This window comes from Blautia sp. HCP3S3_B11, assembly GCF_052064435.1.
GTDB lineage: Bacteria > Bacillota > Clostridia > Lachnospirales > Lachnospiraceae > Blautia_A.
In genome coordinates this window covers 115,343-173,013 of record NZ_JBQHVP010000007.1, presented here as the reverse complement: position 1 = coordinate 173,013, position 57,671 = coordinate 115,343, and the positions used below count along the sequence as shown (strand labels likewise).

Below are 57,671 nucleotides of genomic sequence, written 5' to 3'. Positions count from 1 at the left end.
TTTACCTGAGTTCCGGCCACTGCGGTACGGTAAGCCTGAGCGGAAAAAAGAAGCATCATCAGCAGAAAGATCAGAAATAATCCCAGCAATGCAATTGTAAAAAGATTATCTATCGGGTGTCTGCGGCGGTCAGACTGATTCATGAGATTCCTCCTTTCCCGGAAGAGAGAACCATCACACTGACAGATGGCAGAAGATTGGAACCATTTGGCATATATTCCACTACAAATTTGTCAGTGTCATAGGAAATGTGGTAATCCCGGAGCAATTCATCAAGACTCTGTGGATAATGTCCGGTCAGAGCATAAGTATGAATGGCACCCTGTTCCAGAGCCTGGCGCAGAGAAGTCTGCTCCCGGGAGATCGTTTCCCTGCCTGCATAGGAGATTCCCAGATAAAAAATAAGGCAAAGAACAGCTAATACAATGACAGGGAGGAGACCACGCAGCTTCCTGCCGGCCCTTGTACGTCCTGTTTCGAATAAATCCATAGCAATCACCTCACACAACGATCTCTGAAAGAATTCCAAGTAAAGGCATCATTACGGAAAAAAGAACCAGCCCTACCAGAAGTGAGAACACGATAACGATGGTAGGCTCTACAACGGAGATAATATTTCCGGTCGTAGTAAGTGATGCCTCGCGGTATCGTCTGGCAAGTCTGTTCATTACTTCATCAGCCTCACCGGCACGAAGTCCCACGATGATCAGGCGGGCATTCAATCCCTCAAAGAGTCCTGATTCAGAAAGAGCATCCTCGAAAAGCATGCCATCTTCGAGGAGTTTACATGCCTTAGCAGTCTTTTTTCTGATTGCCGGCTGTGAGAGAAGATCCTGTGCCATTTCCAGAGTGATGATATGATCAAGACCGCTGTGGATTCCCATGGCGATGGCCTGAGTCAGACGTGCATAGTCTGTAGCGTTGGCGATTTCTTTTATGTAAGGCAGTCTGCCGGAAATCTGGCGCAGCCATATACGTCCTTTTTCAGTGAAAAAGAGAGCGGCAAATCCGGCTAATATGAGAAGTACGAGAATGAGAAGGACGGCAGAGTACCGGCTGATCACATTTCCGGCATTTAAAAGACCATTGGAAAAGCGGTTCATCTCCAGACCCATCTGTTGGAAAACCTGTTGAAAGACCGGAAGTACTTTCACCAGAAGGATTACGATAACTGCGCCCATCATGGCAAGCATGAGCAGAGGATAGGTGATGGCACTTTTGATGTTCTCGGATATTTCTATTTCCTGCTCGTAATGATCGGCAAGACTTTTCAGAACTTCATCCAGGCATCCGGTTTCTTCGCCGATTTTTATATAGGAAATCATAGAATCAGGGAAGTATCCGGAATTCTGTAATGTCTGTGCGAAGGAACCATTCTGCTCGAAATCATTTAATAATAGTTGGAAGAAATCTTTGCTTCGCTGAACACGACTGTCCTCAAGCATCAGTGAGAGTCCCTCTGCACAGGAAATACCGGAGTGCAGAAGGATGGAAAACTGTTCGCAGAAATGAAACAGTTCCCGGTTGGTTAATTTGTTGTTTTTTTGACGCATAAAATGCCTCCTGTTAACGTGTAAACTGAACGCTGTAATTATCATCGTCCCCTATGTATTGCTGAATAGTTTCTTCATCCTGACTGTTGGAATCGAAAGTCGGATCCATGCGCGACCAGGAGTCACCGCTGAATTCAACAGCTTTATCAACCCATCCTTTGGAGCGGATATAGACATTGATCCAGGCATGCTTAACGGTGCCTGCATATCCAATCTGTAGTTTGCAGGGAATGTCACGTGCTCTGAGCATGGCTGTGGTCAGGGCAGCATAGTCAAAACAGATTCCTTTTTTGGATTTCAGGGTTGCATCCACATCGGGCAGGTAACCGGCCTCGACATTGTCGGCCAGATCATAATCGTAGGTAAGATTCCGGACTACATAGTTGTAAATGGCTGCGAGGGCATCCACATCGGAAGTATCCTCAGAGACAATGGAGAGAGCCAGTTTGCTGAACTCGGAATCCGGAGTGAAATTTACGTATTGATTCGGATAAAGGAATGGAAGAAATTCATTCTTCAGGCTGACTTCCAGTGTATCTGCGAAGAGAGCGGCGTATTGGGAACCGTCAATCTGCTGATAACAGCATACCTGGTAAGTGCCGCTTCCGGCGGAAAAAGGGATAACAGCGCTTTCTCCCGGACTTATAAAGTAGGAATAAACGACACCTTCTTCGGTGGTGAGCTGCACATTCATTTTCTGATCATTGGAATCTGAGATGGCAGTGAGGTATCCCTGCCCGGTATTCGAAATATCCAGAATCAATGGTGATGCACCCAGAGTCTTCTTCCCGGGAGCCTCCGGTACGAGAACCTGAAGCGGAGAATAAACAGGTGGTTCATCGGAATTTCCGGAAGAACCACATCCGGTCAGAATCAGAAGAAAGATAAGCATCAGTGCAATAAAGGGGCGGATATGAGAAATCCGCATTTGCATTCTCCTTTTTTGGTTATGATTGTATATCAGTTTTTGTCTCATATGTTATGAAGACAGGAACAAAGGGGTACTCATACAGACAGGAATGCCCCATTTGACCTTGATATCAACAGTATATCAGATTTGCGAAAAAAGAAAACGAGAAAATAATAAAAAAAATGGTGAAAATATTTAATATTTTATTCATAAAGGTTGACAAAATACGGAAAAAGGTAATATACTTATCGTATAAAAGGCAAACCTGTTGAAAGGCAGGGACGCAAAGCCAGGGGTCTAAGGTCTTAAATTGACTATGATAGCCGGTTGCCGCATTAAATTCAGATTTTGTGATGTGATTTCAGAGAATAAGAGAGAAGCTGACGATATGTTGGCTGGTTGTTGTTGGGAACAGAGTGAACAGTGACAGCTGATTGTGTGGTGACCGTTTATATTATCAGAATATGAACGGCTTTTATATTGCAGAAAATTATTTTGTAATGTTTCTATATAAAAAGCTTTCCGGGCAGGATTCTTTCTTATATTTTCAGAGGTACATTCACATAGGTGCATAATCAGAAAGGATGTGTAAAGATTATGAAGAAGAAAATAGTTGAATTATTAAAGAAGAAAAAAATAGCAGCAGGGCTTACCGCGGTAGTGCTCGCAGTTGCAGTAGGCGGGGTGGCTGTCGTACAGCAGAATCAGATTCCGGAACTGCCGTCCTATACAGACCCGATCATGGAGACAAATATTGATGAGGAAGAAACACCACTTGCTTCTCAGCCGAAAGTAAACACCAAGACAAGCAAGAGTACTTCTACCAAGAAAGTAAAAATGAAGAAAGCTGCAACGAAGTCTTATACAAAAGCTCTTCCGGCAACATCAACAACAGCAAAGAAGACATCTGAGACTTCAAATGCAACAGTTGTAACTCAGACAACAGTTGTAAAGCGTGTTACAGAGAAATACACAAAGAAATCCAAAGTTAAAGTTGTTACCACAGCAGCAACTACAACAGTTACTACTACCACAACTGAAAAAGGAGCTGCAAGTTCAGGAGCAACAGTTGCTTCATCAGGCAGCAGCAACAATTCTGTAAAGGGCAGCATCGATGTAGGTCAGTATGCATCAAAGGCTGACAGCCGTGTACTTACAGCATACAGAACTCTTGGATTCACAGCAGAGGTAAATCCGTCTGTTTCTTATTCCGGATATTATGACACACGTAACAGAAAGATCACTCTCAGAAAATTAGATGACACAATTTATCATGAGTTAGGACATTTTATAGCATTTATTTCCGGTAATACCGATCAGACAGCTGAATTTAAAGCAATCTACAGTCAGGAGAAGGCTTTATACACAGCATACAACAAATCTTATGTTACACAGAACAGTTCAGAATATTTCGCAGAGTCATTCAAGGAATATACACTGAACCCGGTTGCATTGAAATCTGCAAGACCTAAGACTTATGAAGCAGTAAAGAATGCAGTAGATAAGTTTACAGATGACCGTATTTCAAAAGTACAGAAGATATATAGTGTTGTCTGGAAATAAATAAGCATTTCCTTAATAAACTTTATACCTGATATTATTCCAGAATCCAGAGGCATCGAGGTGCCGCTGGATTTTTGGTTTTACTTTTATATCGAAACAGGAACTTTTTTGACGTTAAAATTGTCTTGCCAGGAAATACGTTTTGGAATAATATAGTATTGTCAGAACCGTAGAAGATGTGCTAAGATAAATGTGAACATTGTGGCTTTGGACGCTGCCATAATCTGATTACTGTGCACAGAGTGAACAGTAACATAATCTGATATTCATGTCGTTTCGGACAGATTATCCCATTAACTGTTATAGAAAAAGAATGTAGAACAACATCCATAAGAAACACTATTAAGAAAAATTGCGGAGAAACATTAATAAGTAACATTGTTAAGAAAGACCATTAAGATACATAAGAATTTGAAAAAACCAATCAAAATAATTGTGACTATTAATTTTTGGATAAAAAGGCAGAGGATTATTTTATGAGAGAAAAGTATGAATCATTATCACTGGTAACTTTAAAAGAATTGGCAAAGGTCAGAGGGTTAAAAGGGGTTTCTGCATTAAGAAAACCAGAGTTGATCGAGAGAATGCTTCACGAAGATGAACTGGAGAATACTTCAAAATTACAGGAAACAATGCAGGAAAAGCCGCAGGAAGAAGATATTGCCGACAGTGCGGGCGTAAATGAAGAACCACAGCAGTATGCCAGACCGCAGCAGCACATCAGACCGCAGACGTATATCAGACAGCAAGACCGCCAGCCGGAGAGCATGCAGGATAGAAATCAGGAACGTCAGGATCGTCAGCCGGAAAGACCGCAGTATCATGCTCCATCAGAGACAGCGCAGCTTGACAGCGGAGAACGCGCAGATGGAATCCTGGAGGTACTTCCGGACGGATATGGGTTTATCCGTTGTGAGAATTATATGCCGGGAGAAAATGATATTTATGTATCACCTTCTCAGATCCGCAGATTTAACCTGAAAACAGGAGACATTATCAAAGGAAATATCCGTATTAAGACACAGGGTGAGAAGTTCAGCGCTCTTTTATATGTCACTTCCATCAATGGATTCCATCCAAGTGAAGGTCAGAAGCGATATAATTTTGAGGACATGACGCCGATTTTTCCAAACGAGAGACTTAAAATGGAAAGACCGGGTGGAACAGTTGCGATGAGAATCGTGGATCTGATCAGCCCTATCGGTAAAGGCCAGAGAGGTATGATCGTATCTCCTCCGAAAGCAGGTAAGACAACTCTTTTAAAAGACGTTGCCAAATCGATTCTGCGAAATAATCCGGACATGCACCTGATCATTCTTCTGATCGATGAACGTCCTGAAGAGGTTACGGATATCAAAGAGGCGATTCGTGGTGATAATGTAGAAGTTATTTATTCTACATTTGATGAACTGCCAGAACATCACAAACGTGTATCTGAGATGGTTGTAGAGCGTGCGCGCCGTCTGGTAGAGCACAAAAAGGATGTTACGATCCTGCTTGACTCTATCACAAGACTTGCAAGAGCATACAACCTGATCATCCCGCCAAGCGGAAGAACCCTTTCCGGTGGTCTTGACCCGGCGGCACTTCATATGCCTAAGAGATTTTTTGGCGCTGCGAGAAATATGAGAGAGGGCGGAAGTCTTACGATTCTTGCGACAGCGCTGGTAGATACAGGAAGTAAGATGGATGATGTAATCTATGAAGAATTCAAGGGAACCGGTAATATGGAACTCGTTCTCGACCGTAAATTACAGGAAAAACGAGTATTCCCGGCTATTGACATTCAGAAATCCGGTACGAGAAGGGAAGACTTGCTTCTGTCCAGAGAAGAGCAGGAAGCCGTATACATTATGCGAAAAGCTCTCAACGGTATGAAGTCTGAAGATGCAGTCGAGCAGATTCTGAATATGTTTGCACGCACCAAAAATAATGAAGAGTTTGTACAGACAGTCAAGAAGCAGAAATTTATTTAGAAAATTTTCGCCGTATTCTTAAAGATACCCCCCCTCCTGATAAACTGCGGAGCAGTTATTCGGTGTAGAGCCACGCGGCGAAAGCGGATGATTTTATTCGATTGACCAGTTTCGTGCAAAAACACTTCACGGGATAACCAATGAACAGTAATTACAAAATCTCTAAAAAATATATTAAATAAATTTTAAAATATCTTGCATTCTACAGGACAATATGTTATACTCATAAAGCTGTTTAATAGTAAATTCGTCAAATGAATACGAATAGAAAATAGAATCTTTACAGAGAGGTGAAAATCATGAGAGAAGGAATCCATCCTAATTATTATCAGGCAACTGTAACCTGCAACTGTGGAAACACATTTGTAACAGGATCTACAAAACAGGACATCCACGTAGAAATCTGCTCTAAATGTCATCCATTCTATACAGGTCAGCAGAAAGCAGCTCAGGCTCGTGGACGTATCGATAAGTTCAATAAGAAATACGGCCTGAACAAATAATCAGAATATAGTAGAAATTGAGAAGGTTGAGGTTGGGAAATCTCAACCTTTCTTGTTTTCTGGAGAAGTTGTAAAAGAGTTACGCTTCATTTAGAAGTCTGGTAGCGCGAAAGTTTCTCTGAAATAAGAAAAACCTTCTTAAATTTCTTTCGGGAGAAAAGAATGAGATCATCAAATATCGGTGGTCAGGCTGTAATGGAAGGTATTATGATGCGTCATAAAGACAAATATTCCATTGCTGTCCGAAGACCAGACAATGAGATTGAATTAAAAGTAGAAGACTACAGATCTGTACTGGGAAATGCGAAATTTCTCAAGTACCCGTTGATTCGTGGCGTGGTCAGCTTCATTGATTCCCTTGTAGTCGGCACGAAGTGCCTGATGTACTCTGCCGAGATTGCGGGAGATGAAGAGGATGAAGAAGATGCAAAAGCAAACGCAGCACTTTCCGATGAAGAGCGTGAGGCGAAGAAAGCCAAGGAAGATAAGCAGTTTAAATGGCTGTTATATGTGACAGTCGCGATTTCAATCATAGTATCGATTGCGGCATTTATGTTACTGCCATATGCGCTTGCAAGTCTTTGCAGGAAAGTCGGTGCTTCAGAGTTCGTAGTTACCGTAGTGGAGGCATTTGTGAAACTGGCATTATTTATGGGATACATGCTTCTGATTTCCAGAATGAAGGATATTCAGAGAACTTTCATGTATCACGGCGCAGAACACAAATGTATTAACTGCGTGGAACATGGACTGCCGCTTACCGTAGAGAATGTCATGGCAAGTTCCAGACAGCATAAACGCTGCGGAACAAGCTTTCTGTTTCTGGTTATGCTTGTCAGCATTTTCCTGCATTTTATTTTTGTACTGGTTCCGGTTTACTGGGTGAGACTCTTTGGAAGACTACTCATGGTGCCGGTCGTTGCCGGAATTTCATTTGAGATCATCCAGTGGGCAGGCAGATCAGACAGCAAGATTGCTGATTTCTTCAGCAAACCAGGTCTGGCAATGCAGAAACTGACAACTAAGGAACCGACAGCAGATATGGCAGAAGTTGCAATCAAGGCTGTTGAGGCAGTCTTTGACTGGAGAGCATATCTGAAAGAAGAGTTTGGCGTTGAGGTTGAACCTGAAAATGTATCTGGGAATAAAGTTTCAGAAAATGCTGCTCAGAAAAAAGCAGAGTGAGAAATAATATAAATTTTGTATATTATAAGGAACAGTGCCAATAATGATTGAAATATTTGAACAATAAAGAGAAAGGTATGACTCCATGAGCAGTGAAACTCTGACAGGGTTATTAAAAAAAGGACAGAATATCCTTGCGAAGGCAGGGATTGGGGAAGCCGGGCTGGATGCCTGGCTCCTTCTGGAATATACCACAGGAAAAAGCCGGGCGTATTATTTTGCACACGGAGAAGAGAATGTCTCAGAAGAGACTGCTGATCAATATCTGAAACTGATTGGCAGACGTGCTGAGCACATACCGCTGCAGCATCTGACGCATCAGGCTTTTTTTATGGGATATGAATTTTATGTAAATGAAAACGTGCTGGTGCCGAGACAGGACACGGAAACTCTGGTGGAAGCGGCACTTGAATGTGCGAAGACAGCAGAAGCCGACAAAGAGCTGCATATACTGGACATGTGTACAGGATCAGGCTGTATCCTGATAAGCATTCTGAAAGAAATGCCAAAGGCCTGTGGAACAGGCGTGGATCTGTCAGAACTGGCACTGGAAGTGGCAGAGCGAAATGCCCGGACACTGGAGGTGGCTGACAGAGCTGAGTTTATACAGAGTGATCTGTTTTCTTCTGCTTTTTTTAAGGAGAGGCAGGAATGTATACAAAATGGTTCAGATACAGATAAAGTGCAGACGGTGAATTCTGGAATGCAAAACATAGTACATGAAGCGGGCGTTTCGGCAAAAGATATAATAAAATATGCTGAACATAAAAATAGCAATGGAAATCATAGCATAGCTTATGATATGATTATATCAAATCCGCCATATATTCCTACCGCAGAGATTGAAGGGCTGATGGAAGAAGTGAGGCTTCATGATCCGCGAATGGCTCTGGATGGCATGGAGGATGGTCTTTATTTCTACAGGACCATCACCAGACAGGCAAAGAATTATCTTGCCCCGGGTGGCTGGCTCTTATATGAGATCGGATGCAGCCAGGGAGAAGATGTGGCTGACCTTTTACAAAAAGAAGGCTATGAAGATATTGAGATAAGGCAGGACCTTTGCAGGTTGGACCGCGTGGTTCTTGGACGAAAGAAACTACAGGAGGAGAAATATGTTTGATAAATTAGACGATCTGCTCATTCGCTTTGAAGAAGTGCTTAATGAGCTTGGAGAGCCTGGTGTTACAGATAATCAGGAGCATTTTCAGAAGCTGATGAAGGAACAGAGTGACCTGCAGCCAATCGTAGATGCTTACCGCGAGTATAAGAAGAATAAAGAGACGATTCAGGATAGTCTTTCCATGCTTGAGGAGGAGAAGGACGAAGATATGCGTGAGATGCTCAAGGAAGAGTTATCTGATGCGAAGAAGAATGTAGAGGAACTGGAGCATGAACTTAAGATCCTGCTTCTGCCGAAGGACCCGAATGATAACAAGAACGTTATCGTTGAGATTCGTGCAGGTGCCGGTGGAGACGAGGCAGCTCTTTTTGCAGCGGAGATTTACCGTATGTATGTAAAATACGCAGAATCCCGCCGCTGGAAAACAGAGATGATGAGTCTTAATGAGAACGGAATCGGTGGTTTCAAGGAAGTAACATTCATGATCACAGGTGCGGGCGCATATTCCAGACTGAAATATGAGAGCGGTGTGCATCGTGTACAGCGAGTTCCGGAGACAGAATCCGGCGGACGTATCCATACCTCTACATGTACAGTTGCGATCATGCCGGAAGCGGAGGAAATCGACTTCCATCTGGATATGAATGACTGTAAATTTGATGTATTCCGTGCATCAGGAAATGGTGGACAGTGTGTCAATACTACAGACTCTGCGGTACGTCTGACTCATATCCCGACAGGAATCGTTATCTCTTGTCAGGATGAGAAGTCACAGCTTAAGAACAAGGATAAGGCGCTGAAAGTCCTGCGTTCCCGTCTGTATGAGATGGAGCTTGCAAAACAGCATGACGCTGAGGCTGAGGCAAGAAGAAGCCAGATCGGAACAGGTGACCGTTCTGAGAAAATCAGAACTTATAACTTCCCACAGGGACGTGTGACTGATCATAGAATCAAACTGACACTGCACAGACTTGAGAATATTTTAAATGGTGATCTGGATGAGATTATTGACAGTCTGATCGCAGCAGACCAGGCAGCTAAGTTAAGTAACCTGCAGGATGAAGAATAGATTTTGGGGAGAAGGTAAACAGGAGGAAAATATTTATGCAGAAAACAGCACTTGTAATTATGGCGGCAGGAATCGGAAGTCGTTTTGGAAAGGGAATCAAACAGCTTGCACCGGTAGGACCGTGCGGAGAGATTATCATGGACTATTCTATCCATGATGCACTGGAAGCTGGATTTAACAAAGTAGTATTTATTATCCGCAGGGATCTCGAAGAGGAATTCCGCAAAGTAATCGGTGAGCGTATCGAGAAGATTGTAGAAGTAGAATATGTATTCCAGGAACTTGATGATCTGCCGGAAGGATTCACCAAACCGGCTGACCGTACGAAACCATGGGGAACCGGCCAGGCCGTACTTGCTGCAAAGAAAGTACTGGATGAGCCATTTATCGTAATCAATGCAGATGACTACTATGGAAAAGAAGCCTATGTAAAAGTTCATGATTATCTTATTCAGGAACAGCCAAAAGACGGCAGGATTCATATCTGCATGGCTGGTTTCAGACTTGGCAACACATTAAGTGATAACGGAAGTGTTACAAGAGGAATCTGCAACATTGAGAATGGACAGCTTACAGGTGTGGATGAAACACATGATATATTTAAGACTGCTGGTGGCGCTGAGGCAAGAAACACAGACGGAAGCGTACGAAAACTTGATGTAAAGAATCTGGTTTCCATGAACATGTGGGGTCTGACCCCGGACTTTATGGAAATCCTTGAGAAAGGTTTTGTAGAATTTTTAAGCAGACTGGCTCCGGATGATATTAAGAAAGAATATCTGCTTCCAATCCTGGTAGACCAGCTGATCAAGAACGGCAGCGCCAGCGTGGATGTCCTGGAGACAAAGGATACCTGGTTTGGCGTAACTTATCAGGAAGATAAAGAAGCAGTGATGGAAGCATTTAAAAACCTCACAGATGCAGGTGTATATCCGCAGGGACTTTATAAATAAAAAAGTAACTGCAATGGCAGAGGGCTGAATAGTTGTAAAAAAGATAAATGTATACAACTGTGTGAGTAAAAGGAGAGTTATATTATGGGAAAATATTTTGGAACAGATGGATTTCGAGGAGAAGCTAATGTCAAACTGACAGTAGACCATGCGTTTAAAGTAGGACGTTATGTAGGCTGGTATTACGGAAGAGACCATAAGGCCAAGATCGTAATCGGTAAAGATACAAGAAGAAGCAGCTATATGTTCGAGTATGCACTTGTTGCAGGTCTGACTGCATCCGGTGCAGATGCATATCTTCTTCATGTAACGACTACTCCGAGTGTTTCCTATGCAGTACGTACAGAGGATTTTGACTGTGGAATCATGATCTCTGCAAGCCACAATCCATTTTATGATAATGGAATCAAGCTCCTTAACGGCAATGGACAGAAGATTGAAGCAGAGGTAGAGGCAAGAATCGAGGCATATCTTGATGGTCTGATCGAGGATCTCCCTCTGGCAACGAAAGAGGATATCGGACGTACCGTAGACTTTGCTTCCGGAAGAAACCGTTATATCGGACATCTGATTTCTATTCCAAGCCGTGATTTTAAGGGAATCAAGGTAGGTCTTGACTGTGCAAACGGAAGTTCTTCCGCTATCGCAAAGAGTGTATTTGATGCACTTCAGGCAAAGACTTATGTGATCAATAATCAGCCGGATGGTACAAATATCAATACGAACTGCGGTTCTACTCATATTGAAGTACTTCAGAAATATGTGGTGGATAATGGCCTGGATATCGGTTTTGCCTATGATGGTGATGCTGACCGCTGTATCGCAGTCGATCACAAAGGAAATGTGATTGATGGTGATAAGATCATGTATGTATGTGGAAAATATCTCAAAGAGCAGGGAAGACTAAATGGCAACACGGTAGTAACAACTGTTATGTCAAACCTTGGTCTGTATAAATCTCTGGAAAGAGAAGGCATGAAGTATGAGCAGACTGCCGTAGGTGATAAATATGTTGCCGAGAATATGATGGAGAATGATTACAGTCTTGGCGGTGAGCAGTCCGGACATATCATTTTCAGCCGTTATGCCGCAACGGGTGACGGAATCCTTACTTCTCTGATGGTGATGGAGGCATGTGTAGAGAAGAAAGCAACTCTGTGTGATCTCGCAAAAGAGATGAAAGTTTATCCACAGCTTCTGAGAAATGTGCGCGTAGCAGATAAAAAGACGGCAAGAGAGAATCAAAATGTGGTTAAAGTTGTAAATGAAGTTGCCAAGAGTCTTGGCAGCGATGGACGTATCCTTGTACGTGAGAGTGGTACAGAGCCACTGATCCGTGTTATGGTGGAAGCCGGAACTGATGAGATCTGCCGCGAGAATGTTGAGCGAGTAGTGAAAGTAATGGAAGCAGAAGGTCTGATCGTTGACTGATCTGCAGGCAAAGGAATTGCATGAATAACAGAAAAACAGGAATGTTTCTGGCTGCAGCCTGTCTGAGTCTTACACTCTTGACAGGCTGCAGTGCAGAAGGTACGAAGAATTATAAGCAGGCAGCCCAGGATCTGGAAAATGGAAATTATGAGGTTGCACTGGAAGAATATGAGGCTGCGATATCTGCAGGTGTGAAGCCTGCCCAGTCATACAGGGGAGCAGGAGTGGCTCAGCTGAAACTGGGGAATTATGATGAGGCGGTAACATATTTTAGCAATGCCCTTGATTGTGATAAAGTTGGCAAGGCATTAAAGAAAGATATCCTTTCTTACAGGGCGGCGGCTTATCTGAAACTGAAAGAATATGAAGAGGCAATGGCAGATTGTCAGGCGCTGGCGGAATCTTACAATATGGATGCTAATCTGTATTTTCTGACAGGCGAGACTGCATTGGCTATGGATTCTTATGAAGAAGCTTCCTCTAATTTCGAGCAGGCATATGGCGAGGATGCGACCTATGACAGAGCACTCCAGATTTATGGAGCATATCTGGACAAGGATATGGAGGCAGACGGAACCCGTTATCTGGAAGCGGCATTATCCGGAAATGCGAAGAATGCGCAGGATCACTGTGACAGAGGCCGTGTTTATTATTACATGGATGATTATGAAAACGCGACAGCTGAGCTGAAACAGGCCATAGACGGCGATAATACAGAAGCTCTGGCGCTTCTTGGAATGGTATACATGGATCAGGGAGACAGCGCGAATGCGAGGACAATGTTCCAGCAGTATGTATCACAGGCTGAGAATGGGGCAAAAGGATTCAACGGGCTTGCATTATGCGATATAGAGGACGGAGATTACGACAGTGCTCTTTCTAATATATCAAGTGGAATCCATGTGGCAGATGCAGAAGATATGCAGAGTCTGCTGTTTAATGAGATTGCTGTATATGAGAAGAAGCTGGACTTCCAGACTGCGCTGCAGAAAGCGAACGAATATCTGGAACTGTATCCGGATGATAAGACAGTGAAAAAGGAGCTGGCTTTTCTGAAGACCCGTGTAAGTGGAGGAGATAGCAGCACTGATTCACAATTGTCTGATTAAGGAGATATTATGGAAGAATTTGGAAAGCTGGAGGAACGGGTAGTTCTTGTAGGGGTTCAGACAGGTGATAACGACAACGTAGAGGAATCACTGGATGAGCTAGAAGAGCTTGCCTCAACTGCAGGAGCTGTCACAGTAGGTAAGATCATACAAAATCGCGAAGCAGTGCATCCGGGAACCTATATCGGTAAAGGTAAGATCGAGGAAGTGCGTGCGCTGGTGTATGCCATGGATGCGACAGGTATTATCTGTGATGATGAACTTTCTCCTGCACAGTTAAATAACCTGGAGCGTGAGCTCGACTGCAAGGTAATGGACAGAACATTGCTGATTCTGGATATCTTTGCGGCACGCGCTATCACCAGTGAAGGCAAGATTCAGGTAGAGCTTGCACAGCTCCGCTACAGAGCGGCACGTTTGGTTGGTTTGAGAGAATCTCTTTCCCGTCTGGGCGGTGGAATCGGAACGAGAGGTCCTGGTGAGAAGAAACTGGAGACAGACCGACGTCTGATCCGTACCAGAATTTCTGCACTGAAACAGGAACTGTCTCAGGTAGAGAAGCACAGAGAGCTGATTCGTTCCAGTCGTGCGAGAGGCAATATGAAGACTGCTGCAATCGTGGGATATACGAATGCAGGAAAGTCTACACTGTTAAATAAACTGACAGGTTCTGATGTCCTGTCTGAAGATAAATTGTTTGCAACACTGGACCCGACGACCAGACTGCTCAATCTGAAAGATGGGCAGCAGATTCTGCTGACGGATACGGTAGGATTTATTCATAAACTGCCGCATCATCTGGTAGAGGCATTCAAGAGTACACTGGAAGAGGCGAAATATGCGGATTACATTATCCACGTTGTGGATTCCTCGAATCCGCAGGCTGAGATGCAGATGCATGTTGTATATGAGACACTGCGCGAACTTGGCGTGATGGGAAAGAAGATCATCACACTCTTTAACAAGCAGGATGCGCCTGGCGCTTCTGTGCTGAGAGATTTTAAGTCTGATTATACGCAGAAGATTTCTGCAAAGACAGGAGAGGGACTGGATGATCTCAATGACCTGCTGGAGAAGCTTCTGGCAGAAGAACAGATTTATGTAGAGCGCCTTTTCCCATACAGCGAAGCAGGAAAGATTCAGCTTATACGTGAGTATGGCCAGCTGATTTCGGAAGAATACACAGATGAGGGAATCGCTGTGAAGGCCAGAGTGCCGAAGGAAATTTATCCTAAAGTTGTGTAAATATATTCTGGAATGAGCTTTTCGGGATGAAACTTTTGATAATGAAGTTTTTGTAATAAACTTTTCAGAATGAACTTTCGGAAATCTACTTTCTGAAATGAAAGTAAATTCAGAATGTAGATTAATGGGAACGTATGTTTATTTTGGGCTGGATATATGTTATACTGATTTATGGAAATCGTTAGTATATTTATAGTTATTTTAACGGATTATTTGGCATAAAAGCAATAAACCGACGGATGCGCTTCAATAGAATAAAAAATTTTAAAACCTGAAAAACACCATATATTGTACCTTTCTAAGAGACGGGGAACATTATGTGGTGTTTTTGCGTGTTGACGAAAGATAGATACTCTGATACAATAGACCTACAGCGTTTGCCGGTAACGGAGTGAGCGGTAAACGGCAAGTGTCCGTAACAGGACATATGAACAAGAGAAAATGGGGGCAATAGTTATGTTTCAGGTAGTAAAACGTGACGGCGAGATGGACGAATTTAAAATTGGCAAGATTACAGCCGCAATCCATAAAGCCTTTGATGCGAAAGAGAAAAATTATAGCGAAGAGATGATCGATCTCTTAGGGCTGCGTGTTACTTCTGATTTTCAGGACAAAATCACAGATAATAAGATTACAGTAGAGGAGATTCAGGACAGCGTAGAGAATGTACTGATCCAGGCAGGTTATTCAGATGTGGCCAAGGCATATATTCTTTATCGTAAGCAGAGAGAGAAAGTCCGCAATATGAAGTCAACGATTCTTGACTACAAAGAAATCGTAAACAGCTATGTTAAAGTTGAGGACTGGCGTGTAAAAGAGAACTCTACCGTTACTTATTCTGTCGGTGGTCTGATCTTAAGCAACTCTGGTGCAGTTACTGCCAACTACTGGCTGTCTGAGATTTATGACAATGAGATTGCAGAGGCGCACAGAAATGCAGATATTCATATCCACGATCTGTCCATGCTGACCGGATATTGTGCAGGATGGTCACTGAAGCAGCTGATTCAGGAGGGACTTGGCGGAATCGAAGGTAAGATCACGTCTTCACCGGCGAAGCATTTAAGCGTTCTTTGTAACCAGATGGTCAACTTCCTTGGAATCATGCAGAATGAGTGGGCCGGTGCACAGGCATTCTCTTCTTTTGATACGTATCTTGCACCGTTTGTTAAAGCAGACAATTTAAGCTATCCGGAAGTGAAGAAGTGCATTGAATCCTTTATTTATGGAGTAAATACTCCAAGCAGATGGGGAACACAGGCACCGTTTTCCAATATCACACTGGACTGGACCGTACCGGATGACCTTGCAGAGCTTCCTGCTATCGTGGGCGGTAAGAATATGGACTTCAAGTACAAAGACTGTAAGAAAGAGATGGATATGATCAATAAGGCATTTATCGAGACAATGATCGAGGGTGATGCCAACGGACGCGGATTCCAGTATCCGATTCCGACTTATTCCATTACGAAAGAGTTTGACTGGTCTGATACAGAGAATAACCGTCTGCTCTTTGAGATGACATCCAAATATGGAACACCATATTTCTCAAACTATATCAACAGTGATATGAAACCAAGCGATATCCGAAGCATGTGCTGCCGTCTGCGTCTGGACTTAAGAGAACTGCGTAAGAAGAGCGGCGGATTCTTTGGATCAGGAGAGAGTACCGGATCTGTCGGCGTTGTAACAATCAATATGCCGCGTATCGCATACCTTTCCAAGACACCTGAGGAATTTTATAACCGTCTGGATCGTCTGATGGATATTTCCGCACGTTCTCTTCATATCAAGAGAGAAGTCATTGGTAAACTGCTGGATGAGGGATTATATCCATACACAAAGAGATACCTGGGAAGCTTTTCCAATCATTTCTCAACGATTGGTCTGGTAGGAATGAATGAAGTTGGACTGAATGCACGTTGGTTAGGCGGAGATATGTCCGACGAGAACACCCGGAAATTTACAAAAGAAGTTCTGCTTCATATGAGAGAACGTCTCTCCGACTATCAGGAGAAATACGAGGGCGAGCTTTTCAACCTGGAGGCAACACCTGCGGAATCTACTGCATATCGTCTGGCAAAACACGACAGAAAGCGCTGGCCGGATATCAAAACTGCCGGAAAGAAAGGAGATACTCCTTACTATACAAACAGTTCTCATCTTCCGGTTGAGTATACGACAGATATCTTTGATGCACTGGATATTCAGGATGAACTGCAGACATTGTATACATCAGGAACTGTATTCCATGCATTTATCGGTGAGAAGCTTCCTGACTGGAAGGCAGCAGCCGCACTGGTGCGTAAGATTGCAGAGAATTATAAACTGCCGTATTACACCATTTCCCCGACATACTCGGTATGTAAGGAACATGGATATATCAGCGGTGAGCATTTCACCTGTCCGAAATGTGGCAAGAAGGCAGAAGTTTACAGCCGTATCACCGGATATTACAGACCGGTACAGAACTGGAATGACGGTAAGGCCCAGGAATATAAGAACCGTACACTCTATGATGTGATGCATTCCGATATCAAGAAAATGCAGCCGGTACACACAAGCATGGTTACCATGACAAAAGATGATGTGAAGATTGAGCCGGTGACATCACATAAATATTTGTTTACAACAAGCACCTGCCCGAACTGCAAGATGGCAAAGAAGATGCTCGAGGGCGAAGAACTGGAGATCATCGACGCGGAGAAGAATCCGGAGATGGCAAAGGAATTCGGAATCATGCAGGCACCGACGCTGGTTATCACGGATGGTGAGCATATGACGAAGTATGTAAATGCGTCTAATATTCAGAGATATGTGGATGAAGAGATGTAAACACCAGAGTGTGTTTGAAAAAATCATTCCGGCAATCTGCACGCCCCGCCTTGAAATAAGAAAATTTGTCCTGCAAGATTGTTTCAAGAATCAACTTGTCGGCACACTAATACCAGTATTGATGCCTTATGCAGGGTAAGTAGAGTAAGAATGAGAGGAAGAAATCAATATGATAAAACAGAACATAGTATTCGTGGAAAATAAAGCGGGAAGTCTTAAGAGAGTGACGGGCCTGCTTGCCAATAATAACATTAACATTTATGGTTTTGCATGCTTCGATGCACCGGAATTTGCAATCTTCCGTATGATCTGTGACGATCCGGATAAGGCAGAGATTATTTTAAATCAGAGCGGATACATGAACCGTATCACACAGGCAATCGTAGTAGATATGAAGGATCAGGTAGGCGGTCTGGATGAACTTCTGAAAATTATGGCAGACAGCAATGTAAGCCTTGACTACATCTACACTTCTTTCCACAGAAAAGACCTCAGACCTGTAGTGATTCTTCATTCCGAGGATATCACAGTGACAGAGGGCGTACTTAAGAATAATGGATTTAAGTTATTCTCAGCAGCAGACGAACTGGAGAAGTAAGAGACAGCAGATATTATGGCAAGTCAATAAAATACTGCATTATTTATGGATTTACTATAATTATAGAGAAGGATGAGAATCACAGGGCTTGTTGTTGAGTCCTGTGATTTTTTGACTGTAAAGAATAAATAATAACAATGTCATGGGGTTTTGGCATATTATTATGACAAAAAGTATCGTAAAATAGCAGCATGTGAACAGTAGCTATATTTCACTATATTCATATAGGGAATAAAAATATATCTTGACTAAATAGCTAGGAATACTATATAATAGGAAGAAGATAATAATAGATAAAAGTTTCTATAAATATAATGCCGGGTTGAAGTAAGATTTCAGATACCCGGGAAATATAAAATCAGGAGGGTTTTGGAATATGCAGATATCTACTAAAGGAAGATATGCGTTAAGACTGATGCTGGACCTTGCTGTGCATAACACAGGTGAGCTGGTCAAGATTAAAGACATTGCTGCGAGACAGGATATTTCCGAGAAATATCTGGAGCAGATTATTTCATCATTAAAGAAAGCAGGATACGTTAAGAGCTTAAGAGGAGCCCAGGGCGGTTATATGCTCGCCAGAGAGCCTAAGACTTACACTGTAGGCACTATCCTGCGCCTGACAGAGGGCAGCATGAAACCGGTAGCCTGTCTGGAAGATGAACCAAACCAGTGCAGCAAAGCCGGAGAGTGTGTAACACTCCGCTTATGGAAGATGCTGGATGAGGCAATGGAGAGTGTACTGGATAAAGTAACACTCCAGGATCTCAAAGACTGGTATGAACAGATGGGAAATGACTACGTGATCTGATTTCTGCTTCTTGCAGCATCTGCATTGGTTATCACGACGGTAGTGGTAAGAAAGAGAAAAAATAAATAACGGATCTGAGTTATTACACCGATAGATGTATAAAACAGATTATCAACAGCCCTGCGATTTGAAAGTGCAATCGCGGGGCTGTTTTGATATCAAACATGTTCTAAGGATATGCACCGGGAATTTTTTGAATTTACCCCTTGACAATAACGGCTTTTTAGCATATTATGTATATAACATATAATTCATATATATTTACTATGAAATATAAAACAGGGAGGACGAACTCATGGGCAAAATTTATAAGAACGCAGCAGAACTGGTTGGAAATACACCTCTCCTTGAGGTTGGAAATATTGAGAAAGATCTTGGTCTGGAAGCTAAGATTCTTGTTAAACTTGAGTACTTTAACCCGGCAGGAAGTGCTAAGGACCGTATCGCACTGAGCATGATCGAAGATGCAGAAGAGAAAGGTATTCTGAAACCTGGCGCAGTAATCATTGAGCCTACATCAGGAAACACAGGAATTGGCCTTGCCTCTCTTGCAACAATCAAAGGATACAGAGTAATCCTTACCATGCCGGAGACAATGAGTGTTGAGAGAAGAAACATTCTGAAAGCATACGGTGCAGAGATCGTTTTAACAGACGGAACAAAAGGTATGAACGGTGCAATCGCGAAAGCAAATGAACTGGCAGCTGAATATGAGAACAGTTTCATCCCGGGACAGTTCGAGAACCCGGCAAACCCGGCAATCCACAGAAAAACTACAGGACCGGAGATCTGGAGAGATACAGATGGACAGGTTGATATCTTTGTAGCAGGTGTTGGTACAGGCGGAACTATTACTGGTGTTGGTGAATATCTCAAATCCCAGAACCCAGATGTAAAAGTAGTAGCAGTAGAGCCTGCAACTTCTCCGGTACTTTCCCAGGGAAAGAGCGGCCCGCATAAGATTCAGGGTATTGGTGCAGGATTTGTTCCGAAAGCATTAAACACAGATGTATATAATGAAATTATTCCGGTAGAGAACGAAGATGCGTTTGCAACAGGCAAACTGATCGCTAAACATGAAGGAATCCTGGTTGGTATTTCCTCTGGTGCAGCTCTCTATGCAGCAATCGAACTGGCTAAGAGACCGGAGAACAAAGGAAAGACAATCGTAGCACTTCTTCCGGATTCCGGTGACCGTTACTATTCTACTCCATTATTTGTGTAAAATGAAAAAAGCCCTTTTTAGGGCTTTTTTTATTTTACACAAATGTGTTAGAATAAATATCAGGGGCAAAATACCTTTTGCCCCTGACATCTATAAATAAAATTATCATAAACAATAATATTCCGGGTAATCGGATCATAGAACAGGATGGAATAAAAATGAGAAAAGCAATTATCGCAATGAGCGGCGGAGTGGATAGCTCTGTGGCAGCTCTGCTGACAAAGGAATCGGGCGACGAGTGTATCGGTGCTACTATGAAATTGTATCACAATGAAGACATAGGAGTTAAGAGAGAAAATACCTGCTGTTCTCTGGATGACGTGGAGGATGCGAGAAGTGTCTGCTACAGAATGGGAATTAAATTTTATGTCTTTAACTTTTCAGAGAGATTTAAAGAAGATGTCATGGATCGATTCGTGGATGCGTATGAACATGGATGCACGCCGAATCCATGTATCGACTGCAACCGCTATCTGAAATTTGACAAGATGTTTCAGAGAATGCGTGAACTGGAGTACGATTATATCGTAACAGGTCATTATGCCCGCATAGAGTATGATGAGGAGAAAGGCCGTTATTTATTAAAGAAAGCGGTAGATGATACGAAAGACCAGAGTTACGTGCTGTACATGCTGACACAGGAGCAGCTGGCGCACATTTCCCTGCCACTTGGCGGACTGCGCAAGACAGAAGTTCGTGAAATCGCAGAGAAGAATGGATTTGTTAATGCGAGAAAGCATGACAGCCAGGATATCTGTTTCGTGCCGGACGGAGATTATGCGAAGTTTATCGAACAGTACACCGGACGTAAATCAAAGCCGGGAGAATTCGTGGATACAGCGGGAAATGTTCTCGGTAAGCATAAAGGAATCATTCATTATACACTTGGACAGAGAAGAGGACTTGGTATTCCGGCTGCTTCCAGACTGTATGTATGTGAGATTTCACCTAAGCTGAATCAGGTAGTTCTTGGAAGTAACGAGGATCTTTTTCATTCGGAACTGACAGCTGCAAAGGTAAATCTGATTTCCTGCGAATCCCTGAAAGAGCCGATGAGGCTGAAAGCGAAGATCCGCTACCGTCATCCGGAGCAGGATGCAGTGGCATGGCAGACAGAGGATGGAGTTCTTCATGTGCGTTTCGACAAACCACAGAGGGCTATCACAAAAGGACAGGCAGTTGTTCTTTATGACGGAGATATCGTTGTCGGCGGCGGCGTGATCGAGAGCTGCATTAAATAAACAGAAAGTTGAAAATCAGGAATGCAAGTGTACCGACAAGATTGTTTCAAGAATCAACTTGTCGGTACACTTGTTTGTCTTATATTTGCGAATTGCTTTGCTTTGAAATGTTTTTGTAATCTGAATGATAGACATATAGCTATTAACTATTAAAAGCTATAAAATTCTAAGATAAGGTTATCAGGAAAAAACTTTCTTTTTCCTATTGACATACTAGGAATAGGGTGATAATATACAGCTATGCTAAATCATATCAAACAGATATGAAATACGTAGAAAGAGAAGAGGCTTAGAAAATGAGAGTATTAAAAAGCCAGAATCGAATTTGTATAGAAGAGAAACGAATGTGTCTGTGTTGTTGATCTAAGAGAAAACAGAACATATTAAAATAGAAATCCTGAGAATTTTCCGGATATAAGAAGTTGAAGTTCCGGGATACATATCATAGAGTTATATGATCAGAGTGAATCTGATAATAAAGACCATAACGAATTATAATTATAGAGAAAGATGAGGACAAACACATGAGCAAGAAAATCGCAAGAAAAGACAGAAATTTCAAGTTTGAAACATTACAGCTTCACGTAGGACAGGAGAGTCCGGATCCGGTTACAGATGCAAGAGCAGTACCAATCTATCAGACATCCTCTTATGTATTCAGAAACTGCGATCACGCAGCAGCTCGTTTCGGACTTGCAGATGCAGGTAACATCTACGGACGTCTTACAAACCCGACAGAAGATGTATTTGAGAAGAGAATCGCAGCACTTGAAGGTGGTTCCGCAGCACTTGCTGTAGCATCCGGTGCAGCAGCTATTACATATACAATCGAGAACCTTGCACAGCAGGGTGACCACATCGTAGCAGCTAAGAATATCTACGGTGGAACAACAAACCTTCTGGAACATACACTTCCGGCTTACGGAATCAAGACAACATTTGTTGATGTATTTAACCTTGAAGAAGTAGAGAATGCAATCCAGGATAACACAAAAGCTGTTTATATCGAGACTCTTGGAAACCCGAACTCTGATGTAGTTGATATTGAAGCTATCGCAAAGATTGCTCATGCACACAAGATTCCGCTTGTTGTAGATAACACATTTGCAACACCTTACCTTGTAAGACCAATCGAATATGGTGCAGATATCGTTGTTCATTCCGCAACTAAATTCATCGGTGGACATGGAACAACAATCGGTGGTGTCATCGTAGAAGGTGGTAAATTTGACTGGGAAGCATCAGGTAAATTCGCATCTCTTACAGAGCCAAACCCAAGCTACCATGGTGTAAGCTTTACAAAAGCATGCGGACCTGCAGCATTTGTTACAAAAATCCGTGCAATCCTTCTTCGTGACACAGGTGCTACAATCTCTCCGGTAAGCTCTTTCATCTTCCTTCAGGGACTTGAGACACTGTCTCTTCGTGTAGAGCGTCATGTAGAGAACGCACTGAAAGTTGTTCAGTATCTGAACAATCACCCACAGGTAGAGAAAGTTCATCATCCATCTGTATCCACAGATCCAAGCCAGCAGAAACTTTACAAGAAATACTTCCCGAACGGCGGCGGTTCTATCTTTACATTTGAGATTAAAGGTGATGCACAGAAAGCAAAAGACTTCATTGATAACCTTGAACTGTTCTCACTGCTTGCCAATGTAGCTGATGTTAAATCTCTTGTTATCCATCCGGCTACAACAACACACAGCCAGTGCACAGAAGAAGAGCTTCTCGATCAGGGTATCAAACCAAACACAATCCGTCTTTCTATCGGTACAGAGAACGTTGACGATATTATTCAGGACCTTGACGAAGCATTCAAAGCTGTTGCTGAATAATGAATGGTTTGTAGCTGTTCAGCAGTCTGCTATCCCGCGAGGTGCTGAACAGTTACGATGATTTTTAGAAGTAAATAAGTAGTATTTTCGATTATCATTGCATATGCCTCCTTAATTATTGCAAGAATAGAATAACGTGATAAGAAGACCATTTTCCGGAGTTTATCCCCCGATATCCGTAAGATGGTCTTTTTTATGTGATTCTATTCTTTAACCGAATCAAGCAAGTCCCCTGCTTCAATTGCTAAGAGCAATAGGCAGTGGGTGGGGACTTGACAAATGATGAAAATGCGATATAATACAAAAATGCAAATAAGTTGCAAATACAAACAGATTGCAAATACGAACAAGTTGCAAATATCACAACATTGATCAGATAGGAGAAGATAGAAGATACGAGGCAGATAATTTGGTTGTATCTGCGAAATTTCTATAGAAATAATTTTGTGTGATATCAGGAGGGTATATGTCAGAGATTATATTAGATTCAGCAATAGACAGTATTAAGCTGCTTCCATTCCTGTTTCTTACTTATTTATTTATGGAATGGCTGGAACATAAGACAGGTTCAGCGGCACGCAACAGAATCCGCACAGCAGGGAAGCTTGGACCGGTATGGGGAGGGCTTCTGGGTGTGATTCCACAGTGTGGCTTCTCGGCTGCGGCATCCAGTCTTTTTTCAGGTCGTGTGATTACTGTGGGAACACTGATCGCAGTGTATCTGTCTACTTCAGATGAGATGTTTCCGATCATGATTTCTAATGCTGTGCCGGCTGTTACGATTGTGAAAATACTGTCCTGCAAGGCGGCAATTGGAATCTTTTCCGGTCTGGTTGTGGAATATGTTTATACGCATATTTTGAAGAAGCAGGAGAAGGATATGGATATTCATGAGATCTGCGAGGAGGAGCGCTGTCATTGTGAGCATGGACTGCTTTCCTCAGCAGCATCCCACACATTGAAAGTTTTTGTATATATTTTCTTGATTTCTCTGGCTTTAAATATTATCATTGGACTGGCAGGAGAAGAAACACTGGCAGGATTTTTTACAGGGACACCGATCGTGGGTGAGATGATGGCGGCTCTTGTAGGTCTGATTCCGAACTGTGCTTCTTCTGTAGTGATTACTCAGTTATACCTGGATCACATTATCGGAGCGGGTGCGATGATGGCGGGACTTCTGGCAAATGCAGGAGTCGGACTTCTGATCCTGTTCCGTTTAAATCACGACAGAGCTCAGAATCTGAAAATTATCGGAACTCTTTACGGACTGAGTGTATTCTGGGGAATTATTATTGAATTTGCAGGAATCGTATTTTAGGAGGAATTATGGCGGGAAGCAGTTATGCGACGGCAAGCCGCAGGAAAATACTTGAATATCTGAAGAACAGCAATGATCATACGGTGACAGCAGCGGATGTGGACGAATATCTGAAACAGCATGACAGCGAGGTAAATATCACAACGATTTACCGTTACCTGGATAAACTTGCGAAGGATGGCACAGTGATTAAATACGTGGCTGAGAAAGGATGTCAGGCGGCCTATCAGTATGTAGAGCCGGGACGTGGATGCGAACAGCATCTGCATCTGAAATGTGTGAAATGTGGAAAGATTATTCATCTGGAATGTCACTTTATGGAAGAGATTTCTCATCATATCGAAGAAAGTCATGGATTTACATTGCAGTGCAAGAATTCTATTCTGTATGGAATATGTAAAGAGTGTAAACCTGGCGATCACGAAAATGCTGAGTAGGTAAAGCGTATGCTATTATTCAATACATTAAAAGTTTGTTTTTAACCAAATCAAGTAAGTCACCTGCTTCAATTGAGAAGAGCGATAGTTACTGTTCACTGATAATATCCCGCGAGGTGTTTTTTGTGAGCGAAGGTCACAGAAAACCCGAGACATACCGCGCGAATTTATGCGATTAGCATAAATTAAGTTTGCGAAGCAAACGATACTCCTTGGGCTTTGCACAAGGAGGTTCATATTTTTTGCATCGCGAAGCGTGTTGCTGGGAACAGAGTGAACAGTAACGAGCGATAAGCAGTGAGTATTTATGGATAAAGATTGAAGGTTGACTGTTTTTATCAGATGATGTAAACTTGTGAAATGAGCATTTTCAAGATATTATAAAGCCCGGAGGCCGAAGATGTGTCCTCCGGGTTATCTGCGTTTTGTATATGACATTTCAGGATATATACAAAAAGATGATAAAAGGTCTGGCGTAAAACTATGACAGGAGGAGGACAATATGAGAAGTGAAAGCTTCAGAAAGGGTTTAAAAGACGGTGTCCCCATAGGACTGGGATATTTTGCCGTATCATTTACGTTTGGTATGATGGCGGTTGCTGACGGGCTGAGTATCTGGCAGGCGGTATTGATTTCGTTGACAAATGTAACATCCGCGGGGCAGTTTGCGGGACTTGACATTATGGTAATGAGTGGCTCTTATTGGGAAATGGCGCTGACACAGTTGATCATTAATCTGAGATATTGTCTGATGTCATTTTCCCTTGCACAGAAATTCAGAAGGGATGAATCACCGGTTCATCGTTATATTGCGGCATTTGGCGTGACAGATGAAATTTTTGGAATCAGTGCAAGTCAGCCGGGAAAAGTAAGCACCTTTTACAATTATGGAGCAATGTGTGTAGCGATTCCTGGCTGGGTACTTGGAACGCTGGCAGGTGCGATTTCAGGAAATCTTCTTCCGGACTTTATGATGAGTGCACTCAGTGTGGCCATTTATGGAATGTTCCTTGCAATCATTATTCCACCTGCGAAGCAGAATAAAGCAGTGCTGGCAGTTGTTGTGGCTGCGATGGTGATGAGCACACTGTTTAAAGTGACTCCGTTGTTATCAAAGGTTTCCTCGGGATTTGTAATTATTATCACAACGTTGATCGTGGCAGGCGCGGCGGCATATTTCTGTCCGATCGAGGGAGAGAAAGAGGAGGACAAGGCTCATGAATCATAACATTTATATTTATATTCTGGTAATGGCGGCAGTTACATATCTGATCCGTATGCTTCCTCTGGCACTTTCGAGAAAAGAAATTACCAGTCCGTTTATTAAGTCATTTCTGTATTACGTGCCTTATGCGTGTCTGGCAGCGATGACTTTCCCGGCAATTCTTTTTGCAACAGATAGTGTGATTTCTGCGGCAGTTGGATTTATTGTGGCGCTGATTGCGGCATATAAAGAGAGAAGCCTCCTTACGGTTGCGTTATTCGCATGCGCGGCGGTCTTTATTGTGGAAAGAGTTCTGGAATTTTCGATGTAGATGTGGATAATCCGAATCAACTTTAGTGTGAGCTATCAGCAAAGTTGATGTTACTTATTTGATTTGGTTAAAAAACGGATATGTGTCATGTGAATGGAATATGACACACATCCGTTTTTTGTGAAAGTCCTAAACAGTAATATGAAAGTGTCATGTCTGTGTAGGACGTATGGATAGATAGAAAACCATATTATTTCAGGAAGCTTACATCAATCTCACCATCAAAAACAGTAGTTGCAGGACCGGTCATGTAAACCAGGTTCTCCTGTCTGTTCCAGAAAATCTGCAGGTCGCCGCCGAGCAGTTTCACAGTAACAGGTTTGTCTCCGTCTACGTGACCATTTAAAATAGAAGCAACAGCAACTGCACATGCTCCTGTACCGCAGGCAAGTGTTTCACCTGAACCACGTTCCCATACACGCATCTTGAGTGTGTGTTCATCAATCACTTCTACAAACTCTGTATTTACACGATCCGGGAATGCTACGTGATTTTCGAAAGATGGACCGATTTTTTCGATATCAAGATGGTCGATATCCGCCATATAGACGATCGCATGAGGATTTCCCATGGAAACAGCTGTTATGTAATAAGTTTCTCCGTCTACGACAAGCGGCTCATTGATAACTTCTTCCTTCTCGGATACGACAGGAATCTGTTTTGCTGTCAGAATCGGAGAACCCATATTTACTTTTACCAGAGATACTTTACCATCTTTGACAGTGAGATCCAGATATTTGATGCCGCTTTTGGTTGCGACAGAGATACGTTTTTTATTTACGATGCCGTAGTCATAAGCATATTTGGCAACGCAGCGGATACCGTTTCCACACATAGCGCCCTGAGAACCATCCAGATTGTACATGTCCATCTCACAGTCGGCTACATCTGACGGTTTGATCAGAATCAGTCCGTCAGAACCGATACCAAAGTGGCGGTCACTGATATATCTGGCTACCGCGGATGGATTCTCCACAGTTTCCTCAAAACAGTTTACATATACATAATCATTTCCAATTCCGTGCATTTTAGTAAATTTCATCGACAAATCCTCCTCTTATTTAAAATAAAATGATAATTATTTATACACCTCTTATTTTCCGATATCTGTTACTATAAAGGAAAAACGTTATGAAAAAGTGAAAAACGCAATGGTTCTAACGAAATCATATTATACATTATATGGAAAATGGTTCTGTCATTCAAGTTTTACCTTGCATTTTATAGAAAGTATGTTAAAATTAAAAACAAAAATATACAACCGAAACGCATAATTATACGTTGCTGTATGAAGAGAGAAGGCAGCAACAGTATCTATACTTTCGGATGCGAGGAGGAAGAAAGATGAAAGATCAGAAGAGATTTGCAACTCTTGCACTTAGTGCGATTATGGTAGTTTCTATGGCAGGAAGCGTATCCGCAGCTCAGAAAGTTGAATCAAAAGATGACCTTGCAGGAGCAACAATCGGTGTTCAGCTTGGTACAACAGGTGACCTTGATGCATCTGATTATGAGAAAGACGGTTCTACAGTAGAACGTTACAGCAAAGGAAGCGAAGCTGTTCAGGCATTAAAAGCAGGTCAGATCGACTGTGTGATTATTGATTCACAGCCAGCTCAGAAATTCGTAGAGAATAATGATGACCTTAAGATCCTGGATGAGCCATTTGAAGAAGAAGAATACGCAATCTGCTTAAAGAAGGGTAATGATGAACTTCTTGACAAGATCAACGGGGCTCTGAAAGAACTCAAAGATGATGGAACTATCGACAGCATCATGAATAATTACATTGGTGAGGATGCCGGTAAGACTCCATATGAATCACCGGAAGATGTTGACCGTTCTAACGGAACACTGGTAATGGCTACTAACGCTGAGTTCGAGCCATATGAATATCACGAAGGTGATGACATTGTTGGTATCGATGCAGATATTGCTCAGGCAATCTGCGATAAACTTGGATATGAACTGAAGATCGAAGATATGGAATTCGACTCCATCCTTCCGGCAGTACAGTCCGGTAAGGCAGACTTCGGTGCAGCAGGTATGACTGTAACAGAAGACCGTAAATCCAGCGTTGATTTTACAGATACATATGCAGATGCAAGCCAGGTTATCATTGTAAAGAAATAAATATTGGAACAAAACAACAGAGCTGTTGACGATCTGCCAACAGCTCTCTTTTCGGGACAGAGGTTTTTATGAATAATCCTATGATATTAGCAAGTATAAAAGAAGATTTTTATCTGAACTTTATTAAAGATGATCGTTATCTCTGGTTGGTAGATGGTCTGAAAACAACCCTTATTATCACAGTGTTTGCGGTAATCGTGGGGCTGATCATCGGCTTTCTGGTAGCTATCATCCGTTCCGCACATGATAAGTCAGGTTCTTTTAAGATTCTCAATGCAATCTGCAGAGTTTATCTGACTGTGATCCGCGGAACACCAACCATGATCCAGCTGCTGATCATGAACTTTGTAATTTTTGGCTCTGTAAGTATCAATAAGATTATCGTGGGCGGACTTGCCTTTGGTATCAACTCTGGTGCTTATGTAGCTGAAATCGTCCGTTCCGGTATCATGTCTATTGATCAGGGACAGACAGAGGCAGGACGAAGCCTGGGACTGAATTTCAGCCAGACGATGCGCCTGATCATTATCCCACAGGCATTTAAGAATGTACTTCCGGCACTGGTAAATGAATTTATCGTGCTGATCAAAGAGACATCCATCATCGGTTATATCGGTATGATGGACCTGACAAAGGGTGCTATGCTGATTCAGAGCCGTACCTATAATGCGTTCTGGCCATTGATGGCAGCAGCAGCGATCTATCTTGTGATCGTTGGAATCCTTACATGGGGTATGAATAAACTGGAAAGGAGATTGAGAACCAGTGAGCGATAAGAATGTACTGATCCAGGTGAAAGAACTGAAAAAAGCTTTTGGCAGTAATCAGGTTCTTGACGGAATTACAACGGATATCTGTCAGGGAGAAGTAGTAGCGATCATCGGTCCTTCCGGTTCCGGTAAATCTACTTTCCTGAGATCTTTAAATCTTCTGGAGGTTCCGACAGGCGGACAGATTCTCTTTGAGGGAGCAGATATCACAGATCCGAAGGTTGATATCAACAGACACCGTCAGAAAATCGGAATGGTGTTCCAGCAGTTTAATCTTTTTCCGCATAAAACGGTAAAACAGAACATTATGCTGGCGCCGGTAGAACTGAAACTGATGACAAAGGAAGAAGCGTCTAAGAAAGCGGATGAGCTTCTGGCGCGTGTAGGACTTCCGGACAAAGCCAATGCATATCCGGATATGCTTTCCGGTGGACAGAAACAGCGTATTGCTATTGCCCGTTCTCTGGCTATGAACCCGGATGTAATGCTCTTTGACGAGCCGACTTCCGCACTCGACCCTGAGATGGTTGGTGAGGTTCTGGAGCTGATGAAGGAGCTTGCACAGTCCGGTATGACCATGGTTGTTGTTACTCATGAGATGGGATTTGCCAGAGAAGTAGCGACAAGAGTTCTTTTCATCGACGATGGTAAGATTCAGGAGGAGAATACACCGAAAGAATTCTTTGAGAATCCGAAGAATCCGAGACTGAGAGACTTCCTTTCAAAAGTTTTATAACAGGGAATCATAATGCTGAAAAAATTTAACAGTTTTATAGAGAAATGGATGGCACTGGTAACACCGACATGCCTGTTGATGGGCGTGTGTTTTCCTGATATTGCCAAATGCGGTCTGCCTTATGTGCCGGCCGTATTTGCATTTATAACATTTGCGGGGGCGCTGAAATCGCGTTTCCGTGACGTGGCGAATGTGTTTCGCCATCCGGGGGCTCTGCTTATCATTATGCTTTTGCTTCATGTTGTGATGCCGGCAGCGGCTTGTGGCGCAGGGCATATTTTCTTTGGCGATAATATGGATCTGATCACAGGAATGGTGCTGGAATTTGCAGTTCCTACGGCAGTAGTAAGCCTGATGTGGGTGACAATTTATGAGGGAAACAGCCCGTTATCGTTGTCACTTGTGGTTATGGATACGGTGCTGGCACCGTTTCTGATTCCGGCTACTTTGCGGATTCTGCTGGGTTCCGCAGTGACGATGGATCCGACGAAAATGATGCGGGAGCTGGTATTTATGGTGGCACTTCCGGCTATCGCTGCGATGACTTTGAACCAGGTTACAGATGGAAAAGTGATGAAGACATGGCCGGGAAAACTGGCACCTTTTTCCAAGCTGGCATTGATGTTTGTGGTGACCTCTAATTCATCTAAAGTGGCGCCGTATATCAGGGATATGAATATGCAGAGGGTGAAAGTGGCATTGGCAATTCTGGTGCTGGCTGCGTCAGGATATGCGCTTGGCTGGCTGGTGGCTCATGTGTTCAGACGTGACCGAAGTATAGCGGTTTCGATGATGTATGGAACAGGAATGAGAAATATCAGCGCAGGAGCAGTGATAGCGGCTGCATATTTTCCGGGAGAGGTGATGTTTCCGGTTATGATCGGGACGTTGTTTCAGCAGGTGCTGGCGGCACTGTTTGGAAAACTGCTGGCACAGAAGGACATGAAAACTGATAAGTAATTAGTATAGAACGCAAATCAATTTGGCAAAGCGAAGTGTTGGATTTATCAACGCAATAAGGCAGTGGAGTGTAATCCATTTCGATTATAGCAATCCTCGTAAATAATGCATTTAAGACAGTTCAGCAGAGTGCGAAAGACAAGGAAGATATCTGCAGGCGTGCTAACGCACGGCAAAGATATCTGACGCAGGATTTCACACTCTGATGGGCTGGATTAAGATGCATTATTTTAGAAGCTTGCTATAGAATGAGTTGCGTTCATATTATGTAAAACAGGGACTGTAAGCAGAAATTGATATAAAATATCAATCAGCGTATAGTCCCTGTTTATATTATCAGCATTGGAATATGTTTTTTGCGAAAGAAGAGACAGGTATCTGCTTCTCAATTCTCAGGAGAATCAATCTGCGATTCAGTCTTCTCTGCATTCGAAGCTTCTACGTATTTCTTAAGTTCTTTGTAGCAATATTTGATGATCTCTTTACGGGTAATGATACCGATAAAGTATCCCTGATCATCGACAACCGGAACATAATTCTGGTTAATGGCCTTATCAAGCAGATCCTCCATATCGGAGTCTGCGTGAACTGCTTTGTAGGTTGCCCTGCGTGGGATAGCCATGATTGAAATGCCCTCGGCTGCTTTCAGATTTGGGACATTTAAGGTTTTCATTCCCCAGAGCAGATCGCCTTCAGAAATGGTTCCTTTATATTTTCCATCCAGACTCAGAAGTGGAATACAAGAGAATTTCCTGTGCTCCATTTTCTCAAGTGTCTGGCGGAGTGTTTCATCTTCAAATATATATGCTACGTCGCTTTTTGGTGTTAAGAAAAACAAAATATTCACTTGTGTATTTACCCCGCTACATTCATTGCGATATGCGCAGATATATCTGGGCATATGTGATTATCTGATATAGATGTACTGACGAATCAATATCTGAAATTGTCGGTCAGCATGATTATGCTTCGGATGATACAGCTATTTCTTACAGAAGCTGTACACCCTTGGCTTCAGCCTCTTTCATAACTTCTTCCGGCCACAGGGAAGCGTGTACTTCACCGATATGGGCTTTTCTGAGGAAGAACATACAGATACGGGACTGGCCGATACCACCGCCGATGGTGTATGGAAGTTCTTTGTTCAGGATTGCTTTCTGGAAAGGAAGCTCACGTCTGTCGTCGCAGCCTGCGATAGTCAGCTGTTTGTCAAGGGCGTCTTCATCAACACGGATACCCATGGAAGAGAGCTCCAGTGCGATGTCAAGAACCGGATAATAAACGAGGATATCACCGTTTAATTCCCAGTCATCATAGTCCGGCGCACGTCCGTCGTGGCGTTCTCCGTTAGTTAATGTCTTACCAACCTGCATAAGGAATACAGCGCCTTTTTCTTTAACGACTTTGTATTCACGTTCCTTAGGAGTAAGATCCGGATACATGTCAACCAGTTCCTGTGTGCTGACAAATGCGATCTCTCTTGGAAGGATTTCTTCGATATAATCGTACTGAACAGCCATATATTTCTCTGTTTTACGAAGAACGCTGTAGATCGCGCGTACGGTGGATACAAGTGTGTCCATGTTGCGCTCTTCTTTGCTGATGATCTTTTCCCAGTCCCACTGGTCTACATATACAGAGTGGATGTTATCCAGGTCTTCGTCTCTTCTGATGGCAATCATGTCTGTGTAAAGACCTTCACCATGAGCGAAACCATATTTCTGTAATGCGTATCTTTTCCATTTGGCAAGAGAGTGTACGATCTCGGCATTCTCTTTCTGTCCTTTGATATCAAAGCTTACCGGGCGTTCTACACCGTTTAAGTTGTCGTTCAGACCGGATGACGGATTTACGAATACCGGAGCGGAAACTCGCAGCAGATTGAGCTTCTGGGAGAGCGTCTGCTGGAAGAAATCTTTCACAGTCTTAATGGCAATCTGGGTATCGTGGAGATTTAAAGCTGACTGATACCCGTCAGGAATTTTAATCTGATCCATTATTGGAATCCTCCTACAATTCTGTATTTGCATATTCCATAGCAAAATAATAAAATATTATAGATGTTCTGCATTATTTTATTGTTCAGCTATTGAGGAATATCCATTAATCATTTGTTACAGATTACTAAGTGAATGGCAACAATCCTGTTACGGTTCATTCAGTTCTCAGTAACACAATCTTTCACTTCGCTATTATAACAGGAAAATATCTGTTTGACAATTTCCACCTTGCAAGATTAGTGTAAAATGTTACAATAAAAATAACAGAAAATCGGATTATGAAACGGATTACGGATAATTATAGAATATAGGGGGAAGATATATGGGAAAGAGATGCCAGGTTTGTGACGGGCCGATCGTAAATGGAAGATGTAAATATTGTGGAATGCCATATAGAAATGATTTAGAACTGTATCATCTGAACGAGGATCGGTCAGAGCATTACCGTCATGCGTCGGCGAAAGTGAGAAAGGTTATGGCCGAGAGCGAGATACCACTGCCGGACAGAAATAAAACGGCAAATAAGTCTTCGAAAACCAGTACGGTAAAAAAGACAGTGCCGAAGGCAAAAACAGAAAAAGTGCAGACTTCAGTAAAAAAAGCGTCGGCAGGACAGAATGTCGGCACTCGTACATATACCACGAATCGAAATCCCGTACAGAAGCGGAAAGAGAAGAAAAAGAGCAAAAAGGGAGCAACTGTATTCTGGATCATTGTTGTAATTTTACTGAGTGTTGCAGCACAGACCGAAGAGTACTGGGATAGTATTGGATATAGAATTGAGTCGTTTATCAATGATGAGTTTGGAATAAATCCCGGCAGTGTTTTTTCAGACAGCGATGATGGGGAAACAGAGACAAAAGACTGGGATAATAAAGTCAGTAAGGTTGCGGAATCAACCGAGAATATTCAGGACACCGAACCGGATACTTATATTTTCGCAGGAGAAAGTTATGTGGTTGGAGAGAATTATATAAAGACACAAGAAGGCATCTATGGTTTAGAGGATATAGAGTATGAATTTTTAATTGAGCCGGGAGAATATAAGATTAAATCTGGCTGGGAAGAGGTGGCACTGGAGATTAAGTACACTACAGGAAAGAAGAAAACTGTAAAATTTGACGAAGCAGGACAGCAGGAGAGAATGGAATTACATGCAGGGGATGAGGTTTCTGCGGTATCTCTGGACGGTCAAGAGAATTATCTTGCATTATATAAAATTCAGCAATATGACGAATAATTTTTTTGCTCTTCCCTTTTATCATAGTCTGTGCTATACTTGATAAACGTACCACATATAGAATAAATTGTGGACAACGAAAGAAAATAATACTATATCTTGTATATGGGAGCGGAAAGTATGATATATGTAATAAAGAAAGATGGCACAAGAGAAGAGTTTAATTCACAGAAAATCGTAGCGGCAGTAAATAAGTCGGCGGCCAGAATCTTATATACATTTTCTGACAAAGAGAAAGAATTTATCTGCCATTTTGCGGAAGAACATGCAGAAGCACTGGGCAAGAATGAGATACAGATCCAGGAGATGCATAATATTGTGGAAGGAGCACTTGAGAGAGTGAACCCGGCTGTAGCCAAGAGTTATCGTGACTACAGAAATTACAAACTTGACTTTATCCATATGATGGATGATGTATATACGAAGAGTCAGGCAATCCGTTATATCGGTGATAAGAGTAATGCAAATACAGACAGCGCACTGGTTGCTACGAAGCGAAGCCTGATTTTTAATGAACTGAATAAAGAGCTTTATCGTAAATTCTTCATGAACCGTAATGAACTTCAGGCTTGTAAAGATGGTTACATTTATATCCATGACCAGTCAGCACGTCTTGATACTATGAACTGCTGTCTCTTTGATGTCGCATCCGTGTTAAGCGGCGGATTTGAGATGGGAAATGTATGGTATAACGAGCCGAAGACATTGGATACAGCGTTTGACGTTATGGGGGATATCATCCTGAGCACCGCTGCACAGCAGTATGGCGGATTTACGGTACCTGAAGTGGATAAGATTCTTGCTCCGTATGCACAGAAGAGCTATGATAAATACATTCAGGAATTTATGAAGTACTCTGATGCGAGCTGGACCGGACGTGAGGAGCGTGCAATCGAGTATGCACTTGATAAGGTCCGCAGAGACTTTGACCAGGGATGGCAGGGAATCGAGTACAAGCTGAACACAGTGGGATCTTCCAGAGGAGATTATCCGTTTGTGACAGTAACTCTTGGACTGGGAACTAAGCAGTTTGAGAAGATGGCAAGTGTATCTCTTCTTGAAGTGCACAAAGGCGGACAGGGTAAAACAGGACGTAAGAAACCGGTGCTTTTCCCGAAGATCGTATTTCTGTATGACGAGAACATTCATGGAAAAGGCAAGATCAGTGAGGATGTATTCGAAGCAGGCGTTGACTGCTCTGCCAAGACAATGTATCCGGACTGGCTTTCTATGTCCGGAAAAGGATATATTTCCAGTATGTACAAGCAGTATGGAAAGGTTATCAGCCCGATGGGATGCCGTGCTTTCTTAAGCCCATGGTATGAACGTGGCGGAATGCACCCGGCAGATGACAAGGATGTGCCTGTATTTGTAGGCAGATTTAACATTGGTGCGGTAAGTCTTCATCTTCCGATGATTCTTGCGAAAGCGAGAGCAGAGAGCAGAGATTTCTATGAGGTACTGGATTTCTATCTTGAGATGATCCGTAATCTTCATATCCGTACGTATGATTATCTTGGACAGATGCGAGCTTCTACCAACCCGCTGGCATATTGCGAGGGTGGTTTTTATGGCGGACATCTGAAACCGAATGAGAAGATTGGAAAGATTCTGAAGCCGATGACAGCCTCCTTTGGTATCACAGCGTTAAATGAGCTTCAGGAGCTTTATAATGGTAAATCTATCGCTGAGGACGGACAGTTTGCACTGGATGTTCTGAAATATATCAATAAGAAGGTAAATGAGTTTAAAGAGCAGGATGGTTACCTTTATGCAATTTATGGAACACCGGCAGAGAGTTTGTGTGGTCTGCAGGTTGAGCAGTTCCGTAAGATGTACGGTATTGTCAAAGGTGTTTCTGACCGTCCGTATGTGAGCAACAGCTTCCATTGTCATGTGACAGAGGATGTAACTCCGATCGAGAAACAGGATCTGGAGGGACGTTTCTGGGAACTGTGTAATGGCGGTAAGATTCAGTATGTACGTTATCCAATCGATTATAATCGTGAAGCAATCCGTACACTGATCCGCAGAGCGATGTCTCTGGGATATTATGAAGGAGTTAACCTTTCTCTTGCTTACTGTGACGACTGTGGACATGAGGAGCTTGAGATGGATGTGTGTCCGGTTTGCGGTTCCAAGAACCTGACTAAGATTGACCGTATGAATGGATACCTCTCTTACAGCCGTGTGCATGGTGATACACGTCTGAATGAAGCTAAGATGGCAGAGATTGCGGAACGTAAATCTATGTAAATATAAAAAATATGAAAGTAAAAACCAGGGAGTTTTGCAAATGAAATTATCTGCAAGACTCCCTGGTTTTTTATATGATAGATTTTATATTTTATTATTTAATGATAGTTCCGGTCTTTTCATAATATCCGTCTTTTGCATGAGAGATATCTGTGATAATAGTTCTTCTGCCATCACCCTTTTCAATGAAGGCAATCCCTGCTTCAAATTTAGGGAGCATGGAACCTGGTGCGAACTGGTTCTCATCCATGTATTTCTTTGCTTCATCTACGGTGATGGTGTCAAGATATTCTTCATTGTCCTGACCAAGGTTTAAGCTGACTTTCTCTACACTTGTGAGAATCAACAGGGTATCTGCGTTTAATTCCTCTGCAAGAAGTCCGCTGGAAAGGTCTTTCTCGATGATCGCACTTGCACCATGAAGGTCGATTCCCTGTTCCATAACCGGGATACCGCCACCGCCTGCAGCGATTACTATCTGTCCTGCATCTACAAGAGTACGGATTGTTTCAAGTTCTATAATCTTCTGCGGCTTCGGAGCTGCTACGATTCTCTTATAAGTTCCGTCTTCAAGTTTGGTGACGAAATTTCCTTTATTCTCTTCTGCTTCTGCTTCGTCCTCGGTGAGTACACGTCCGATGATCTTCTCTGGTTCTGCGAAAGCATCATCATATGGATCAATTACAACCTGTGTAAGAATAGTTGCAACAGGTTTGTAGATACCACGTGAGATCAGCTCTGCGCGAATAGCAGTCTGAAGGTCATATCCGATATAACCCTGACTCATAGCTGAACATACGGACATAGGTGCAAATGTATAATCCGGATGTGCCTTTCCGAATTCATTCATAGCTGTATGAATCATTCCGACCTGTGGACCGTTGCTGTGTGAGATCACAACTCGGTTTCCTGCTTCTACAAGGTCTGCAATCGCTTTGGCTGCTTTCTTTGCAGCAATTTTCTGCTCTGGCAAGGTGGTTCCTAATGCTCTGTGGCCCAGTGCAACTACTGTAATTTTCTCGCTCATGGGAAATACCTCGATTCTTTAATATTGTGAAATTTTTGTGCGTTACTGAGAATGGAGTAAACAGTAACGTGTTGTCTAAATATTCAATCACATTGATAAAATACATTATAAAAGACTGGCAGAAGAATTGCAATAGAAAAGTGCTATTGAATACAAACAGTTACTGTTCACTCTGTGCCCAGTAACACGCTTCGCGATGCAAAAAATATAAACCTCCTTGTGCAAAGCCCAAGGAGTATCGTTTGCTTCGCAAACTTAATTTATGCTATTCGCATAAATTCGCGCGGTATGTCTCGGGATTTTGGCATTCTCATGCCAAAACACCTCGCGGGATAGTGGCGTGTGAACAGTAACTACAAACATACAAACAGCCCCCGCATTTCTGCGAGGGCTGTTGTTCTTTTTGAGGGGGGAGATAGAGAGTGGTTTTTCATCTATCCAAGATCTATTATATGGGTAAAATATGTTCAAAGTATGTCGAATTTCTGAAAGAAACGGTAAATTTCTAAAAGAATTATAAACAAAAACGAAAAAGAAAAAGTGGTATCTTGTTTTCCGGTCAGATACATGCTAAAGTAGAGTTACATTACTGAATGTAGTGTGAAATCTGTTTCTGCATTCCGCAGAACCGATATTCTTACGTTGCTGATTTACAGTGTAAACAGTGACATTCTTACGGCTGTTTAAAGGAACAGCAATATTTCCAGGCATCAGGTCGGTGCGATGACTTCAAATGATTTCTTATTTGTGCAATTGGGAGAGGGGGAATGTGTATGTCTGTACCCATAATATGTTACTGTTTACGCTGTTTTATGTAATGCACTTTGCAGGATTAAAGCGCGTGAACAGTAAACTATAATACCACTCAAAAGATGAAATGATGTTATAAGGAATGTATTGGCGGAAATTTTTGTGTGATTATCCGCTGGATAAAAATAAAAAATGAGACAGAATTTCAGGAGATTGAGACTATGAAAAAAAGAATATGGAATCAGTTAAAAAAAGTAGCTGTACTCGCTGCTCTGGCAGGAATAGTGGGAAATTGTGTGGCTTCGGCGTCGGAATTTAGTGCACAGGAGGAGCAGAAAGTTCTGTTAAAACAGAGTGCTCAATGGACAGATGAGAAGAATTTCCAGGCAGAAGTTTGTCTGGAATTAAGTGGGTTAAAAGAACTGTGCACAGAGATGTCCGAAAATGGAAATGCTATTTTGGAACAGCAAAATGTGCAGACCGGACAGAATGAACAGGCAGTTGAAACAGAACAGCCTGATGAAGAGGACTATATAAATGAAAATGCCCAGGCGGCAGAAGAAATGCAGTTGGAGAAAAATACCCTGTCAGATGACGAAGATGTTTATGACGAAGATGCTCAGGATGAAGATATTTTTTTGGAGGAAAATAATCAGGCCGGAGAAAACGGACAGGCAGAAGAAAATAAACAGCCGGCAGAGGAAGGGCAGGGAACAAGTGACGGTCAGAACCCTGAAAACAGCCAGCAGGCTTCGGATGTCAGATACTTTCTTACAGCATACATGTCCGAGTATTTTCAGGTGGATGAAACAGGATTGAAGCATGATATGCAGGCGGAATCTGTGAAAATTCAGAATCAGAAAGGTCAGGAAACAGAAATTACGAAACTTACCTGCGAAGTACCGGTTAAAGATGCACAAGCAGATACATTCGGTCTTAAAATACCGGTTTCACTGAGGGAGGAATATCGGATTTCTCCTGTTTCGGTATCCTATCCGGTGTGCCAGGATAAACTGTCTTTGAAAGAACAGACACAGGAAGCACCAGGTGCTTATTTTTGGAAAAAGGCAGAGGATAAGGCTCAGGTGCTTGCAGTAAGTGACGCAGCTTCTCTACAGGTGGCAGAGGCAAAGGCAGGGATTGAGGCAGAATTGCAGCCGGAAGTGGATAAAACACGATCTGGACAGAAGATTTCTTATGCATTAACAGTAAGTAACACAGGAGAACTTTCTCTGGAAAATATTGAGGTACGCAGCTCTTTTTCTATGGAGAATATAAAGGCCTCCTGGGAACAGATGGATGGATTTGTGGCAGATAGCGCACAGGGAGTAATTACTGCTTTACAGCCTGGTGAGACAAAGAAACTTCGCATGAACTTGCAACTTACAGAGAATCAGTCAGGAGAACTGATCCATACCGTGACTTTGAAAACCGGATATCCGGGCAAAGATGAGGAGATCAGTTGTCAGACAGATGCGCAAGTGGCAGTAGAGGAATTAAAAGCTGCATTTGAAGTGGACAAGACAGCGGACAGAACACAGGCATATCCTGGAGATATGATTACTTATCAGATTTGTATCAGAAATACAGGAGAGCGGACGCTGCATTCGGTTCTTAGCACAGAGAGATTTCAAAATGCCGGAATTCTGGCGAAATTTGTGCAGAAGGAAGGGGTAACATTAAGCAATAATGGAACACAGGCCTTGATTCCACAGATTGCACCGGGAGAAGCTTTTGCACTTTATGCGACAGTGACGATTCCACAGTATTTTACAAGCCAGGAACTTGTCAATGAGGTGACGGTAATTTCTGATGAGACAGGCAGCCAGATCATGAAATCGCAGTCAAATGTTACTCTGACAACGAATACAAATACAGCGACCGTTACACCGGAGCCTACACCTGTAACAGTGCAGACTTACAGCGATGGATATGGCTATGCGTCAAAGTCTGCCGGTGCATATTCCGCTGCAAGTAAACCAAAGACAGGAGATGAGACGGAAATAGCATTGTATATCGTATTGGGGATTTTTGCAGTGATGTCAGGAATCAGTGCGTTTTATTATCTGAGAAGCCAAAAACGACATTGAAACGGGTGAGGAGGTGTGCTATTCTTATATAGAATGATGTTAGGGTCAAAAGGTTTTTTGACCCTAACTTGATATCACGGATTGCTCCGCAGCTGTGCTGCTCCCGCAATCCTTCAAATATTCGGAATTCGCTGATTTACTGCGTAAATCGCTACTTCCTCATATTTGGCGGGCCCCAGGTTCAAAAGCTTTATCGTGCAAGCACGAACAGCTTTTTGACCTTTTGACCCTGGTATCATAAAAAACTTCGCCCGAATCCTTCTGAGATTTCGGGTTGGCAGGAAATGATATGGAGGATTAAAATGAAATTAGTATCCTTATTAGAAAGACTGGAATATACATGCCTTCAGGGCAGTACAGACCAGGAAGTGAAGAATGTTATTTACGACTCCCGAAAAGTCGAAGAAGGTTCTCTTTTTATCTGTATCAGAGGTGCGGTAGTGGACGGTCATAAATTTGCTCCGGATGTGATCGCAAAAGGAGCAAAGGTACTGGTTGTAGAGGAAGCTGTAGAAGCACCGGAAGATGTAACCGTTATTCTTGTGAAAGATACAAGATATGCAATGGCATTTATTTCTGCTGCATATTTTGGCCATCCGGCGGAGAAACTTAAAACAATCGGTATTACAGGAACTAAGGGAAAGACGACTACTACTTATATGGTAAAATCCATTCTGGAAAATGCCGGATATAAAGTAGGTCTGATCGGAACTATCGAGGCAATCATTGGTGATAAAGTGATTCCGGCGAAGAATACAACTCCTGAATCCTATATGATCCAGGAATACTTCCATGAGATGGTAGAAGCCGGATGTGACTGTGTTGTTATGGAAGTTTCTTCTCAGGGACTGATGCTTCACAGAACGCAGGGATTTATCTTTGATTTCGGTATCTTTACAAATATTGAGCCGGATCATATCGGACCGAATGAACACAAAGATTTTGATGATTATCTCAGATGCAAATCCTTATTGCTGAAACAGTGCAAAGTTGGAATCGTAAACAGGGATGATGAACATTTCGAGAAGATTATAGAAGGTCATACATGCAGTCTGGAGACTTATGGATTTTCGCCGGAAGCAGACCTTCGCGCAGAAGATGCAAAACTGGTCGGAGGAAAAGGTTATCTGGGAATTTCCTACCATTTAAAGGGACTTCTGGATTTCCACGTAGAAATTGATATTCCAGGTAAGTTCAGTATTTATAATTCACTGACAGCAATTGCAATCTGCCGCCATTTCAAAGTTTCAGAGGAGAATATCCTGAAAGCTTTAAAGGTAGCGAAAGTAAAAGGCCGTATCGAGATGGTGAAAGTTTCTGATGACTTTACACTGATGATTGATTATGCTCACAATGCAATGGCACTTGAGAGTCTTCTGACAACGCTGAAAGAATATCATCCGCACAGACTGGTGTGTCTGTTTGGATGCGGAGGCAACAGGTCAAAGCTTCGCCGCTATGAAATGGGAGAAGTTTCAGGAAAGCTTGCAGACCTTACGATTATCACTTCTGATAATCCACGTGATGAAGAACCTCAGGCAATCATTGATGATATCAAAGTCGGTATGGCAAAAACAGATGGAAAATATGTGGAGATCGCTGACAGAAAAGAGGCAATCGCCTATGCCATCCATCATGGCGAACCTGGTGATATCATTGTTCTGGCAGGTAAGGGACATGAGGATTATCAGGAAATTAAAGGAAAGAAATATCCGATGGATGAACGTGTTCTGATCGCAGATATTCTTGCAGGAAAATAATAACAGGAAAGAGTTCATGATATACGCTGATATAATAATTGATATTTCCAGTGATAAACTGGACCGGAGCTTTCAATATCGTGTACCGGAAAGACTAGAGCAGGAGATAAAGGTGGGGATGGTAGTATCCATCCCCTTTGGAAACGCCAGCCAGCCACGTAAGGGATATGTGACAGGATTATCAAGAGAGCCTAAGATAGACGCTGAAAAAATAAAAGATATCTGTGAGATCTGCAGTGGCGAAGAGACGACAGAATCCCGTCTGATCGCATTGGCAGCCTGGATGCGGGAAAACTATGGTTCTACTATGATCCAGGCTTTAAAAACGGTACTTCCCATTCAGGAGAAGATAAAGGCAAAAGAGAAGAAATATATCTGCCTGGACATTCCGGAAGAGGAGGGGCGTAAACTGCTTGCGGATCTTGAGAAGACAAGATTCCGGGCAAGGACAAGACTTCTGAGGGAACTTCTTGAGAAGAAGAGACTGGATTTTGCTTTTGCTTCAAAGGAATTGGGGGCTACATCTGCTGTTGTAAAAAAAATGCAGGAGCAGGGCGTTATACGCATAGAATATGATGAAATAATGCGAAATTCATTAAATACCGGCGATATCGTGGCTGAGGATTCACTGCCTCTTACGGATGAACAGGAAACAGCGGTAAAACAGATTCTGGAAGAGTGGGAAAAGCCATTTCCCCGTCCAATGTTGATTGAGGGCGTGACTGGAAGTGGGAAAACCCAGGTATATATGAAATTGATCGAGAGCACAATCGCTCAGGGAAAACAGACAATCGTCCTGATTCCTGAGATCGCGCTTACTTATCAGACTGTGCGCAGATTTTACGCGAGGTTTGGCGATAAGGTGTCGGTAATCAATTCCAGACAATCCCAGGGAGAACGTTATGATCAGTTTAAACGTGCAAAAAGGGGAGAAGTTCAGGTGATGATCGGGCCAAGATCAGCATTGTTTACGCCGTTTGGAAATCTGGGGCTGATCGTTATTGATGAAGAACATGAGCCTAGTTATAAGAGTGAAAGCAGTCCACGTTACCATGCAAGGGAAACAGCCATTAAGAGAGCCAGTCTGGAGAATGCGAGAGTCGTAATGGGCTCGGCAACACCATCTGTGGAAGCTTACAGTCAGGCAATGAAAGGTGTTTATGGTCTTGTCAGATTAAATGCCAGATATGGAAGCAGACCTATGCCGCAGGTATCGATCGTAGATCTGCGAGAGGAATTAAAAGCCGGCAACAGATCTGTACTCAGCAGAGAATTGAGGGAAAAGATGAAACTCCGGTTTGAGAAGAAAGAGCAGGTGATACTCTTTCTGAACCGCAGGGGATATGCGGGGTTTGTTTCCTGTCGTTCCTGTGGACATGTGATGAAATGTCCGCATTGCGATGTCTCGTTATCAGAACATAATAATGAAAGACTTTTATGCCATTATTGTGGATATGAGATCAGAAAACCTCAGGCATGTCCGGTATGCGGATCACCTTATATCGGTGGCTTTAAGGCCGGAACGCAGCAGATCGAGAAAGTGGTAAGAGAGACTTTTGTGGGAGTCCGTACGCTTAGAATGGACTTTGATACAACAAGAACGAAGGGTAGTTATGAGAAGATTCTGGCATCTTTTGCCAGACATGAGGCGGATGTGCTGATTGGAACGCAGATGATCGTCAAAGGTCATGACTTTCCGGATGTGACACTGGTAGGTGTTGTTGCGGCAGATTTGTCATTGAATGCAGAGGATTATCGGTGTGCAGAGCGGACATTCCAGCTCTTGTGTCAGGCAGCAGGACGTGGCGGCCGTGGTGAGAAACCGGGAGAAGCAGTGATACAGACGTATCATCCGGATCATTACAGTATCCAGGCAGCAGCGGTGCAGAATTATGAGGCTTTCTATGAGGAAGAAATGAGTTATCGCACGCTTATGGATTATCCGCCGGCTGCACATATGATGGCAGTTCTTGGATCGAGTCCGTCAGATGAGATTCTGGTTCAGGCAATGCATTATCTGAAACTGTACATACAAAGGATTTACAAAGAAAACGACCTTCATGTAATAGGACCGGCGTATGCGGCAGTTGGAAAAGTAAAGGATATTTATAGACAGGTGATTTATTTAAAACACGAAGATTATCAGGTATTGGTCAGAATCAAAGACCAGCTTGAAAAATATATAGAGATAAATTCCGGTTTCCGGAATATATATATACAGTTTGATTTTAGTTAATTAACGAAGCAGAAGAAAAGGAGAATGAAGAAATGGCACTTAGAACAATCAGAGTAGAAGGCGACGAAGTACTTACAAAGGTCAGCAGACCGGTGGATAAAATGACACCAAGAATCCATGATCTGATTACAGATATGCTTGACACCATGTATGATGCGATGGGTGTTGGCCTCGCTGCACCGCAGGTGGGAATTCTCAAGCGTATCGTTGTAATTGATATAGGAGAAGGTCCGATCGTGCTGATTAATCCTGAAATCATTGAGAAATCCGGAGAGCAGACTGGTGACGAGGGATGCTTAAGCGTTCCTGGAATGGCAGGACAGGTAACACGTCCGAATTATGTAAAGGTAAAAGCACAGGATGAGGATATGAATGAGGTAGAATACGAAGGAGAAGGCCTTCTTGCACGTGCATTCTGTCATGAACTGGATCACCTGGATGGACATATGTATACAGAGCTGGTAGAGGGAGAACTTCACCATGTTTCTTATGATGAAGAAGAGGAATAATATTCTGATTGCATAAATTCGCATCGGATCTCTAGGGCTTTTGATATATTCATTCTGAAACGCTTCCATAGAATAGCAGTGTGTGAATAATAATGCAAATATACGTCAGTATGAATACACAGCAGAAAGAAAAGGTGACATATAATTATGAAAACAGTATTTATGGGAACTCCGGATTTTGCAGTGCCGCCGTTACGTGCACTGGTGGAAGCCGGATATGAGGTTGCAGCAGTAGTAACCCAGCCTGATAAACCAAAAGGAAGAGGCAAGACATTACTGCCGACACCTGTAAAAGAAGAGGCTCTTATGCATGAGATTCCTGTATATCAGCCGCAGAAGGTAAGAAATAATCCGGAATTTCTGGAGACTTTGAAGGAAATCAATCCGGATATCATTATTGTTGCTGCTTTTGGACAGATTATTCCAAAAGAAGTTCTGGAACTTCCGAAGTTTGGATGCATTAATATTCATGCATCACTTCTTCCGAAATACAGAGGTGCAGCCCCGATTCAGCAGGCAGTAATTGACGGAGAAAAAGAATCCGGTGTTACGATCATGCAGATGGGAGAAGGCCTTGATACCGGAGATATGATCTCAAAGATCGTGATTCCGTTATCACCGGAAGAAACAGGCGGAAGTCTGTTTGGAAAACTTGCACAGGCGGGAGCAGAGCTGCTTATCAAAACTTTGCCATCCATTGAGCAGGGAACAGCAGAATTTAAGAAACAGCCACAGGAGAGTCCGACACCATACGCATCCATGATCACCAAGCAGATGGGACTTATGGACTTTAACAGATCGGCAGAAGAGCTGGAACGTCTTGTACGCGGGCTGAATCCATGGCCGAGTGCTTATACTTTTATTAATGGAAAAACTCTGAAAGTATGGAAATGTAAAGTCAGTGCAGAAGAAACAGATGCTGCACCGGGAACGGTATTTCTGACAGATAAGGAAGGAATCCATGCCGCATGCGGACAGGGGGCGCTGATTCTTACAGAAGTACAGTTAGAAGGAAAGAAACGTATGGATACAGAGGTTTTCCTTCGTGGATATCACATTGAAAACGGAACATGTTTTACAGATCATAAGGGGTGATTAGATGTACGGATATTATTTTGATCCTACTTATTTTTTACTGGTCATAGGAATGCTGTTATCTCTGGCTGCATCAGCAAGGGTAAAGAGTACCTTTGCTATTTACAGCAGGGTGCGCAGTGCATCAGGACTTACAGGGGCGGAAGCTGCCAGAAGGATTCTTCATATGGCCGGAATCACTGATGTTACGGTTGTGCCGATATCAGGCAGCCTGACGGACCACTATGATCCGAGAAATAAGAGACTGGCACTTTCACAGGATGTATATGACAGAACATCCGTTGCTGCTATCGGAGTTGCAGCCCATGAATGCGGGCATGCGATCCAGGATGCAACAAACTATGTACCGCTGAACCTGCGTTCTGCGATCGTACCGGTGGCGAATATTGGATCAACACTTTCCTGGCCATTATTTCTGGCAGGCTTGATTTTCTCTATTCGGTCACTTTTAACTCTTGGAATCATACTGTTCACTTTTGCAGTTCTTTTCCAGCTCGTGACTCTTCCGGTAGAATTTAATGCTTCTTCCAGAGCGCTGAAAATGCTTGGAAGTTCCGGAATGCTTGGAACAGATGAAGTAAAAGGAGCAAAGAAAGTTCTTACAGCAGCAGCACTTACTTATGTTGCTGCGCTTGCTGCATCTATTCTGCAGCTTTTAAGATTGATCATACTGGCCGGAGGAAGAGACCGTGACTAATGGAATAAATACCAGAGAACTGATATTACAGATTTTACTGGAAATTGAGGAAGAGGGAAAACACAGTCACATTGCGATTCGTAATGCCCTCTCCAAATACCAGTTCCTTCCAAGACAGGAGAGAGCTTTTATCACCAGAGTATGTGAGGGAACCCTGGAATATCGTATTTTAATAGATTATATAATTGATTCTTATTCAAAAGTAACTGTAGATAAAATGAAACCCGTAATCAGGGAAATTTTAAGAAGTGCTGTGTATCAGATCCGTTTTATGGATAGCGTACCAGACAGTGCCGTATGTAATGAGGCTGTGAAGCTGGCACAAAGAAAAGGTTTTTACAGCCTGAAACCGTTTGTCAACGGAGTGCTTCGGACGATTGCAAGAGAATGGAAGAATCTGAAGCTTCCGTCCAGGGAGGAGAATCTGGTCAGATATTTATCTGTCAGATATTCCATGCCGGAAACACTGGTAAACCGCTGGCTTGCGGATTACGGTGAAGAGAAGACAGAGAAAATTCTTGCAGATTTCCTGACAGAGAAGCCAATCACTGTGAGATGCAGAATACATAAATTCCCACAGGAAGAGATTTATCAGAGTCTTATAGATCAGGGAGTGGAGGTAAAACCGGCACCGTATCTTCCATATGCATATGAAATTTCAAATTATAACCATATTCTGGCGCTGGATGCCTTTATCCATGGAAAAATCCAGGTGCAGGATGTAAGTTCTATGCTGGTTGCAGAAGTTGCCGATCCACAGAAAGGTGACTACATTATCGATATATGTGCAGCTCCCGGAGGAAAAAGTCTCCATGTGGGAGATAAAATGGGAGATTATGGAACCGTAGATGCCAGAGATGTAAGCCAGTATAAGGTAGACCTGATTGAAGAAAACATTCACAGAACAGATTCTATCAATGTACAGGCACATGTGATGGATGCCACAGTATTTGATGTGGATTCAGAGCTGAAAGCGGATATTGTTCTTGCAGATGTTCCATGTTCCGGATATGGAGTGATTGGCAAGAAGCCGGAGATCAAATACAGGGTAACTCCGCAAAAGCAGGAAGAGATCGTAATCTTACAGAGGACGATCCTGGATCGTGCCGCTGAGTACGTGAAACCGGGTGGAGCACTGATCTTTAGTACCTGTACGATTGCGAAGGAAGAGAATGAAGAGAATATGATGTGGTTTATGAATAATCATCCATTTAAACTGGAGAGTATTGATCCATATCTGCCGGAAGAACTGCATTCAGAGACGACAGCGCTTGGATATCTTCAGCTTTTGCCGGGAGTACACAAAACGGACGGCTTCTTTATTGCGAAATTCAGGAGAAAATAAATAATGACAGATATTAAGTCAATGACAATAGATGAATTAAAGGAACTGATGACTGCTCTGGGTGACAAGCCGTTTAGGGCTAAGCAGATATACAGTTGGCTACATGAACATATTGTGACTTCGTATGATGAGATGACGAATCTTTCCAAAAGTCTGCGAGAGAAGCTGAAAGAGTACCCGATCACGGCACTTGAGGTGGTGGATGTACAGACATCTAAGCTTGATGGCACACAGAAATATCTGTTTCGCCTCAGTGATGGAAATGTGATCGAGAGTGTTCTGATGAGATATAAGCATGGAAATTCTGTCTGTATCTCCTCGCAGGTAGGCTGCCGTATGGGATGCAGATTTTGTGCATCTACGATTGGTGGCCTGACCAGATGCCTTCTGCCGTCAGAGATGTTGGATCAGATTTACAGGATACAGGCGCTGACAGGAGAACGAGTATCAAATGTTGTAGTGATGGGAACAGGAGAACCCCTTGATAATTATGAAAATCTTCTTAGGTTTATACATATCCTGACAGAAGATGGCGGGCTTCATATCAGTCAGAGAAACCTGACTGTTTCCACCTGTGGACTGGTTCCGAAGATTTATGATCTTGCAAAAGAGAAACTTCAAATGACACTTGCACTTTCCCTTCATGCGCCAAATGATGTAAAACGCCGGGAACTGATGCCGATTGCCAATAAATACAGTATGGATGAGGTTTTGCAGGCCTGTCGTCATTATTTTGAAGAAACAGGGCGCAGGATCACATTTGAATACAGTTTGGTAGCGGGAGTAAATGACGGTGATGAGGATGCCAGAGAGCTTTCCGGCAGAATCAAAGATATCAACTGTCATGTAAATCTCATTCCTGTAAACCCGATCAAGGAACGTTCCTATGTGCGTTCAACCCGCCAGGCGGTGGAGAATTTCAAAATAAAACTTGAAAAATGTGGAATAAATGTTACTATTAGAAGGGAAATGGGCAGTGATATCGACGGTGCCTGTGGACAGTTAAGAAAAAGTTATATGGAAAAAACAGAAAGCGAGAAGTGACATGAGGATATATTCAGCTACTGATGTCGGGCAGAAGCGGAAGATGAACCAGGATTATGTGTTCGCCTCCGCTGAGCCGATTGGGAATCTTCCGAATCTGTTTGTCGTTGCAGACGGAATGGGTGGTCATAATGCAGGAGATTATGCATCCTCCCATGCAGTTACATCTATGGTGGAGGAGATCCGCCAGGATGCGGATTTTAATCCAATCAAGGTGATTCGTCATGCCATTGAATGTGTGAATACCGAAATTCTTACTCAGGCACAGCAGGATGAAAAACTGAGAGGAATGGGAACTACAATGGTAGCTGCTACGATTGTGGGACATTATGCTTATGTGGCAAATGTAGGTGACAGCAGACTTTATGTAGTCGGCGAACAGATCCAACAGATAACAAAAGATCACTCATTGGTGCAGGAGATGGTAAGGATGGGAGAGCTTGATGCAGAGCAGGCAAGAAAACATCCTAAGAAAAATATCATCACAAGAGCGCTTGGAGCGGAAAAGACAGTAGATATTGATTTCTTCGATCTGAAACTGGAACCAAGAGATGTGGTTTTGATGTGTTCGGATGGACTGAGCAATATGGTTGAGGATAGCCAGATGCTGGAAATCATTTCTGACACTGATACAGACCTGGATGAAAAAGGCAGGATACTTATCAGAGAAGCAAACCGTAACGGCGGCAAGGATAATATTGCAATTGTTTTGATAGAACCATTCGCAGATGAGGTGAAAGCATGTTAAAAACAGGAACGATCATAGCCGAACGCTATGAGATATTAGGTAAAATTGGTACCGGCGGAATGGCGGACGTATACAAAGCAAAAGACCATAAGCTGAATCGGTTTGTTGCTGTAAAAGTCCTTAAGCCGGAATTTCGTGAGGATACAACATTTATCCGCAAATTCAGAAGTGAAGCCCAGGCGGCAGCAGTTCTGACACATCCAAATATAGTCAACGTATTTGATGTCGGAGATGACAACGGCGTTTACTATATTGTTATGGAACTGATAGAGGGAATTACTCTTAAGGAGTATATTTCCAAGAAAGGGAAACTCTCTGTAAAAGAAGCGACAAGTATTGCGATTCAGGTGTCTATGGGACTTGAGGCAGCACACAGTCATGGAATCGTACATCGTGATGTGAAACCGCAGAACATTATCATCTCTATGGATGGTAAGGTAAAAGTTACAGATTTTGGAATTGCGAGAGCGGCATCTTCTAATACGATAAGCTCTAATGTAATGGGATCTGTTCATTATAGTTCACCGGAACAGGTACGTGGCGGATACAGCGATGAGAAGAGTGATATTTATTCACTTGGTATCACCATGTATGAGATGGTTACCGGCAAGGTTCCATTCGACGGGGATACAACAGTAGCAATCGCTATCAAGCATCTTCAGGAAGAGATGGTCCCACCGAGTGTCTACACAGAGGAACTGCCACACAGTCTGGAGCAGATCATTCTGAAATGTACACAGAAGAGTGTTGACCGCCGTTATCAGAACATGGAGGATGTGATCGCAGATTTGAAACATTCTCTTATTGATCCTCAAGGGGATTTCGTAATTCTGACATCAGTAGATAATGAAGCAAAAACTGTTGTAATTTCAGATAAAGAGCTCGGCGAGATCAAGCATATGCCAAAGCAGATTGCGAAATCAGAACCGGAAGCTCTGGAAGAAGAAATCAATGAGACTGATTATGATGATGAACCGGAAGAGAAGTCTCGCAGAAAGAAATCAGGAAAGACTGAGAAGAAGAAAAAAGGCGGCGGTCATGGATTGACGATCGCAGTGCTTCTTCTGGGAGTTGTGATTCTTGTTGCAATCATCCTTGTTGCAGGAAAAGCATCCGGATTACTTGGAAGCAAGAGTCAGACAGAGACAAAGACAGAAACAACAGATACATCGAAAACTGATGATGACGGAATGGTTACTGTACCGGATCTCGTAGGAAAGACAGAGGATGAGGCAAAGAATATCACAAAAGATATGAAACTTGGTATCCAGCCGATGGGTGAGGAAACTTCCACTCAGGCGAAGGGAATGATTTCTTCCCAGGATATTCCACAGGGAAGTAAGGTAGAACAGTATACGACCATTAAATATTATATCAGTAAGGGTGCGCAGCAGATCACAGTTCCTGATGTAGATGGACAGACTGGTGTGGATGCACAGCAGACTCTTGAAGATATGGGATTGACCGTTAATGTTCAGAAAGAATACAGCGAATTAAATGATGATGGCACTCCGCTTGTTGATCCTGGATATGCATATTCCACAACTCCGGATGCCGGAACATCTGTTTCGGCAGGTGATACAGTTACACTGGTTGTCAGCCGGGGTGTTGACTATGGTGACAGTGTAGAAGTTCCGAGTGTTGTCGGAATGACAAAGAATGATGCAGTTACTACTTTTGGTAAATTCCTCAATGTAGAAGTAAAAGAGGAAAGAAGTACAGATGTAGCTGCCGGAGAGGTAATCTCTCAGGAACCGGAAGCCGGCAACTGGGAAGAGCCGGATACAGTTAATGTTGTGATTACAGTAAGTACGGGAGATCAGGATCCTGCATCTGTGCAGAATACGGATACTGCAAATGCAGCAGGTACATCAGACAGTGCTGCACAGATAACTGATACTGCATCAACAGATAACAGCGCGGCTGTGGCAGCAGGAGAAGTGTGGAAATGTACCCAGACTCTGAATACTCCGGCAGGATATACAGGTGGTCCGGTCCGTCTGGAACTGATTCAGAATGTAAACGGAACACCGACAGCATCTGTTGTTCTGCAAGATCAGGTAATACAGTTCCCATATGATCTGGATATCACAGGAGCACCTGGTATCAGTGAAGGTACTTTATATCTGTCCGAGCAAATTAACGGAACTTATCAGGAACTTGGAAATTATTCCATTACGTTCGCTAAGGCAGAGTAATCCATGCAGGGAAAGATAATTAAAGGGATTGCAGGATTTTATTACATCTATGCAGAGAATGATGAGATTTATGAATGCAAAGCCAAAGGAATATTCAGAAAAGATAAACAGAAACCTCTTGTCGGGGATAACGTGGAAATTGAAGTTTTGGATGAACAGGAGAAGGAAGGCAGTGTAACTGTCATCCTTCCCAGAAAAAATTCACTGATACGTCCGGCGGTTGCCAATGTAGATCAGGCGTTTGTGATTTTTGCAATGGAGAATCCGAAGCCTAATTTTATGTTGCTGGATCGTTTCCTGATCATGATGGAGAAGGAAGAAGTTCCGGCAGTGATATGTTTTAATAAGAAAGATCTCGCAAAACAGGAAGAACTGGAACTTTTGTATGAGACATATAAGAGTTGTGGATATCATGTGATTTTTTCCAGCACTTTCAACGGAGACGGACTGGATGAAATCCGGGAGATTCTCCAGGGAAAGACAACAGTAGTTGCCGGCCCTTCAGGTGTGGGAAAATCCTCAATTACTAATGCATTGCAGGAAAATGTACAGATGGAAACAGGGGAAATAAGTAAGAAGTTAAAGCGTGGAAAACATACGACACGTCATTCGCAGGTGATTCCGGTAGGGCATGACACCTATCTGATGGATACGCCTGGATTTTCTTCTTTATACCTTACGGATATAGAAGAGCAGGAGCTTAAAGATTATTTTCCAGAGTTTCGTAAATATGAAGATCAGTGCAGATTTCAGGGATGTAGGCATATCCATGAACCGGACTGTGGCGTAAAGGAAGCGTTGGCTGAACACAAAATCAGTCAGCTTCGATATGAAGATTACCTGGGACTTTATGACGAATTAAAAGAGAAAAGGAGATTCTAATTATGTATCAGTTGTGCCCTTCTATTTTATCGGCAGATTTTAACCGTTTGGGCGAACAGATCAAAATTCTGGAGAAGGAAGGGATCGAATGGCTCCATATTGATGTTATGGATGGTGATTTTGTACCAAGCATCTCTTTTGGAATGCCGGTGATCAAGTCTATTCGAAAGGAATCAAAGATGTTCTTTGATGTACATCTTATGGTGACTGAGCCTGAGAGATATATCAGAGACTTTGTTGAATGTGGTGCAGATTCTATTACAGTGCATGCAGAAGCATGTGAAGATTTAGAGAGAACAATTGAACAGATCCGTGAAGCCGGTGTGAAAGTAGGAATTTCTATCAAACCTGCTACGCCTGTAAATGACATTAGCCATATGCTTCAGGATGTGGACATGGTTCTTATTATGACTGTACAGCCGGGATTTGGCGGACAGAAATATATGGATGAATGCACAGAGAAAATTAAGGAAGTACGTGATCTGATCGAAGCTGAGAATCTGGATGTAGATGTTCAGGTTGATGGCGGAATCAATGATGAGACAATGGAAACAGTGTTGACAGCAGGCGCAAATCTGCTGGTAGCCGGTTCTTATGTTTTCAAGGGCGATCTGGAGAAAAATGTAAAACATGCAAAAGAACAGATGGATGAGATCATAAGAAAAATTGACTGAGGAACAGCATGATAGATACGATAATTGTAAGCGGGGGCGATATCCAGAGTGATTTTGCCCTCTATTTTTTAAAAAAGAATATAGAAAAAGCCGGAAGAGAAAATATACGTCTGATCGCGGCGGACCGCGGTCTGGAGTTCTTTCTGGATTATCTGATCTTACCGGATGTAGTGATTGGAGACTTTGACAGCCTTTCGGAGGATGGAAAAAATTTTCTGGAAATGCAAAGCGAAGATATTCCATACGGTGGGATGTTGGAGTGGAAATTGCAAAAAGGTGAAGGAAAAGTAGTCGAAGTCGTGCGTTTGCGCCCTGAGAAGGATGATTCCGATACACAGTCTGCAATGAACTATGCAATCCAAAATGGCGCGAAAGAAATTGTGATCCTCGGCGTGACAGGAAACAGAGTAGATCATCTGATGGCGAATTTCGGTCTGCTCATCCTGGCGCAGAAACAGGGCGCAGAGGTGGCACTGGCAGATCGCTATAATTACATGAAGCTCATCTCCGGCGGAACTATTCTTAAAAAAGCAGAACAGTTTGGAAAGTACGTGTCATTTTTCCCGTTGGGAGGAGATGTGACAGGTCTGACACTGGAAGGATTTAAATATCCTCTGGATAAATACCACCTGACAACTGCTGACAGCGGACTGACGGTCAGCAATGAAATCAGTGAGGAATATGCAAAAGTAACTTACGAATCAGGAACGCTTCTTATGATTATGTCGCGAGATTAACCGAATCAGGTAAGTCCCTTGCTTCATTTTATTTTTCATATCTCTTGTATCGCCGATATTGTCACATGTGCAGTGAACAGCAACTTGCACATCATAAGGGGTTATGATAAAATAATGAAAGTATTTGTGAAAAAATATAAAAGATGACAAAAGTAAAGGGCTCTTTTGCCTTTGCCATCATACAATTTGATCTGATGCGATTATCATAAGATCAGTACATTAAAAGGAGAAATATTAAAGAGATGAAACTGGGAATTGTTGGATTACCAAACGTTGGAAAAAGTACTTTATTTAATTCATTGACAAAAGCAGGAGCAGAATCCGCAAACTATCCATTCTGTACGATCGACCCGAACGTAGGTGTCGTTACTGTGCCGGATGAGAGACTGAAACTTCTGGGTGATTTTTATCATTCTAAGAAAGTGACACCTGCTGTGATTGAATTCGTAGATATTGCAGGACTTGTAAAAGGAGCATCCAAAGGAGAAGGACTTGGAAACCAGTTTCTTGCAAACATCCGAGAGGTAGATGCAATCGTTCACGTAGTACGTTGCTTCGAGGATTCCAATGTCATCCATGTAGACGGAAGCATTGATCCTCTTCGTGATATCGAAACAATCAATCTTGAGCTGATCTTCTCAGACCTTGAGATTCTTGAGAGAAGAATCGCTAAAGTTACAAAGACAGCACGTATGGACAAAGAGGCTGCCAAAGAACTTGATTTCCTTCAGAAAGTAAAAGCACATCTGGAAGATGGCAAGATGGCGATTACTATGGAACTTGAGAGCGAAGATGAAGAGGGTTGGATGGCTACTTACAATCTGCTCACATGGAAACCAGTGATCTATGCGGCAAATGTTGCAGAGGATGATCTGGCTGATGACGGTGAAAATAATGCACATGTACAGGCAGTACGCAAATATGCGGCAGAACAGAACAGTGAGATCTTTGTAATCTGCGCAGAAATCGAAGAAGAGATTTCCGAACTGGATGAAGATGAAAAGAAAATGTTCCTCGAAGATCTTGGATTAACAGAATCTGGTCTTGAGAAACTTGTAAAAGCAAGTTATCATCTCCTTGGACTGATGAGTTTCCTTACTGCCGGTGAAGATGAAACAAGAGCATGGACCATTAAGATCGGTACAAAAGCTCCTCAGGCAGCAGGTAAGATCCACACAGATTTTGAGCGAGGATTTATCAAAGCTGAAGTTGTAAATTATCAGGATCTTCTGGACTGCGGTTCCTATGCAGGTGCCAGAGAGAAAGGTCTTGTAAGAATGGAAGGTAAAGAATACATTGTACAGGATGGAGATGTAATTTTATTCCGTTTCAATGTATAATAAACGGGTGATATATGGAAATGTCGATACGTTTTCCGGGACTTGACCTGGCTTTGAGTTATGTGCCCCGTTCATTTCAGATATTTGGAATGGAGTTTACCATTTATGGTGTGCTGATCGCAATCGGTGCACTTCTGGGGATGGGGCTTGTGACACTTGAGGCGAAACGAAGTGGGGAAGACCAGAATAAATACCTGGATATGACGATTATTTCGCTTTTGTTCTCTGTGGTCGGTTCCAGGCTGTTTTATGTGGCTTTTTCATGGGAACTTTATAAGGGAAATTTAAATGAAATCCTGGATTTTCGAAATGGCGGATATGCTTTCTATGGAGGCCTGCTTGCCGGCTGCTGTGCAGCGGCAGTATTTTGTAAACTTGCAAAGATGTCATTCTGGCGGGCAGCGGATATTGCAAGTATGGGAATTCTTCTGGGGCAGATAATCGGGCGCTGGGGAAATTTTTTTAACAGAGAGTCCTTTGGAGAATATGCAGATTTTCCATGGGTAATGCAGCTTCCGCTTTCTGCTGTGCGTTCAGGGGAAGTTTCCGGAAATATGCGTGATAATCTGCTGACTATAGATGGGATTTCATATATTCAGGTACAGCCGGTTTTTCTCTATGAAAGTCTGTGGTGCCTGATTTTATTGCTGTTATTACTGGCTCTTAGAAGGAAGAAAAGATATGAGGGAGAATTATTTATGATCTATCTGGCAGGATATGGTCTCGGAAGATTCTTCTTCGAATGGCTCAGAACAGATAAACTTTATATTCCGGGAACAAAACTGGGAATTTCTCTAATAATTTCTGCGGCATTGTTTATCATATGCACACCGGTAGTGATCGTGCGTGGAGTGATGACACACAAAAGAGATGCCATACGCAGGCGGAGGAGAAAACGTTTTCTGCTGGATGAAATACGGAAAAAAGAGAATGAGGAGCAGAAAGATACTTCTGAAGTCAGTACCGAACTGAAAATAAAAGCACAGTCAGGTACTGATAAAGAGGTCAGCCTGTTGAAGTTAAATAAGGAACATCTGAATGCAGACATAAGTAAGAATGCAGAATCAGAGACAAAGATGCAGGCGGATGCAGATAGATATCAGGAAATACAAAATTTACCAGAAGAACAGAAGCAAGATGGGCAGAGTATTCCATCAGAGATAAATGATCAGCTTGAGAAAAATAAAAATGCTGATAAAAAAGAAACGCAGACAAAAGTAGCTGAAAAAAAATCAGAAGAATCAGATGAAAATGTGAACTGGGAAAACTCAGAATATGCACATATTCCAGAACAGTGGAGGCAACATGTGGGAAATTCTCCCACAAATTTTAAAGAAGATTTATAAAAAACAACAGATCTGAAAGTTGAGTGGGGTGAAAGTGGTATTTCATCCCACTTTTTACATATAAAATCCATATTTTTCCTTAAAAATAAGGTTATTTCATAAATGTTAACAGAGTTCTAAATTTCAAAAATCTGTTTCTTCCCCTTGTTTTTTCAGACTAAATAGTTTAGAATAAACACATAAGTGGTAAAAAGTGGTGAATAGTGGTGGTGAATGGGGGAATAATGGCAGAGAAGACCATTACCACCTGAGAAATCTGAAGGGGAGAATCAGATTTCGTGAGAGTAGGTGAGTAACATGTTCATGGGAGAGTATAACCACACGATCGACGCGAAGGGGCGCCTGATCATTCCTTCTAAATTCAGGGAACTCTTAGGGGAAGAGTTTGTTTTGACAAAAGGACTTGATGGCTGTCTTTCTATTTATCCGATGGATGAATGGGAATCCTTTGAAATGAAACTCAGAGCATTACCACTTACAAATAAAAATGCGAGAACTTTTTCACGATTTTTTGTTGCCGGAGCAACTATATGCGAACTGGACAAACAGGGGCGAATTCTTGTACCGCAGACTCTGCGTGAATTTGCAGGTTTAGAGAAGGATGTAGTTCTGACTGGTAATCTGAACAGGATCGAAG

The 57,671-nt window shown here is 42.6% G+C and carries 50 protein-coding genes and 1 riboswitch (2 of these 51 running past the window's edge); of the genes, 42 read left to right on the top strand and 8 right to left on the bottom strand.

The features are described from left to right. The 4 genes in view from ACTNC0_RS07350 to ACTNC0_RS07335 are tightly spaced (at most 13 nt apart) and all read right to left on the bottom strand, a layout consistent with a single transcriptional unit that may run on beyond the window. Positions 1-143, bottom strand: partial view of a DUF4860 domain-containing protein gene (locus tag ACTNC0_RS07350; protein WP_441086893.1) — the 5' portion only. Its footprint begins 352 nt before the window's first position; the window shows 143 of its 495 coding nt (coding positions 1-143); it begins with the start codon at positions 141-143; its stop codon lies off the left edge, out of view. After that, positions 140-490 carry a hypothetical protein gene (locus ACTNC0_RS07345; RefSeq protein ID WP_441086892.1) on the bottom strand — a complete coding sequence of 117 codons (351 nt, stop codon included), beginning with the start codon at positions 488-490 and terminating at the stop codon, positions 140-142. The genes ACTNC0_RS07350 and ACTNC0_RS07345 overlap by 4 nt, the downstream gene beginning before the upstream one ends. Before the next feature lie 10 nt (positions 491-500). Continuing rightward, positions 501-1,553 (bottom strand): type II secretion system F family protein, encoded by a 1,053-nt coding sequence (locus ACTNC0_RS07340; RefSeq protein ID WP_441086891.1) that lies wholly within the window; start codon positions 1,551-1,553, stop codon positions 501-503. A gap of 13 nt (positions 1,554-1,566) precedes the next feature. Further along, complete coding sequence (locus ACTNC0_RS07335) at positions 1,567-2,481, bottom strand: transglutaminase domain-containing protein (RefSeq protein ID WP_441086890.1); 915 nt, start codon at positions 2,479-2,481, stop codon at positions 1,567-1,569. A 230-nt stretch (positions 2,482-2,711) separates the two neighbouring features. Beyond that, positions 2,712-2,798, top strand: a riboswitch (cyclic di-GMP riboswitch). 262 nt (positions 2,799-3,060) lie between these two features. On the opposite strand from ACTNC0_RS07335, the gene ACTNC0_RS07330 reads away from it, so the two are divergent. The 20 genes from ACTNC0_RS07330 to ACTNC0_RS07235 all read left to right on the top strand — a co-directional run bounded on the left by ACTNC0_RS07330 (position 3,061) and on the right by ACTNC0_RS07235 (position 26,461). After that, on the top strand, positions 3,061-4,026 hold the full coding sequence (locus ACTNC0_RS07330; protein ID WP_441086889.1) for an anthrax toxin lethal factor-related metalloendopeptidase: 966 nt from the start codon (positions 3,061-3,063) through the stop codon (positions 4,024-4,026). A 476-nt stretch (positions 4,027-4,502) separates the two neighbouring features. Beyond that, the gene (gene rho / locus ACTNC0_RS07325; protein WP_441086888.1) at positions 4,503-6,002 is read left to right on the top strand and encodes a transcription termination factor Rho; all 1,500 of its coding nucleotides are present in this window, start codon (positions 4,503-4,505) and stop codon (positions 6,000-6,002) included. Positions 6,003-6,301: 299 nt separating this feature from the next. Continuing rightward, complete coding sequence (rpmE, locus tag ACTNC0_RS07320; protein ID WP_020993628.1) at positions 6,302-6,505, top strand: 50S ribosomal protein L31; 204 nt, start codon at positions 6,302-6,304, stop codon at positions 6,503-6,505. 162 nt (positions 6,506-6,667) lie between these two features. After that, complete coding sequence (locus ACTNC0_RS07315; protein WP_441086887.1) at positions 6,668-7,690, top strand: DUF1385 domain-containing protein; 1,023 nt, start codon at positions 6,668-6,670, stop codon at positions 7,688-7,690. An 85-nt stretch (positions 7,691-7,775) separates the two neighbouring features. Beyond that, entirely contained in the window at positions 7,776-8,813 is a 1,038-nt protein-coding gene (locus ACTNC0_RS07310) for a N5-glutamine methyltransferase family protein (RefSeq protein WP_441086886.1), read from the top strand. Further along, the gene (gene prfA / locus ACTNC0_RS07305; RefSeq protein ID WP_117674340.1) at positions 8,806-9,882 is read left to right on the top strand and encodes a peptide chain release factor 1; all 1,077 of its coding nucleotides are present in this window, start codon (positions 8,806-8,808) and stop codon (positions 9,880-9,882) included. The genes ACTNC0_RS07310 and prfA overlap by 8 nt, the downstream gene beginning before the upstream one ends. Before the next feature lie 35 nt (positions 9,883-9,917). After that, positions 9,918-10,835, top strand: a complete 918-nt coding sequence (locus ACTNC0_RS07300; RefSeq protein WP_441086885.1) for a nucleotidyltransferase family protein — start codon at positions 9,918-9,920, stop codon at positions 10,833-10,835. 84 nt (positions 10,836-10,919) lie between these two features. Then, entirely contained in the window at positions 10,920-12,266 is a 1,347-nt protein-coding gene (gene glmM / locus ACTNC0_RS07295) for a phosphoglucosamine mutase (protein ID WP_117674342.1), read from the top strand. A 20-nt stretch (positions 12,267-12,286) separates the two neighbouring features. Then, positions 12,287-13,375 carry a tetratricopeptide repeat protein gene (locus tag ACTNC0_RS07290; protein WP_441086884.1) on the top strand — a complete coding sequence of 363 codons (1,089 nt, stop codon included), beginning with the start codon at positions 12,287-12,289 and terminating at the stop codon, positions 13,373-13,375. 9 nt (positions 13,376-13,384) lie between these two features. Then, positions 13,385-14,620 carry a GTPase HflX gene (gene hflX, locus ACTNC0_RS07285; protein WP_441086883.1) on the top strand — a complete coding sequence of 412 codons (1,236 nt, stop codon included), beginning with the start codon at positions 13,385-13,387 and terminating at the stop codon, positions 14,618-14,620. 456 nt (positions 14,621-15,076) lie between these two features. Then, positions 15,077-17,455 (top strand): ribonucleoside triphosphate reductase, encoded by a 2,379-nt coding sequence (locus ACTNC0_RS07280; protein WP_441086882.1) that lies wholly within the window; start codon positions 15,077-15,079, stop codon positions 17,453-17,455. Between the two features lie 169 nt (positions 17,456-17,624). After that, positions 17,625-18,053 (top strand): amino acid-binding protein, encoded by a 429-nt coding sequence (locus ACTNC0_RS07275; RefSeq protein WP_441086881.1) that lies wholly within the window; start codon positions 17,625-17,627, stop codon positions 18,051-18,053. A gap of 376 nt (positions 18,054-18,429) precedes the next feature. Continuing rightward, the gene (locus ACTNC0_RS07270; RefSeq protein WP_118247033.1) at positions 18,430-18,864 is read left to right on the top strand and encodes an RrF2 family transcriptional regulator; all 435 of its coding nucleotides are present in this window, start codon (positions 18,430-18,432) and stop codon (positions 18,862-18,864) included. A gap of 295 nt (positions 18,865-19,159) precedes the next feature. Next, positions 19,160-20,089: a cysteine synthase A gene (gene cysK / locus ACTNC0_RS07265; RefSeq protein ID WP_441086880.1), complete on the top strand. Its 930-nt coding sequence runs from the start codon at positions 19,160-19,162 to the stop codon at positions 20,087-20,089. 158 nt (positions 20,090-20,247) lie between these two features. Continuing rightward, complete coding sequence (gene mnmA / locus ACTNC0_RS07260; protein ID WP_441086879.1) at positions 20,248-21,330, top strand: tRNA 2-thiouridine(34) synthase MnmA; 1,083 nt, start codon at positions 20,248-20,250, stop codon at positions 21,328-21,330. Positions 21,331-21,854: 524 nt separating this feature from the next. After that, positions 21,855-23,168 carry an O-acetylhomoserine aminocarboxypropyltransferase/cysteine synthase family protein gene (locus ACTNC0_RS07255; protein WP_441086878.1) on the top strand — a complete coding sequence of 438 codons (1,314 nt, stop codon included), beginning with the start codon at positions 21,855-21,857 and terminating at the stop codon, positions 23,166-23,168. Positions 23,169-23,634: 466 nt separating this feature from the next. Beyond that, positions 23,635-24,489, top strand: a complete 855-nt coding sequence (locus ACTNC0_RS07250) for a putative manganese transporter (protein WP_441086877.1) — start codon at positions 23,635-23,637, stop codon at positions 24,487-24,489. An 8-nt stretch (positions 24,490-24,497) separates the two neighbouring features. Next, positions 24,498-24,926 (top strand): Fur family transcriptional regulator, encoded by a 429-nt coding sequence (locus tag ACTNC0_RS07245; RefSeq protein ID WP_117674353.1) that lies wholly within the window; start codon positions 24,498-24,500, stop codon positions 24,924-24,926. Positions 24,927-25,428: 502 nt separating this feature from the next. Continuing rightward, the gene (locus ACTNC0_RS07240) at positions 25,429-26,154 is read left to right on the top strand and encodes an AzlC family ABC transporter permease (RefSeq protein ID WP_441086876.1); all 726 of its coding nucleotides are present in this window, start codon (positions 25,429-25,431) and stop codon (positions 26,152-26,154) included. Beyond that, on the top strand, positions 26,144-26,461 hold the full coding sequence (locus tag ACTNC0_RS07235) for an AzlD domain-containing protein (RefSeq protein ID WP_117844143.1): 318 nt from the start codon (positions 26,144-26,146) through the stop codon (positions 26,459-26,461). Before ACTNC0_RS07240 ends, ACTNC0_RS07235 begins: the two co-directional genes overlap by 11 nt. A gap of 190 nt (positions 26,462-26,651) precedes the next feature. Here ACTNC0_RS07235 and dapF read toward each other — a convergent pair whose 3' ends face one another. Further along, the gene (gene dapF, locus ACTNC0_RS07230; RefSeq protein ID WP_441086875.1) at positions 26,652-27,503 is read right to left on the bottom strand and encodes a diaminopimelate epimerase; all 852 of its coding nucleotides are present in this window, start codon (positions 27,501-27,503) and stop codon (positions 26,652-26,654) included. Between the two features lie 302 nt (positions 27,504-27,805). Here dapF and ACTNC0_RS07225 point away from each other — a divergent pair, with 302 nt between their 5' ends. The 4 genes from ACTNC0_RS07225 to ACTNC0_RS07210 all read left to right on the top strand — a co-directional run bounded on the left by ACTNC0_RS07225 (position 27,806) and on the right by ACTNC0_RS07210 (position 31,060). Continuing rightward, a complete protein-coding gene (locus ACTNC0_RS07225; protein ID WP_441086874.1) occupies positions 27,806-28,594 on the top strand; it encodes a transporter substrate-binding domain-containing protein in 789 nt (262 codons plus the stop codon). A gap of 68 nt (positions 28,595-28,662) precedes the next feature. Beyond that, the gene (locus tag ACTNC0_RS07220; RefSeq protein ID WP_178761092.1) at positions 28,663-29,370 is read left to right on the top strand and encodes an amino acid ABC transporter permease; all 708 of its coding nucleotides are present in this window, start codon (positions 28,663-28,665) and stop codon (positions 29,368-29,370) included. Then, on the top strand, positions 29,360-30,100 hold the full coding sequence (locus ACTNC0_RS07215) for an amino acid ABC transporter ATP-binding protein (protein ID WP_441086873.1): 741 nt from the start codon (positions 29,360-29,362) through the stop codon (positions 30,098-30,100). The genes ACTNC0_RS07220 and ACTNC0_RS07215 overlap by 11 nt, the downstream gene beginning before the upstream one ends. Positions 30,101-30,112: 12 nt before the next feature. After that, complete coding sequence (locus ACTNC0_RS07210) at positions 30,113-31,060, top strand: bile acid:sodium symporter family protein (protein ID WP_441086872.1); 948 nt, start codon at positions 30,113-30,115, stop codon at positions 31,058-31,060. 385 nt (positions 31,061-31,445) lie between these two features. Here ACTNC0_RS07210 and ACTNC0_RS07205 read toward each other — a convergent pair whose 3' ends face one another. Further along, the gene (locus tag ACTNC0_RS07205; RefSeq protein WP_441086871.1) at positions 31,446-31,907 is read right to left on the bottom strand and encodes a CBS domain-containing protein; all 462 of its coding nucleotides are present in this window, start codon (positions 31,905-31,907) and stop codon (positions 31,446-31,448) included. 142 nt (positions 31,908-32,049) lie between these two features. Further along, entirely contained in the window at positions 32,050-33,057 is a 1,008-nt protein-coding gene (asnA, locus tag ACTNC0_RS07200) for an aspartate--ammonia ligase (protein WP_441086870.1), read from the bottom strand. Between the two features lie 325 nt (positions 33,058-33,382). On the opposite strand from asnA, the gene ACTNC0_RS07195 reads away from it, so the two are divergent. Both ACTNC0_RS07195 and nrdD read left to right on the top strand, forming a co-directional pair. Beyond that, positions 33,383-34,300, top strand: a complete 918-nt coding sequence (locus ACTNC0_RS07195; protein WP_441086869.1) for a hypothetical protein — start codon at positions 33,383-33,385, stop codon at positions 34,298-34,300. Between the two features lie 120 nt (positions 34,301-34,420). Then, positions 34,421-36,556 carry an anaerobic ribonucleoside-triphosphate reductase gene (gene nrdD / locus ACTNC0_RS07190; RefSeq protein ID WP_441086868.1) on the top strand — a complete coding sequence of 712 codons (2,136 nt, stop codon included), beginning with the start codon at positions 34,421-34,423 and terminating at the stop codon, positions 36,554-36,556. Positions 36,557-36,650: 94 nt separating this feature from the next. On the opposite strand, the gene arcC is transcribed toward nrdD, so the two are convergent. After that, positions 36,651-37,583: a carbamate kinase gene (gene arcC / locus ACTNC0_RS07185; protein ID WP_441086867.1), complete on the bottom strand. Its 933-nt coding sequence runs from the start codon at positions 37,581-37,583 to the stop codon at positions 36,651-36,653. A 971-nt stretch (positions 37,584-38,554) separates the two neighbouring features. Between arcC and ACTNC0_RS07180 the strand changes: the two genes are divergently transcribed. From ACTNC0_RS07180 to mraZ, 16 genes are all read left to right on the top strand, one after another. Next, entirely contained in the window at positions 38,555-40,423 is a 1,869-nt protein-coding gene (locus ACTNC0_RS07180) for a DUF7507 domain-containing protein (RefSeq protein WP_441086866.1), read from the top strand. 302 nt (positions 40,424-40,725) lie between these two features. Then, complete coding sequence (locus ACTNC0_RS07175; protein WP_117674365.1) at positions 40,726-42,183, top strand: UDP-N-acetylmuramoyl-L-alanyl-D-glutamate--2,6-diaminopimelate ligase; 1,458 nt, start codon at positions 40,726-40,728, stop codon at positions 42,181-42,183. Between the two features lie 16 nt (positions 42,184-42,199). Beyond that, positions 42,200-44,419 carry a replication restart helicase PriA gene (priA, locus tag ACTNC0_RS07170; RefSeq protein WP_441086865.1) on the top strand — a complete coding sequence of 740 codons (2,220 nt, stop codon included), beginning with the start codon at positions 42,200-42,202 and terminating at the stop codon, positions 44,417-44,419. A 32-nt stretch (positions 44,420-44,451) separates the two neighbouring features. Continuing rightward, positions 44,452-44,928: a peptide deformylase gene (gene def, locus ACTNC0_RS07165; RefSeq protein ID WP_441086863.1), complete on the top strand. Its 477-nt coding sequence runs from the start codon at positions 44,452-44,454 to the stop codon at positions 44,926-44,928. 147 nt (positions 44,929-45,075) lie between these two features. Further along, complete coding sequence (fmt, locus tag ACTNC0_RS07160; protein WP_441086862.1) at positions 45,076-46,023, top strand: methionyl-tRNA formyltransferase; 948 nt, start codon at positions 45,076-45,078, stop codon at positions 46,021-46,023. Between the two features lie 4 nt (positions 46,024-46,027). Next, positions 46,028-46,720, top strand: coding sequence for a zinc metallopeptidase (locus ACTNC0_RS07155; protein ID WP_441086861.1), 693 nt, complete (start codon positions 46,028-46,030; stop codon positions 46,718-46,720). Continuing rightward, on the top strand, positions 46,713-48,065 hold the full coding sequence (gene rsmB, locus ACTNC0_RS07150; protein WP_441086860.1) for a 16S rRNA (cytosine(967)-C(5))-methyltransferase RsmB: 1,353 nt from the start codon (positions 46,713-46,715) through the stop codon (positions 48,063-48,065). Before ACTNC0_RS07155 ends, rsmB begins: the two co-directional genes overlap by 8 nt. A 3-nt stretch (positions 48,066-48,068) precedes the next feature. Beyond that, entirely contained in the window at positions 48,069-49,109 is a 1,041-nt protein-coding gene (gene rlmN, locus ACTNC0_RS07145) for a 23S rRNA (adenine(2503)-C(2))-methyltransferase RlmN (RefSeq protein ID WP_441086859.1), read from the top strand. A gap of 1 nt (position 49,110) precedes the next feature. Continuing rightward, positions 49,111-49,857, top strand: a complete 747-nt coding sequence (locus ACTNC0_RS07140) for a Stp1/IreP family PP2C-type Ser/Thr phosphatase (protein WP_441086858.1) — start codon at positions 49,111-49,113, stop codon at positions 49,855-49,857. After that, positions 49,851-52,055, top strand: coding sequence for a Stk1 family PASTA domain-containing Ser/Thr kinase (gene pknB, locus ACTNC0_RS07135; protein ID WP_441086857.1), 2,205 nt, complete (start codon positions 49,851-49,853; stop codon positions 52,053-52,055). Before ACTNC0_RS07140 ends, pknB begins: the two co-directional genes overlap by 7 nt. Positions 52,056-52,058: 3 nt before the next feature. After that, positions 52,059-52,937 carry a ribosome small subunit-dependent GTPase A gene (rsgA, locus tag ACTNC0_RS07130; RefSeq protein ID WP_441086856.1) on the top strand — a complete coding sequence of 293 codons (879 nt, stop codon included), beginning with the start codon at positions 52,059-52,061 and terminating at the stop codon, positions 52,935-52,937. Next, entirely contained in the window at positions 52,937-53,611 is a 675-nt protein-coding gene (rpe, locus tag ACTNC0_RS07125) for a ribulose-phosphate 3-epimerase (protein ID WP_441086904.1), read from the top strand. The genes rsgA and rpe overlap by 1 nt, the downstream gene beginning before the upstream one ends. Before the next feature lie 8 nt (positions 53,612-53,619). Next, complete coding sequence (locus tag ACTNC0_RS07120; RefSeq protein ID WP_441086855.1) at positions 53,620-54,348, top strand: thiamine diphosphokinase; 729 nt, start codon at positions 53,620-53,622, stop codon at positions 54,346-54,348. A gap of 242 nt (positions 54,349-54,590) precedes the next feature. Continuing rightward, positions 54,591-55,688 (top strand): redox-regulated ATPase YchF, encoded by a 1,098-nt coding sequence (ychF, locus tag ACTNC0_RS07115; protein WP_441086854.1) that lies wholly within the window; start codon positions 54,591-54,593, stop codon positions 55,686-55,688. A 20-nt stretch (positions 55,689-55,708) separates the two neighbouring features. Beyond that, the gene (lgt, locus tag ACTNC0_RS07110; RefSeq protein WP_441086852.1) at positions 55,709-57,034 is read left to right on the top strand and encodes a prolipoprotein diacylglyceryl transferase; all 1,326 of its coding nucleotides are present in this window, start codon (positions 55,709-55,711) and stop codon (positions 57,032-57,034) included. Between the two features lie 297 nt (positions 57,035-57,331). Continuing rightward, positions 57,332-57,671, top strand: the 5' portion of a protein-coding gene (gene mraZ / locus ACTNC0_RS07105; RefSeq protein WP_441086903.1) for a division/cell wall cluster transcriptional repressor MraZ. Its footprint extends 92 nt past the window's final position; 340 of the gene's 432 nt are visible here — the first part of the coding sequence; the start codon lies at positions 57,332-57,334; its stop codon lies beyond the right edge, outside the window.

Bases quoted from the DNA above. Each gene is read 5' to 3' on its own strand.
- pknB (WP_441086857.1), top strand. From the start codon at position 49,851: ATGTTAAAAACAGGAACGATCATAGCCGAACGCTATGAGATATTAGGT.
- ACTNC0_RS07315 (WP_441086887.1), top strand. From the start codon at position 6,668: ATGAGATCATCAAATATCGGTGGTCAGGCTGTAATGGAAGGTATTATG.
- ACTNC0_RS07250 (WP_441086877.1), top strand. From the start codon at position 23,635: ATGTCAGAGATTATATTAGATTCAGCAATAGACAGTATTAAGCTGCTT.
- ACTNC0_RS07120 (WP_441086855.1), top strand. From the start codon at position 53,620: ATGATAGATACGATAATTGTAAGCGGGGGCGATATCCAGAGTGATTTT.
- ACTNC0_RS07290 (WP_441086884.1), top strand. From the start codon at position 12,287: ATGAATAACAGAAAAACAGGAATGTTTCTGGCTGCAGCCTGTCTGAGT.
- ACTNC0_RS07180 (WP_441086866.1), top strand. From the start codon at position 38,555: ATGAAAAAAAGAATATGGAATCAGTTAAAAAAAGTAGCTGTACTCGCT.
- nrdD (WP_441086868.1), top strand. From the start codon at position 34,421: ATGATATATGTAATAAAGAAAGATGGCACAAGAGAAGAGTTTAATTCA.
- glmM (WP_117674342.1), top strand. From the start codon at position 10,920: ATGGGAAAATATTTTGGAACAGATGGATTTCGAGGAGAAGCTAATGTC.
- cysK (WP_441086880.1), top strand. From the start codon at position 19,160: ATGGGCAAAATTTATAAGAACGCAGCAGAACTGGTTGGAAATACACCT.
- def (WP_441086863.1), top strand. From the start codon at position 44,452: ATGGCACTTAGAACAATCAGAGTAGAAGGCGACGAAGTACTTACAAAG.
- rlmN (WP_441086859.1), top strand. From the start codon at position 48,069: ATGACAGATATTAAGTCAATGACAATAGATGAATTAAAGGAACTGATG.
- ACTNC0_RS07335 (WP_441086890.1), bottom strand. From the start codon at position 2,481: ATGCGGATTTCTCATATCCGCCCCTTTATTGCACTGATGCTTATCTTT.
- ACTNC0_RS07210 (WP_441086872.1), top strand. From the start codon at position 30,113: ATGCTGAAAAAATTTAACAGTTTTATAGAGAAATGGATGGCACTGGTA.
- hflX (WP_441086883.1), top strand. From the start codon at position 13,385: ATGGAAGAATTTGGAAAGCTGGAGGAACGGGTAGTTCTTGTAGGGGTT.
- ACTNC0_RS07310 (WP_441086886.1), top strand. From the start codon at position 7,776: ATGAGCAGTGAAACTCTGACAGGGTTATTAAAAAAAGGACAGAATATC.
- ACTNC0_RS07240 (WP_441086876.1), top strand. From the start codon at position 25,429: ATGAGAAGTGAAAGCTTCAGAAAGGGTTTAAAAGACGGTGTCCCCATA.
- ACTNC0_RS07235 (WP_117844143.1), top strand. From the start codon at position 26,144: ATGAATCATAACATTTATATTTATATTCTGGTAATGGCGGCAGTTACA.
- priA (WP_441086865.1), top strand. From the start codon at position 42,200: ATGATATACGCTGATATAATAATTGATATTTCCAGTGATAAACTGGAC.
- ACTNC0_RS07225 (WP_441086874.1), top strand. From the start codon at position 27,806: ATGAAAGATCAGAAGAGATTTGCAACTCTTGCACTTAGTGCGATTATG.
- ACTNC0_RS07275 (WP_441086881.1), top strand. From the start codon at position 17,625: ATGATAAAACAGAACATAGTATTCGTGGAAAATAAAGCGGGAAGTCTT.
- ACTNC0_RS07155 (WP_441086861.1), top strand. From the start codon at position 46,028: ATGTACGGATATTATTTTGATCCTACTTATTTTTTACTGGTCATAGGA.
- rpmE (WP_020993628.1), top strand. From the start codon at position 6,302: ATGAGAGAAGGAATCCATCCTAATTATTATCAGGCAACTGTAACCTGC.
- dapF (WP_441086875.1), bottom strand. From the start codon at position 27,503: ATGAAATTTACTAAAATGCACGGAATTGGAAATGATTATGTATATGTA.
- ACTNC0_RS07245 (WP_117674353.1), top strand. From the start codon at position 24,498: ATGGCGGGAAGCAGTTATGCGACGGCAAGCCGCAGGAAAATACTTGAA.
- asnA (WP_441086870.1), bottom strand. From the start codon at position 33,057: ATGGATCAGATTAAAATTCCTGACGGGTATCAGTCAGCTTTAAATCTC.
- ACTNC0_RS07330 (WP_441086889.1), top strand. From the start codon at position 3,061: ATGAAGAAGAAAATAGTTGAATTATTAAAGAAGAAAAAAATAGCAGCA.
- ACTNC0_RS07345 (WP_441086892.1), bottom strand. From the start codon at position 490: ATGGATTTATTCGAAACAGGACGTACAAGGGCCGGCAGGAAGCTGCGT.
- ACTNC0_RS07280 (WP_441086882.1), top strand. From the start codon at position 15,077: ATGTTTCAGGTAGTAAAACGTGACGGCGAGATGGACGAATTTAAAATT.
- arcC (WP_441086867.1), bottom strand. From the start codon at position 37,583: ATGAGCGAGAAAATTACAGTAGTTGCACTGGGCCACAGAGCATTAGGA.
- ACTNC0_RS07175 (WP_117674365.1), top strand. From the start codon at position 40,726: ATGAAATTAGTATCCTTATTAGAAAGACTGGAATATACATGCCTTCAG.
- ACTNC0_RS07220 (WP_178761092.1), top strand. From the start codon at position 28,663: ATGAATAATCCTATGATATTAGCAAGTATAAAAGAAGATTTTTATCTG.
- ACTNC0_RS07270 (WP_118247033.1), top strand. From the start codon at position 18,430: ATGCAGATATCTACTAAAGGAAGATATGCGTTAAGACTGATGCTGGAC.
- prfA (WP_117674340.1), top strand. From the start codon at position 8,806: ATGTTTGATAAATTAGACGATCTGCTCATTCGCTTTGAAGAAGTGCTT.
- fmt (WP_441086862.1), top strand. From the start codon at position 45,076: ATGAAAACAGTATTTATGGGAACTCCGGATTTTGCAGTGCCGCCGTTA.
- ACTNC0_RS07340 (WP_441086891.1), bottom strand. From the start codon at position 1,553: ATGCGTCAAAAAAACAACAAATTAACCAACCGGGAACTGTTTCATTTC.
- ACTNC0_RS07140 (WP_441086858.1), top strand. From the start codon at position 49,111: ATGAGGATATATTCAGCTACTGATGTCGGGCAGAAGCGGAAGATGAAC.
- ACTNC0_RS07255 (WP_441086878.1), top strand. From the start codon at position 21,855: ATGAGCAAGAAAATCGCAAGAAAAGACAGAAATTTCAAGTTTGAAACA.
- ychF (WP_441086854.1), top strand. From the start codon at position 54,591: ATGAAACTGGGAATTGTTGGATTACCAAACGTTGGAAAAAGTACTTTA.
- lgt (WP_441086852.1), top strand. From the start codon at position 55,709: ATGTCGATACGTTTTCCGGGACTTGACCTGGCTTTGAGTTATGTGCCC.
- ACTNC0_RS07195 (WP_441086869.1), top strand. From the start codon at position 33,383: ATGGGAAAGAGATGCCAGGTTTGTGACGGGCCGATCGTAAATGGAAGA.
- rho (WP_441086888.1), top strand. From the start codon at position 4,503: ATGAGAGAAAAGTATGAATCATTATCACTGGTAACTTTAAAAGAATTG.
- mnmA (WP_441086879.1), top strand. From the start codon at position 20,248: ATGAGAAAAGCAATTATCGCAATGAGCGGCGGAGTGGATAGCTCTGTG.
- rsgA (WP_441086856.1), top strand. From the start codon at position 52,059: ATGCAGGGAAAGATAATTAAAGGGATTGCAGGATTTTATTACATCTAT.
- ACTNC0_RS07300 (WP_441086885.1), top strand. From the start codon at position 9,918: ATGCAGAAAACAGCACTTGTAATTATGGCGGCAGGAATCGGAAGTCGT.